Origin of the sequence: Luteibacter sp. (genome assembly GCF_035539195.1) — a bacterium.
In the GTDB taxonomy this organism is placed as follows: domain Bacteria; phylum Pseudomonadota; class Gammaproteobacteria; order Xanthomonadales; family Rhodanobacteraceae; genus Luteibacter.
In genome coordinates, this window is sequence record NZ_DATLIW010000038.1 from 285,997 (window position 1) to 328,240 (window position 42,244).

At 66.5% G+C, this 42,244-nt stretch carries 30 protein-coding genes (1 of these 30 cut by a window edge); 16 read left to right on the forward strand and 14 right to left on the reverse strand.

Annotated elements, in window-relative coordinates; genetic code table 11:
• Positions 1-4,279, reverse strand: partial view of an alpha-2-macroglobulin gene (locus tag VM621_RS16755; RefSeq protein WP_325470092.1) — the 5' portion only. It extends 1,742 nt beyond the left edge of the window; 4,279 of the gene's 6,021 nt are visible here — the first part of the coding sequence; the start codon lies at positions 4,277-4,279; its stop codon lies off the left edge, out of view.
• Positions 4,280-4,610: 331 nt separating this feature from the next.
• Between VM621_RS16755 and VM621_RS16760 the strand changes: the two genes are divergently transcribed.
• From VM621_RS16760 to VM621_RS16780, 5 genes are all read left to right on the forward strand, one after another.
• The gene (locus VM621_RS16760; RefSeq protein ID WP_325470093.1) at positions 4,611-5,645 is read left to right on the forward strand and encodes a sensor histidine kinase; all 1,035 of its coding nucleotides are present in this window, start codon (positions 4,611-4,613) and stop codon (positions 5,643-5,645) included.
• Positions 5,646-5,708: 63 nt separating this feature from the next.
• Positions 5,709-6,137 (forward strand): YciI family protein, encoded by a 429-nt coding sequence (locus VM621_RS16765; RefSeq protein ID WP_325470094.1) that lies wholly within the window; start codon positions 5,709-5,711, stop codon positions 6,135-6,137.
• Between the two features lie 26 nt (positions 6,138-6,163).
• On the forward strand, positions 6,164-6,595 hold the full coding sequence (locus VM621_RS16770) for a VOC family protein (RefSeq protein WP_325470095.1): 432 nt from the start codon (positions 6,164-6,166) through the stop codon (positions 6,593-6,595).
• Positions 6,596-6,607: 12 nt separating this feature from the next.
• Positions 6,608-7,378, forward strand: a complete 771-nt coding sequence (locus VM621_RS16775) for a YciI family protein (protein WP_325470096.1) — start codon at positions 6,608-6,610, stop codon at positions 7,376-7,378.
• Between the two features lie 51 nt (positions 7,379-7,429).
• Positions 7,430-8,692: an RNA polymerase sigma factor gene (locus VM621_RS16780; protein WP_325470097.1), complete on the forward strand. Its 1,263-nt coding sequence runs from the start codon at positions 7,430-7,432 to the stop codon at positions 8,690-8,692.
• Positions 8,693-8,739: 47 nt separating this feature from the next.
• On the opposite strand, the gene VM621_RS16785 is transcribed toward VM621_RS16780, so the two are convergent.
• The 7 genes from VM621_RS16785 to glgX form a co-directional block, all read right to left on the reverse strand.
• Positions 8,740-9,240: a T6SS immunity protein Tdi1 domain-containing protein gene (locus VM621_RS16785; RefSeq protein WP_325470098.1), complete on the reverse strand. Its 501-nt coding sequence runs from the start codon at positions 9,238-9,240 to the stop codon at positions 8,740-8,742.
• Positions 9,241-9,285: 45 nt separating this feature from the next.
• Complete coding sequence (locus tag VM621_RS16790) at positions 9,286-10,431, reverse strand: serine hydrolase (RefSeq protein ID WP_325470099.1); 1,146 nt, start codon at positions 10,429-10,431, stop codon at positions 9,286-9,288.
• A complete protein-coding gene (locus VM621_RS16795; RefSeq protein WP_325470100.1) occupies positions 10,428-11,372 on the reverse strand; it encodes a YbhN family protein in 945 nt (314 codons plus the stop codon). Before VM621_RS16795 ends, VM621_RS16790 begins: the two co-directional genes overlap by 4 nt.
• Before the next feature lie 29 nt (positions 11,373-11,401).
• Positions 11,402-12,109: an ABC transporter ATP-binding protein gene (locus VM621_RS16800; protein ID WP_325470101.1), complete on the reverse strand. Its 708-nt coding sequence runs from the start codon at positions 12,107-12,109 to the stop codon at positions 11,402-11,404.
• Positions 12,106-12,780, reverse strand: a complete 675-nt coding sequence (gene modB, locus VM621_RS16805; protein WP_325470102.1) for a molybdate ABC transporter permease subunit — start codon at positions 12,778-12,780, stop codon at positions 12,106-12,108. Before modB ends, VM621_RS16800 begins: the two co-directional genes overlap by 4 nt.
• A gap of 6 nt (positions 12,781-12,786) precedes the next feature.
• Positions 12,787-13,533: a molybdate ABC transporter substrate-binding protein gene (gene modA, locus VM621_RS16810; protein ID WP_325470103.1), complete on the reverse strand. Its 747-nt coding sequence runs from the start codon at positions 13,531-13,533 to the stop codon at positions 12,787-12,789.
• 74 nt (positions 13,534-13,607) lie between these two features.
• The gene (glgX, locus tag VM621_RS16815; protein WP_325470104.1) at positions 13,608-15,713 is read right to left on the reverse strand and encodes a glycogen debranching protein GlgX; all 2,106 of its coding nucleotides are present in this window, start codon (positions 15,711-15,713) and stop codon (positions 13,608-13,610) included.
• A 152-nt stretch (positions 15,714-15,865) separates the two neighbouring features.
• On the opposite strand from glgX, the gene VM621_RS16820 reads away from it, so the two are divergent.
• From VM621_RS16820 to VM621_RS16840, 5 genes are all read left to right on the forward strand, one after another.
• Complete coding sequence (locus VM621_RS16820) at positions 15,866-16,861, forward strand: HlyD family secretion protein (protein ID WP_325470105.1); 996 nt, start codon at positions 15,866-15,868, stop codon at positions 16,859-16,861.
• The gene (locus tag VM621_RS16825; protein WP_325470106.1) at positions 16,858-18,285 is read left to right on the forward strand and encodes an efflux transporter outer membrane subunit; all 1,428 of its coding nucleotides are present in this window, start codon (positions 16,858-16,860) and stop codon (positions 18,283-18,285) included. The genes VM621_RS16820 and VM621_RS16825 overlap by 4 nt, the downstream gene beginning before the upstream one ends.
• Positions 18,282-19,892, forward strand: a complete 1,611-nt coding sequence (locus tag VM621_RS16830; protein ID WP_325470107.1) for an MFS transporter — start codon at positions 18,282-18,284, stop codon at positions 19,890-19,892. The genes VM621_RS16825 and VM621_RS16830 overlap by 4 nt, the downstream gene beginning before the upstream one ends.
• 82 nt (positions 19,893-19,974) lie before the next feature.
• On the forward strand, positions 19,975-20,358 hold the full coding sequence (locus tag VM621_RS16835; protein ID WP_325470108.1) for a DUF2946 family protein: 384 nt from the start codon (positions 19,975-19,977) through the stop codon (positions 20,356-20,358).
• A gap of 47 nt (positions 20,359-20,405) precedes the next feature.
• The gene (locus VM621_RS16840; protein WP_325470109.1) at positions 20,406-22,703 is read left to right on the forward strand and encodes a TonB-dependent receptor; all 2,298 of its coding nucleotides are present in this window, start codon (positions 20,406-20,408) and stop codon (positions 22,701-22,703) included.
• On the opposite strand, the gene lanKC is transcribed toward VM621_RS16840, so the two are convergent.
• The 6 genes from lanKC to VM621_RS16870 all read right to left on the reverse strand — a co-directional run bounded on the left by lanKC (position 22,673) and on the right by VM621_RS16870 (position 31,689).
• Positions 22,673-25,366 carry a class III lanthionine synthetase LanKC gene (gene lanKC / locus VM621_RS16845; protein ID WP_325470110.1) on the reverse strand — a complete coding sequence of 898 codons (2,694 nt, stop codon included), beginning with the start codon at positions 25,364-25,366 and terminating at the stop codon, positions 22,673-22,675. The genes VM621_RS16840 and lanKC overlap by 31 nt on opposite strands.
• 83 nt (positions 25,367-25,449) lie before the next feature.
• Positions 25,450-25,581, reverse strand: coding sequence for a hypothetical protein (locus VM621_RS16850; protein WP_325470111.1), 132 nt, complete (start codon positions 25,579-25,581; stop codon positions 25,450-25,452).
• Positions 25,582-25,719: 138 nt separating this feature from the next.
• Positions 25,720-27,138, reverse strand: a complete 1,419-nt coding sequence (locus VM621_RS16855; RefSeq protein WP_325470112.1) for a sensor histidine kinase — start codon at positions 27,136-27,138, stop codon at positions 25,720-25,722.
• Between the two features lie 11 nt (positions 27,139-27,149).
• Positions 27,150-28,526, reverse strand: a complete 1,377-nt coding sequence (locus VM621_RS16860) for a sigma-54 dependent transcriptional regulator (RefSeq protein WP_325470113.1) — start codon at positions 28,524-28,526, stop codon at positions 27,150-27,152.
• On the reverse strand, positions 28,523-30,961 hold the full coding sequence (locus VM621_RS16865) for an ABC transporter permease (RefSeq protein WP_325470114.1): 2,439 nt from the start codon (positions 30,959-30,961) through the stop codon (positions 28,523-28,525). Before VM621_RS16865 ends, VM621_RS16860 begins: the two co-directional genes overlap by 4 nt.
• Positions 30,958-31,689: an ABC transporter ATP-binding protein gene (locus tag VM621_RS16870; protein WP_325470132.1), complete on the reverse strand. Its 732-nt coding sequence runs from the start codon at positions 31,687-31,689 to the stop codon at positions 30,958-30,960. Before VM621_RS16870 ends, VM621_RS16865 begins: the two co-directional genes overlap by 4 nt.
• A 374-nt stretch (positions 31,690-32,063) precedes the next feature.
• On the opposite strand from VM621_RS16870, the gene VM621_RS16875 reads away from it, so the two are divergent.
• From VM621_RS16875 to VM621_RS16900, 6 genes are all read left to right on the forward strand, one after another.
• The gene (locus VM621_RS16875) at positions 32,064-34,238 is read left to right on the forward strand and encodes a glycoside hydrolase family 3 N-terminal domain-containing protein (protein ID WP_414674561.1); all 2,175 of its coding nucleotides are present in this window, start codon (positions 32,064-32,066) and stop codon (positions 34,236-34,238) included.
• A 3-nt stretch (positions 34,239-34,241) separates the two neighbouring features.
• Positions 34,242-35,018 carry a 3-hydroxybutyrate dehydrogenase gene (locus VM621_RS16880; protein ID WP_325470116.1) on the forward strand — a complete coding sequence of 259 codons (777 nt, stop codon included), beginning with the start codon at positions 34,242-34,244 and terminating at the stop codon, positions 35,016-35,018.
• A 141-nt stretch (positions 35,019-35,159) separates the two neighbouring features.
• Positions 35,160-36,851, forward strand: coding sequence for an alpha/beta fold hydrolase (locus VM621_RS16885; protein WP_325470117.1), 1,692 nt, complete (start codon positions 35,160-35,162; stop codon positions 36,849-36,851).
• A gap of 157 nt (positions 36,852-37,008) precedes the next feature.
• Positions 37,009-38,499, forward strand: coding sequence for an alpha/beta hydrolase (locus VM621_RS16890; protein WP_325470118.1), 1,491 nt, complete (start codon positions 37,009-37,011; stop codon positions 38,497-38,499).
• Positions 38,500-38,511: 12 nt separating this feature from the next.
• Positions 38,512-40,242 carry an alpha/beta fold hydrolase gene (locus VM621_RS16895; RefSeq protein ID WP_325470119.1) on the forward strand — a complete coding sequence of 577 codons (1,731 nt, stop codon included), beginning with the start codon at positions 38,512-38,514 and terminating at the stop codon, positions 40,240-40,242.
• Positions 40,243-40,344: 102 nt separating this feature from the next.
• Positions 40,345-41,997: an alpha/beta fold hydrolase gene (locus VM621_RS16900; protein WP_325470120.1), complete on the forward strand. Its 1,653-nt coding sequence runs from the start codon at positions 40,345-40,347 to the stop codon at positions 41,995-41,997.
• Positions 41,998-42,244 lie beyond the last annotated feature (247 nt).

Genomic DNA, 42,244 nt, shown 5'->3' on the forward strand with positions numbered 1-42,244 from the left:
GCTTCGCCGACTTGCCGTTGAAGCCCGCCGTGAACGTCATGTTCGCCGAACCCAGCTTGTCCGTGGCACGCACCCGGAAGATCGCCACGCCCTCGCGCATTTCGCCCAGGCTCAGCGTCTTCGCCGCATCGCCGACGATCTGCAACTGGGGACCGAGCTTGAGGTTCACCGCGACCGGCACGTCCTTGCCACCCAGGCCGGTAAGGTTGTTCGCCACGCCGACGCTGATCTCGGCTTCGTCGCCCGGGGCGAGCGTGGTGGGGACGTTCGGCGAGAGCACGAAGTCACCGCGAACCGTGGCCGCGCCCTCGAAGGTGCCCATCTTGTCGGGCGAGACGCTGACCGCCATGACGCGCAGCTTGCCGTTGAAGTAGTCCGGCACCTTGTAGGTAAGGTCGCGGGAGCCGTCGACATCGACGATGCCGGACCAGTAGGCCACAGGCTTGTCCCGCTTTCGACGGAACGGGTTGAGCTGGCGACCGATCGCACCGTCCGCGTCGCCGCCGGGTGCCGCCATCGTCATCAGTTTCTGGAAGTCGGGGATGATCAGGTCGAGGATCTGCGAGGTGGTGACTTCCAGCATGCGTTTGCGGAAGAAGTACTGCAGGGGGTCGCCCAGCTTGTAGTGCGCCACCTGCAGGATGCCTTCGTCCACGGCGAACACCACGGCACGCGTCGGCGTCGTGGACGTGACGTGGAAGGTGATCGTGTCGCCCGGCTTGACCAGCTGTGGCGATTCCACGGCAAGCACGTTGCGCCGGGCATCCATGTTGACCGAGAACGGCACCACACCGAACGACAACGGACTCATGAAGATCTCGTCCGAGGACGGATCGCGTACGTACTGCACGTTGATGTAGCCGTTGCCCTCGAAGTCGGCCGGAACGGTGATGTGCTGGACCGTGCTGGTCGAGTCGGCGTGGAACCAGGCGTGCGCGTAGACCTTGTCGCGTTCGATGGTGATCAGGCCGCTACCGGCGTAGGGCGCGCGGATGGCGATGTCCACCGCCTCGCCCGGTGCATAGTCCTTCTTCGACAAGGTGAGCTGAAGCTCGGCGTTACGCTCCAGCGAACGCGATACATTGCCTTCGCCAGCCACCGACCAGGCCACGCGGTTGACCTCCTTACCCTCGGCGTTCTTCACCACGAGGGCGAAGTTGCCGGGTTTGTCGGTCGGAAGGCTCACGTCGAGGCCGGTTGCCGGAATGGTCAGCGGCGTTTCGGCCACCGTGGTTTCGCGGGCCTTCGACTCGTACTTGAAGACACCGGAATCCTGCTTGGTCAGCACGGAAACGAAGCGCGTCTCGACGATGGCCTGCTTGAGGCCCTTCAGGTCGATACGCTTTGCGTTCGGATCGATGGCGACCAGGTTCACCGTGCGCTTCGCATCGCGGCTCACGTAATCGAGGTTGTCGACTGCCTTGTAGCCGACGAGCCAGTCGTTCGACGACACCATGCCCTGCGTGGCCGCGGCGACGCTGCGACCGCCCTCGGCCTCATAGGCCTTGGCGAGGAAATAGAGCTGGTAGGTCGCGTCGGCGTACTTGGACAGGTCCAGCGCGAACTCCGCATGGCCCTTGTCGTCGGTCTTCGCGTCGGCGAGCTTCTCTTCGAAACCTTCCTTCGCCCGACGCACGTCGTAGAAGTGGTAATCCTTGTAGCTCGGGAACGAGGGGAAGGCAGGGCGCAGGGTGAGCGAGCCTTCCACCCGGCGATCCGCCGCCGGGGTGCCGAACAGGTTCTGCACATCGACCAGCGCCTTCAGCTGGGCTGGCTTGACCCAGCCCTCGGCGACGGCCGTGGAGAGCTTGGCCGACACTTTCATGCGGTCCGGCTGGAATTCCTTCACCTGCACCGTGGTGCTGCCGATCTGCGAGTACGGCTTGCCATCCTTGGCGATATACAGGTTGACCGTCCAGTTGCCTGTCGGCGAGGTCTCGGCCGTCGTGTGCTCGAGTTCGGCGAAGCCTGCCGCGTCCATCGCGACGGTCTGCTGGCGCACGGTGGTTCCGCGCGGGTCGACCACCTCGGCGATCAGCGGCATGCCGGCGACGCTGCGTGTCCAACTGTTCGCGCGCACGATCATGCCGATGTGGAAGAGGTCGCCCGGGCGATAGATGCCGCGGTCGGAAAACAGGTAACCGGACAGCTGGCCCTGGCTGTGCGCGTTGGGTTCGCCGCCGATGTCGAAGCGGGAGAAATCCAGAGTGCGATCGTACGCGGTCACCGGCAGGAACGAGAGATCCTCGCCCTGGCGGACCACGTACATGGCCGGGGTCTTCTCCTGCGTGAAGCCCTTGAGGTTGGCGAAGTGCGCAAGGCCGTCCGCGCCGGTGTTCTGGGTGAACAGGGTGCTGCCATTCTTGGCGATCACCGCGACCGAAGCCCCCGACACCGGCGAGCCGGTACGGATGGACTGCACGAAGATGTCCTGACTGCCATCCATCGACCGCTTGGCGATCACGCCGAGGTCGGTGATCACGACCAGGCGTTCGTCCTTCGGCCAGTCATAAGGTGTGTGGCCGCTGTCGTCGTCCTCTTTTGCCGCCTCCGCGGCCGCGGCGTCGGCATCCGCGCCCGCATCGCGGGCCGCGGCTTCGCGCGCCGCCTTGACCCGCTGGTCGCGCGCTTCGCGTTCGGCCTTTTCGTCATAACCGGAGAGCTTGAGCAGGAAGACGCCGCGCTTGCCCGAGGCCAGGTACTGGCCGAGGTCGAAGCCTTCGTAATGGGCCTTGCCCGCGGCTTCGTCGGGAAAGGACACCTTCTTCACGAAGCGGTCGACGATGTGGTCCGACGTGAAGCCGTACATCTCGGGCTTGGCATAACTGCCCGAATTGAGCGAGACCAGGTGCTGCAGCTGGTCGGGCAGAACCCTGCCGACCTCGACCCGCATGCCCGGCATGTTGCGCGAGACGACGGAGATCCGCTTGTCCCCACTCAGCGACAACAGCGAGCCATCGGCCATGAAGCGCATCAGGCGCGGGTAGTCGGGCACCGTGAGGACATCCACGCGCGGCTTGGCCATCACGTAGCCACCGAACGAGGTCATGCCCTTGTCCACGCGCACGTAGATGCGCTGGCCCGGTTGGGCGTGGTAACGGAAGCTCTGCGCGGCCGACCAGTCGTTCTCGGTCGGCACGACCTCCGGCTTGACCGGGGTGAACGAGCGCAGGTCGCTTTCGCTGATCGTGTCCGCGGACCAGGCGTGCCGGTTGTCCTGCGGAATGATCCAGGCGTGAAGGTGCTTCGTCAGTTCGGCATCGCTGACCGGACCGCCGAACGCCATCACCACCACCTGCTCCGGCTCGAACCGCGCGTTGTCGACCAGGGTGGCCGAGACCTCGTCGAGCGTCAGGCTGTACAGGCCGGGCACGCGTACCGCGGTTTCCAGCGCCTTCTCGGTGCCATCGCCGCCGCGGCTGCTGCGCACGCCGTCGTCCACCTTGAGGCCGACCGATCCGTCGTCGCGCGGCAGTTGCAGGGGCTGCGAGTGGACGAAGGCGTTGAGATGGTGCTCGTCGTAAGTGACGCTGAACTTGAGTTCGGCGCCGTGCTTCTCGTTGTGGTTGCGCAGGTCGAGCGCGAGGCGCTTCTCCAGCTGCGCCGTGTCCACCGGGTAGTTGAAACCGAGCTGGACGATGGTCTTCTTCTTGGTCGGATCCTGCGGGTCCTGATAGAACTCGCCGTTGACCACCCGCGCCGTGAAGGGCGCCGTGGTGACATCGAAGTGATCGTCCGCGAGCAGCACATGCGGCGCGAACACCTTGGCCTTGTCGAAGCGGACCTCGATCTTCCGGCCCACCGGCCAATCGGCGGCGGGAACGAACGTGAGCACGCGATCGCTTTCCCAGCTCCACTGGCCCGCGAGCTTGGGATCCATGGCGATGCCATCGGTGACCGGCTTGCCCAGGGATTCCAGCTTTGCCGCCGATGCGGAGAACGTGACCGTGAGCGGATGGATAGCGACCGGTACGTGGTCGTAATCGCTGACGTCCGGGGCGGGCGCCTCGAAGGTGATCCGGTTCGGTTCCACGGGCTTGGGTCGGTTTTCCCACCAGTGCCAGCCGAACCAGCCGGCCGCGACCAGGACCAGCACGCCGGCGATCGTGCCGGCGAACTTCACCGGGTGCTGGCGGGCGGTCCGACCGGTGGCCGGCACCCAGGCGGGCGCGGACCATGACATGTTGCCGAATACGGGGCGGAGCACCCTGCCGAGCAACCAGAGCAGGCCGCGCAGCAGGCGCACGGGTAACGAGGCGATGAAACGAAGCAGATCCATGTTCCCTTCCGATCCTTTGATTCGTGTGACGGCATGGCGCCGTGCCCGCGGATACATCGATGCCGGCCACACGCCCGGTGAGGCGGTGTTCCGGCAAGGTGACGTCTATCCCCAAGGTGATGCTGCGCGCGACCCCTGTCGCGACGGCGTCCGGATTCTGACATGGCGACGCCAGACTTCGGGAATTTTTGAGGCGCAATAGAACAATTCTGAAAATTCCGGTGCCTGCTCCGGGCCGTGACCGGCCTCACGCGGCAGACCAACCCGTGTTCATCCCGTTCGCTACTTACGATATGGTGTGCCGACAGGGGGACGAGCGTAGGGGAAAGGGATGTACGACGAGGCGAAGAGTCCGTACGAGCGATCGCTCATCGCTGGCGACCGCGAATTTCGCGAACTGGCCGACTTTGCGCCCGTGATGATCTGGCGCTCCGGCACGGACCAGTTGTGCGACTGGTTCAATACGCCCTGGTTGACCTATACCGGCCGTGCGATGGTCGACGAGGTTGGCAACGGATGGGCCGCCGGCGTCCACCCCGACGATGTGGATCGTTGCCTGGCCACCTATGTCGGCGCCTTCAGGGCTCGCGAGCCGTTCTCCATGGAATACCGCCTGCGGCGCCACGACGGCGAGTACCGCTGGCTGCTCGATAACGGCAAGCCTTTCTACCGTGACAACCGTTTCGCCGGGTACTGGGGAAGCTGCATCGATGTCACTGCCCATCGCGAGGCCGCGCGTGCCCAGCGAATCCTGGTCAACGAACTCAGCCACCGGGTAAAGAACACCCTGGCCGTGGTCCAGGCCATGGCGACGCAAACCTTCGTCGGCGACCGGCCCGTGGCCGATGCGCTGACCGCCTTCGAGAGCCGGTTGCAGGCCCTGGCCGGCGCGCACGACATGCTGGTCAACCATGCGTGGGAGGACGTCGCCCTTCGCGGCGTGGTCGAGGCCACCGTCGCTCCGCACGACCCCGGACAGTCACGGATCGTCATCGACGGCCCACCCCTCATGGTGGCATCGGCACCGGCCGTCTCCGTGGCGATGGCCGTGCACGAGTTGCTGACGAACGCTACCAAGTACGGGGCGTTGTCCACCGATACCGGCCGGGTGGACCTCGGCTGGCGCTTCGATCCCGCCTCGGAGCGGCTGCAGATGACCTGGAAGGAAAGCGGTGGCCCACCGGTGGCGACGCCGACGCGCCGCGGCTTTGGCGTCCGCTTCATCGAGCGGGTCCTTGCCGGGCAGGCCGGTGGCGCCGCCACGGTCGCCTTCGAGGAAGACGGCGTCCGTTGCTGCTTCGAGGCGCCCGCCCGGTCCTGGCGGCACGTGACTGAAAATTTTCGTACGCCCGTGTCGATTCCCTGAAGGCACAATCGACGTAGTCATGAAAGCCGGGAAACGTCCCGGCTATGACGACGGAGAAGGCGCATGCGTTTCATGGTGATCCTGAAAGCGACCAAGGCGTCGGAAGCTGGCGAGATGCCCAGCGAGGCCTTGATGACGGCGATGATCAAGTTCAACGAGGAACTGGTGAAGGCCGGCGTGCTGCTCGCCGCCGATGGGCTGCGCCCGAGCCGCGACGGCGCACGCGTCCGCTTCGACGGCAATCGGCGGGAGGTGATCGACGGCCCCTTCGCGGAAACCCGTGAACTGGTCGCCGGCTACTGGATGATCCAGGTCAGTTCCCTCGCCGAGGCGATCGAGTGGATGAAACGAGCCCCTCATCCGATGGAAGGCGACGTCGCGGAGCTTGAGATTCGTCGCATGTTCGAGGCCGATGACTTTGGCGACGAACTCACGCCCGAGGCGCGCGCGACCATTGACCGCATGCACGCCGAAGTCGCCGCGAAATCCTGACCTCCTCCTTCCGAAGGAACATCCCCATGACCCTGACCCCTTACCTCACCTACAACGGCAACTGCGAAGCGGCCTTCGCGTTCTATGCGAAGGTGCTTGGCGCAAAGCTCGTCATGATGTCCCGTTACAAGGACATGCCGCCGCAACCCGGACAGCCCGGCCTGCCGCCGGGTTTCGAGGACAAGGTGATGCACGCCCGGCTGCAGATCGGCGAGCAGTGGCTGATGGCATCCGACTGCCCGCCGCACATTCCCTACCAGGGCATCCACGGCGTCTCGATCGCCCTGGGCTTCGATAAGGTCGCGGACGCGGATCGCGTCTTCGCGGCGTTGTCCGAGGCCGGCAGCATCCACATGCCGATCGCCGAGACCTTCTGGGCCGAGCGCTTCGGCATGTTTACCGATAAGTTCGGCGTTGCCTGGATGATCAACGGCGCCGAAAAGCATCCCAACCCCTGACCGGAGCACCCCATGCGCTTCCTGATCGTACGTAAGGCCGACGCCGATAGCGAAGCCGGCGTGGCGCCGACCCGTGAACTGGTCGACGCCATGGCCGAGCATATGGACACGCTCGCGGCAAACGGCCGGTTCCTCGCCGGGGAAGGTCTCAAGCCGAGCCGCGATGGCGTCCGGATCCACTTCGCCGACGGCCGGAAAGCTGTGGTTGTCGACGGCCCCTTCGCCGAAGCAAAGGAACTCGTGGCCGGCTTCAGCATCATCGAGGCCGACTCCATCGAACAGGCCGTGGCCTGGGTATCCGCCTGGCCGGCGGAAGATGCGCATGGCGCGGCGGAGATCGAGGTGCGACCGATCGGCTGCCCCGGCGGCCTTTCTGGCTTCGGCGACCCCGCCGAGGGCGATTCGGAGCTGCCGCGATACATGGTGATGCTCAAGGCCAATGCACGCAGCGAGACGGATTTCGATCCCGGCCCCGAGGTACTTGGCAAGATGATGGAAGCGAACAAGGCCGGACACGAGGCCGGCTTCCTGATCGCCGGCTTCGGCCTGTCGTCGAGCCGGCATGCCAGGCGGGTCCGCTTCGGCAAGGGCCACGCCAGCGTCGTCGACGGCCCGTTCGCCGAGATCAAGGAAATGATCGCGGGGTTCTGGGTCCTTCGCGTAGGTTCCATCGACGATGCGATCGCCTGGACGCAGACCTATCCCTTCCCCGATGGAGCCGACGCCCGCCTCGAGATCCGCCCGCTTTACGCCATGCGCGAGCTACTCGCCACCATGAGCTGATGCCGCAGCGCGGCTTGCCTGTCATGACGACGGATGCTTTGATCCGTCGTCATGACTAACCGCGACGTCCATCGCGCGATCGACGCGATCTGGAAGATCGAATCCCCGCGCCTGATCGCCAGCATTGCGCGCCTGGTACGCGACGTGGGCCTTGCCGAGGAACTGGCGCAGGACGCCCTGGTGCTGGCCCTCGAACAATGGCCGGCCGCGGGCGTACCCGACAATCCGGGCGCGTGGCTGACCCAGACGGCGAAGCATCGCGCCATCGATCGCATTCGTCGCGAGCGCATGGCCGGGCGCAAGCTGGAAGCGCTGGGCAAGGACATGGAAGGCCTGCTCGAATCCGGGGACGACGCACTGATCGACGCGCTCGACGACGATATCGGCGACGACATGCTGCGGCTGATCTTCACCGCCTGTCACCCGGTTCTCTCGCTCGAAGCCCAGGTCGCGCTCACCCTGCGCCTGCTCGGCGGTCTCACCACCGACGAAATCGCCCGTGCATTCCTGGTGCCGGAGGCCACCGTCGCGCAGCGCATCGTGCGCGCCAAACGCAGTCTTGCCGACGCGGCCGTCGCGTACGACGTTCCGCGCGCCGACGAACGCAAGGAGCGCCTCGCCGCGGTGTTGCGCGTGGTCTATCTCATATTCAACGAAGGCTACGCGGCGACGACCGGCGGCGACTGGATGCGTCCGGCCCTTTGCGCCGAGGCCCAGCGCCTCGGCCGCGTCCTGGCCGGCCTGATGCCGTACGAGGCCGAGGTGCACGGACTGGTCGCACTCATGGAAATCCATGCCTCGCGGACCGGCGCGCGGACGCGGCCCGACGGCCAGCCGGTGCTGCTCCTCGAACAGGATCGTGGCCGCTGGGATCGCCTTCTGATCGGTCTGGGGTTGAAGGCACTGCAACGCGCCGAACGGCTGGGCGGTGCGAAGGGGCCTTATGCCTTGCAGGCGGCCATTGCCGCGTGCCATGCACGCGCCGCGCGCGCCGAGGATACCGACTGGGCGCGGATCGCCGCGCTCTATGCGGCGCTCGTCGAGGTCGTGCCCTCGCCCGTGGTCGAACTCAATCGTGCTGTCGCCGTATCGATGGCCGACGGGCCCGACGTCGCGCTGGATATCGTCGATGCGTTGGTCGAGGAGCCTTCGATGAAGGACTACCACCTGCTACCCAGCGTCCAGGGCGATCTGCTGTTCCGCCTCGGGCGTTACGAGGCGGCTCGGGAGGCGTTCCTGCGTGCGGCATCGATGACCCGGAACGAACGCGAGCGGGCGCTTCTCGAGGCGCGTGCCGCTGCCTGCCGGCGGTGATTGGCGTATTGGCGGCTGTTCGCGGAGACGCTATACGGTCGTGCGTCTCAGTGCCTGACCTCGATATCCACGTCCGCGCCATCGGGAAGGTCGTCGAGTTGCCGCAGGATCGAACCGGTGAGTTCGAAGTGTTCCTTCGCCGGGACGGGATGAAGGTTCTCCACCGTGTACTCGCCTTCGACGAAGATCGGCAGCGTGACATAGGTGTAGCACTCGCCCTCCGCGCGGATCTTGCCGGCCTCGAGCAAGGCTTCGACGAGCCCCGGAAGAAGCCAGTCGTCGGCGGCTTCTTCGCGAAGCAAGGTGTTGAACGCCGGCACGTTGTCCGCCACGCGCTGGACTTCGGCCGTGCCGGTGTTGAGCCAGAAGATGCCGCCGGCATCGGCTTCGAAGAACATGTCGCCGAGCGCGGTGAACAGCAACGGCGTGAACGCGTCACCGATGAGCCAGTTCCAGGACGTGGCGAGCGCGTCGATCGCTTCCTTGTCCGGCGTGCAGATGAGGTCGTTCCAGGTAAGCGCCATGGGGCTGGCCTTCGTGCGTTGCATGGGAGGGTCCGGGCATTTTAGGCCGATTCTCCCGAGCGGGTCGCCTCAGCGATCCAGGCCGGCAACGACCGCCTCGACGAAGGCACTGCGCGCCTTGGCCTGCTCGTCGTTCGTGGCCACCGGCCATGCCGCCAGCTGCACGATCACCAGATGACGGGAGGGATCGACATAGAGCAGTTGGCCGAAAATGCCGATGCCGGCGAACGCGCCGTTGTCGTAGGTCCACCACTGGTACCCATAGCCGCGGCCGGATGCGCCGATGTCGGCATGCTTGCGTGTGGCATCGGCGAGCCAGCCATCCGCCAGGACGGGCTTGCCACCGGCGATACCGCCGTCGAGAAGGAACTGGCCCAGACGGGCGTAATCGCCCAGCGTGGCCGACACGCCCGAGCCACCCGCTTCCGTCCCATCGACCTCGTCTTTCAGCCAGAGCGCATCGGCGGCCATGCCGTAGGGCTTCCATATCTTCTCTGAAAGGTAGGCGGCCAGTGTCTTGCCGGTGGCTCGTGTGACGAGGATGCCGATCAGGTCCGTTTCGCCGGTCTTGTAGACCCAACGTTCCCCCGGCGCGAATTCGCGTGGAAGTGCCGCCATGTAGGACACGAGCAAGGGCACGCCTGGCTGCCGCGGGCCTTCGTACATCATCGCGACATCGGACGTCGGATCGACATAGTCCTCGTTCCAGCGAACGCCGGAGGTCATCGTCAGCAGCTGGCGCACGGTGACATCGCGATAGGCACCCGCGGCGAGCTCGGGAATGTAGCGCGTGACCTTGTCGTCGAGGCTGTGGATCGAACCGTCGCGCAGCGCCGCGCCGACCAGGGTCGAAGTGAACGACTTCGCCACCGAGAAGGAGGTCCAACGCGTGTCCTCCGTCGCGCCAAGACCGTAGCGCTCGAGGCGCACCCGGCCGTCCTGGACGACCATGAGGCCGGCGACATGGTGCGCCAGCATGTAGGCGTCGAGTGTTTCGTCGTTGGCGAGGCGCGGCAGCAGGGGCGCGCCGGCGGGAAGCGGGTGCGCGACGCCGTGGCGCACGACGTTGCTCGCGTAATGGGTCTGCATCGCGCGGAAGGCGGCTTCACGCTGGGGCTGGTTCCAGAACAGCACATCGGTGCGACGGGCATGCGGCGTGGCGCATGCGGCGAGCAGGATCATGACCGCGACGACGACCCAACGCGTGCGCTTCATGTCGCCTTCCGGGTGCGACGGCGCAGCTCGTAGCCGCCGAGCGCGAGCGAGGCCAGCACGAATGGACCGAGTCCGTAGATCGCACGATAGGCCAGCAAGGCGGCGAGCACCTGCGCACGCTGCTCCTGCGGGAAGGCGGCCAGCGTGATCGCCTCGAACGCGCCGATGCCGCCAGGCGTATTGCTCACGATACCCGCAAGGATCGCGCCGACGTAGATCGGCGCGAAGTCGAGGAAGCTTCCGGCGACATCCGTCGGCAGCAACAGGTACATCGCGGTGATCGCACCGATCATCTCGATCACGCCGATGACGATCTGCGCGCCCGCCGAACGGGCGGAAGGCACCGGCGTGGTGAACTTCCATAGCTTCAGTTCGTCGTGTTTGCCGGCCAGCCAGCGCAACAGGAGGACGAAGAGGACGATCAGCGCCAGGCCGAGCCATCGACCCCAACCGTGGGCGATCGCCGGTTCGAGCATCAAGGCGATCGCCGTGACCGCGGCGAAGCCCATGCCGACCGCAAAACCCACCAGGCCGACCACGCGGGCGACGTCGGGCGCACTCACGCCCTGTGTGGAGAGCATGCGGTAGCGCAGGGCCGTGCCGGTGATCGCGTGGAAGCCGAGCGCGTTGCAGATGGCATGCGTGGTCACCCCGGAGAAGATCTTCATCTTCATCGAGACCTTGCCGGGAACGACGGTCTCGACCGCGAACACGTCATAGGCCGTGAGGCAGGCCCAGCTGACCAAGGTCGCCAGGATCGAGCCGCCCACGTGCCAGCGGGGAATCCGCTCGAGCGCGGCAAGCACGTCGTGCCAGGCCATCCGGGCGATATAGCGATGCAGCAGGAAGATCGCACCGCCGACAATGGCCGCCGTGAGCAGGTACTTGATCGCGTGCGCCGCGAAGACCTTGCCGCCCTGTTTGTCATGCCCTGCCGTCACTGCGCTCGCCTGTCTCGCCGGGTGTTCACTCACGAAAGGCGGGCATCATCCCACGACCGGGCCACGGCGGGGGTGCCCACCACGCGCCCGTCGCGGATCTCGAAGGTGTGGCCGTCGAGCGCCTCGACGTCGGCGGGATCGTGGGTGATCACCATGAGCTGCAGATCCAGGCGCTGCTGGAGCGCGAGCAATTCGGCGCGCATGCGGCCCCGCAATGCCGGATCGAGCGCGGCGAACGGCTCGTCGAGGACGACGATGCGCGGTTCCGTGGCCAGGGCCCGCGCCAGGGCCACGCGCTGCCGCTGTCCCCCCGAAATGCGCGACGGATAGCTATCGGCGACGTCGCCGAGCTCGAGACTGTCCAGCCAGCGCTGCGCGCGCGCGTCGCGCTGGCGTCGTCGGGGATTCAGCCAGCCCCGGTCCAGCCCGAAGGCGATGTTCTGCGCCACGGTCAGATGCGGGAACAGTGCATAGTCCTGGTACACGTAGGCGACATCGCGCAGGCGCGCGGGCAGGTCGATGCGCGACGCCGAGTCATAGAGAACGCGCCCATCGACACGCACACGACCCGCATCGGGCGTGAGCAGGCCGGCCACCGCGCGCAGTGTCAGGCTCTTGCCCGAACCCGACGGCCCGAAAAGCACGACCCGTCGCTGTTCCGAGACGATCGTCACGTCGAGCTCGAAGTGGCGATCGTCCGAACGCAGCGTCTTACGGATGGCGATATCCAGGCTCATGGGCGCGATCGCCGGAGATGGTCCGGCGCCAGCCAGCCGGCAAGCAGCAAGGCGATCACGCAGGTCGCCGACGTCACCGCCACCATGATCCCCGCCGTGCCGTCGTCACCCGCCTGGACCGCGGCATAGATCGCCACCGACAGCGTCTGCGTGCGCCCCGGCAGGTTGCCGGCGATCATCAGGGTAGCGCCGAATTCGCCCAGCGCCCGTGCGAAGGCAAGCAGGGCCCCGGCCGTGATGCCGCGTGCCGCCAACGGCAATGAGACACGGAAGAACACGGCGGCCTCGCGCAGTCCGAGCACGCGGGCGGCACTCTCCAGCTGAGGGTCGACGGCGTCGAACGCGGCGCGCGCCGCCTTCTGAACCAACGGGAACGCCACCAGGGTCGACGCGATCACCGCACCCTGCCAGGTGAACACCAGCTCGATGCCGAGGCGGTCCAGCCACGCGCCGAACACGCCACGCCGCCCCAATAGCACGAGCAGGTAGTAGCCGAGGACCGTTGGCGGCAGCACCAGCGGCAGGGTGAGGATCGAATCGACCAGTTCACGCGCAGGCGACCGCCAGCGCGACAGCCCGTAGGCGACCGCCACGCCGAGGACGAGGTTGATGGCGGTCGCCCACAGCGCGACCTTGAGGGTGAGCGCGAGCGGTACCCAGATCGCGCCCACGAGGCGTCAGGGTGCCTGGAAGCCGAACCCGGCGAGGATGCCGCGCCCCTCGGGCGACTGGACGAAAGCTTCGAACGACGCCGCTTCCCTGCCCTGCTTCGAGCCGGCCACGACGGCGATCGGATAGGTGATCGGCGTCGGCGTCGGCACCGTGGCGACAACGTCGACCTTGTCCTTCATCAGGCTGGCATCGGTGGCGAAGACGAAGCCCGCGTCCACTTCGCCGCGCGCCACGTAGTCGAGGCTCTGGCGAACGTTCTGCGCCAGCACCCCCTTGGCCGACACGGCATCCCACAGGCCTTGCTGCTCCAGCGCCGCCCTGGTGTAACGGCCGACCGGCACCGAAGCCGGGTCGCCATAGGCCACGCGCTTAACGCTGTCTGCCTTGAGGTCGGCCGGCGAGGCCACGTGCCTGTCGCCGCCCTTGGGCACGATAAGGACCAGTCGGTTCGTGGCGAAGTCCCGGCGGCTCGCCGGGTCGATCGCCTTTGCCGCGACGGCCTTGTTCATGGCCGCTTCGTCGGCGGAGGCGAAGACATCGGCCGGGGCACCGCTGACGATCTGCCGCAACAGCACGTCGGACGCGGCGACATTGAGCACGACGTGCGTCTCCGGATGCCTGGCTTCATAGGCCTTGCCGACAGCCTGGAAGGCATCGGTCAGGCTGGCGGCAGCCGAGACGACGAGGTCCGCAGCCGATGCGCCGCCACATCCGACGAGGAGGATCAGCGCAACGAGCGGGCGCAAGCGCATGGGGTCGGTCCTTGGCGGAAGGTTCCGCAATATAGGGACGCACGCCGCGCAGGGTCAACGGCGTCCCTCCGGGACTAGCCCAGTGCAAGCACCACCAGGCTACGTGGCGGTGCGATCAACGCGCCGCCCTCGGCCGGGGTGGCGTCGGTCGGCAGGTCGAGGTCGGTCGAGAAGGCCACCGTCCAGGCGCCCTCGGGCAGCGCGAACTCCACGCCGCCATCGAACGCGTTGATCAGGATAAGCACCGTCTGGTCGTTGCCGCGTTCGCGTACACCGGAGACCTGGCTGCGACCGTCGAGCAGGATGCCGATGGAGCGCGCACGTGGATCCTCCCAGTGTTCCGGCTTCATCTCGCCACCGCCGGGATTCAGCCAGACGATATCGCGCACCTCGGCCACCTCGTCATAGCGGCCATCGAGGAAACGCGCACGACGCAGGATCGGGAATCGATCGCGCAGGGCGACCAGTTCGCGCACGGCCGTGGCCAGACCGCCCTCGGTCGGATCGTCGTTCCAGTCGATCCAGCTGATCTCGTTGTCCTGGCAGTAGGCGTTGTTGTTGCCTTGCTGCGTGTTGCCACGTTCGTCGCCGGCCAGCAGCATGGGCGTTCCCTGGGCGAGGAAGAGCGTGGCCAGCAGGTTGCGCGACTGGCGCTGGCGCATGGCGCGAATGCCGGCGTCCTTCGTGTTGCCTTCGGCACCGTGGTTGAACGAATGGTTGTTGCTGGAGCCGTCCTGGTTGTCTTCGCCGTTGGCCTCGTTGTGCTTGTCGTTGTAGCTAACCAGGTCGCGCAGCGTGAAGCCGTCGTGCGCGGTGATGAAGTTGAGCGACGCATACGGGCGGCGGCCGCGCTTGTCGAAGAGATCGGCGGAGCCCGTGAAGCGGCGCGCGAACTCGGCCAGCTTGCCGTCCTCGCCTTTCCAGAACGCGCGCACGGTGTCGCGGAACTTGTCGTTCCACTCCACCCATCCCGGCGGAAACTCACCCACCTGGTAGCCGCCGGGGCCGCAATCCCAGGGCTCGGCGATCAGTTTCACCTGGTTGAGCACGGGGTCCTGCGTGCAGGAGTCGAGGAAACCGCCATTCTCGTCGAAGCCGTAGGGCTCGCGGCCCAGGATCGTGGCCAGGTCGAAGCGGAAACCGTCCACGTTCATCTCGGTCGCCCAGTAGCGCAGCGAGTCGTTCACCATCTGCAATACGCGCGCGTTGCTGAGGTTTACCGTGTTACCGGTACCGGTGTCGTTGATGTAGTACCGCTTGTCTTCGGCCAGACGGTAGTAGCTGGCGTTGTCGATGCCCTTGAACGAGAGGGTCGGCCCCATCTCGTTTCCTTCGGCGGTGTGGTTGTAGACCACGTCGAGGATCACCTCCAGACCGGCGCGGTGGAACGCGGCGACCATGTCCTTGAACTCACGGGGATCGCCGCCGGACATGTATCGCGTCTTCAGCGCGAAGAAGCCGATGGTGTTGTAGCCCCAGTAGTTGCGCAGGTTTTTTTCCTGCAGGTAGTGGTCGTCGAGGTAGGCATGCACCGGGAGCAGCTCGACCGAGGTCACGCCCAGGCCGCGGATGTAGTCGACGACTTCCGGCGTCGCCATGCCGGCGAAGGTTCCGCGCAGGTGCTCGGGGACATCGGGATGGCGCATGGTGAAGCCACGCACGTGCGCCTCGTAGATCGCCGTGCGTGTCCATGGCACCGAGGGCTTGCCGTGCTCGACCCATTTATAGGAGGGGTCGATCACCATGGCCTTGGGCATGAACGGCGCGCTGTCGCGCTCGTCGAAACTCAGGTCCCCGTCGGGATGGCCCACCGTGTATCCGTAGAGCTCGTCGGCCCAGGTCAGGTCGCCGACGATCTGCTTCGCATAGGGGTCGAGCAGGAGCTTGTTCGGGTTGAAACGATGGCCGTTCTCCGGCTCGTAAGGACCGTGGACCCGGTAGCCATAGAGCTGGCCCGGGCCGACGCCGGGGACATAGCCGTGCCAGACTTCGTCCGTGTACTCGGGCAGGTCGATGCGCCCGGTCTCGTTGCCGGCGTCGTCGTAGAAGCACACTTCGACGCGGGTGCCATGGGCCGTGAACAGCGCGAAGTTCGTGCCCTTGCCATCCCAGGTGGCGCCGCGCGGAAAGGGGGAACCTTCGCGCACGGGCGAGGCGGAATCGTAACGGGCATCAGGCATGGCGGCGATCTCGGGGGCGGCTCAAGAGCATGGCCAAGCCGGCGACAGGAAAACGTGAGCGCCTCCTTCCGGGCTTGACCCCGCAGGATTCGCCAAGCAAGTTGGCGGCGCCGGTGGCAGGTTGGCGCCGTGTCCATGGAGGAATGGCGGGGATGAAACACGCGTTACGCATCATCGGGGGGGTGCTGGTGATCGGCACCCTCGTCATCGTGCTTTTCTTCTGGCTCGACAGGACCGAAACCACGACGGATGCCTATGTCACCGGGCGCCTGCATCCCATCGCGCCGCGCGTCACCGGCACCGTGGTCGCCCTGCACGTGGACGACAACCAGCACGTGAAGGCCGGCGATGTCCTCCTCGAGCTGGATACGCGCGACTTCGACGTCCGGGTGGAACAGGCGCGGGCGGAGATCGACCGGGCCAAGGCCCAGGTCGCCAGCGCCGACGCGCAGATCGTCGAAGCCGATGCCGCCATCGTGGCGGCCCAGGCCAACGTGGAGAAGACCGTCCTCGATCTGAAGCGCGCCAGCGAGCTGGTCAATGAGACGCCCCGCGGCGTTTCCCGGCAGGAGTACGACGCGGCCAGGGCGGCCGCCGACTCCGCGCGGGCGAACAAGGCCAGTGCCGACGCGCGCAAGGTCGCCGCGATGGCCGCCAGCGAATCGGCCCGGGCGCAGGTGGCGACCGCGGAAGCCTCGCTGCACGACGCCAACCTGGCCTACGGCTACACCAAGGTGCTGGCACCGGTCAGCGGCTACGTGGGCCGGCGCGCGGTCGAGGTGGGAGCGCGGGTCAACGCCGGCCAGACACTGCTGTCGATCGTCTCGGACCAGGTCTGGGTCGTGGCCAACTACAAGGAAACCCAGTTGCATGGCATGAAGCGCGGCACCGAAGCCCGGATGACGGTCGACGCGTTGCCGGGCGTCACCTTCGTCGGTCACGTCGACAGCCTGTCACCCGCGTCGGGCTCCCAATTCGCACTCTTGCCGCCCGACAACGCCACCGGCAACTTCACCAAGGTGGTGCAGCGCGTCCCCGTGAAGATCCTTTTCGGTGACGACGACCTTCGGCGCTATCGCGAACGGCTGGCACCGGGCCTCTCCACGATCGTGAAGATCCGGGCTCCGCAAGGAGGAAACGGCCCGTGACGTCGCGGTTTGCCGTGGTGGCACTGCTCGCCGCCGGCGTGGCCGGTTGCGTCGTCGGCCCCGACTACCAGCGGCCGGAGACGCCCGTGCCAGCCGCATGGAAGCAGGCGCCGGCCACGACCGCGCCACTCCCCGACGCCTGGTGGAAGCTGTTCGGCGATGACGAGATGGATCGCCATGTCCTCGCCACACTGGCCGCCAACCAGGACCTTGCCGGCGCACTCGCCCGCTTCGATCAAAGCCGGGCCCTGCTCGGCGTCGCCCGGGCCGACCGCACGCCCGACGTGAGCTTCGATCCCGCCTACTCGCGGGCCCGCACCTCCGGCAGCATCGCCAATCGCTTCCCCCACCTCGAAACCACGGTATGGGAGGCCCCGGTCGAAGTGGCCTACGAGGTGGACCTGTGGGGCCGCGTGCGGCGTAGCATCGAGGCCGCGGGTGCCAATCTGCAGGGCAGTGCCGACGCGATCGCCCAGGTGCGTCTGAGTCTTGCCGCCGCCACCGTGTCCACCTACCTCTCCCTGCGTAGCAGCGATCGCGAGATCGATGTGCTGTCGCGTACCGTCGGCCTGCGCGAGGACGAGCTCCACCTCGCCGATCGTCGTGCCCATGCCGGGGTAGTGGGCGATCTCGACGTGCTGCGTGCGCGGGCCGAGCTCAGTCAGACGCGTGCCGACCTGTCCGATGCACACCGCCGCCGCGACGATCTCGAGCATGCCCTCGCCGTTCTCGAAGCGCGTAACGCCGCGGACTTCAGCGTGGCCCCCGCGACCTGGACCCCCCACGTGCCCGACGTTCCGGCCGGCCTGCCCTCGACCCTGCTCGAGCGACGTCCCGACGTCGCCAGCGACGAGCGTGCCCTGGCCGCGGCCAGCGCGCGCATCGGCATCGCCCGGGCGGCCTTCTTTCCTTCGGTGAGTCTCACGGCCGCGGGTGGTTTTGTCAGTCCTCGCCTGGGCGACCTGACGAGCAGCGAGAGCCGGATCTGGTCGATCGGCCCTTCGGTGCATCTGCCGATCTTCGAAGGCGGCCGTAACCAGTCGAACCTCGAAGCGGCCGAAGCGGCCTACCGCGGCGCGGAAGCGAAATGGCGACAGACCGGCATCACCGCGTTTCGCGAAGTGCAGGATGCGCTGGCGGACACCACCTGGTTGCGCGAGCGGGGCAGCGCGCTGGATGCCACGGTCGACGCGTCCACGGCGGCGGCCAAGCTCTCGCGGTCACGCTATGACCGCGGTCTGGCCGGCTACTTCGAAGTGGTCGATTCCGAACGCCAAGCGCTGGCCAGCCAGCGTGCGGTGATCGAGAACGACCAGCAGCGGCTACTCGCCGCCGTCTCCCTGATCAAGGCCCTCGGCGGCGGCTGGAAGGAAGGGGATACGGTGCCGCGCCAGCCCGATACCGCGGCGACGGCCTCGCCATGAACGCGACCGCCGCAGCGGCCGCCGCGACACCCGCTCCCCCCGCCAGCCTGCCGTGGCTAGGCATCGTCGCCGTGCTGGTCGGTGCGCTGGCGACCACGCTGACCTCCCGCCTCACCTCGATCGGCCTTGCCGACGTGCGCGGTGCGGTCAGCGCCGGCTTCGACGAAGGCGCATGGATTCCCACCGCGTTCTCCGCCTCGCAGATGTTGATCGGCCCGCTGGCGATCTTCCTCGGCCGTGCGTTCACGCCGCGACGCGTGCTGCTGGCAGGCAGCGTCCTCTACGGCCTGGCCGAGTTCCTGATTCCCTTCGCACCGGACCTGCGCTCGCTGATCATGCTGCAATGCCTGGCCGGGCTTGGCTCGGGCACCTTCATTCCGCTGACCGCCGCGTTCATCCTGACCTCCCTGCCGAAGGCGCTTTGGCCATGGGGACTGGCGGCGTATGCGATGAATATCGTGCTCGGCCTCAACCTGGCCTCATCGCTGGAAGGCTGGTACGTGGAACACGTGACCTGGCACTGGATCTTCTGGCAGAACACCGTCGTCGCGGCGCCGCTGTTCGCGCTGTACTGGTTCGGGTTGCGACGCCTGCCGATCGACTACGACTACCTGCGCAACGGCGACTTCCGCGGCATGCTGACCGGCGGCGCCGCCTTCACCTTCGTCTTCATCGCGCTCGACCAGGGCGACCGGCTCGACTGGTTCTCTTCCACGCTGGTCGTCACATTGCTGGCCCTGGGCTTCATCTGCATGGGCCTCTTCCTGCTGCACGAGTCCACGCTCGACACGCCGAGCGTGGACTTCGGCCTGCTCCTGCGACGCAATGTCCTGCTGCTGATCGTGCTGGTGCTGGCGACGCGCTTCATGGTCACCGCCAGCAACACGCTGGTCGCCAACTATTTGATCCAGGTGCGTGGCCTGCGCCCGGAGGAAGTCGGTAACGCGGCGTTGTGGGTGGCGGTCCCACAGCTGATCATCGCGCCCATCGTCGCGTGGCTGCTCAACCGCGTGGACGCGCGATTCGCGATCGGCACCGGCTTCACCATCGCCGCCGCCGGCTTTCTTCTCGCCACCGGCATCACCTCCGAATGGGCCGAATCCAATTTCAGTCTGGCGCTCCTGCTGCAGGCCATCGGCGAGACGTTGGAGCTCACCGCGGTCATTTACTTCTTCGGTCATCACGTGGCACCGGCCGATGGCATCACCTTCGGGGCGATCATCCAGACGGCACGGCTGTTCGGCGGGGAGTTGGGAACGTCGGTGCTGGTCATGTTCACCCGGAAATCGGAGCAGGTGCACTCCAACCTGATCGGCCAGCACATCGTCGCCGGCGAACCGATGACCGACGATCGACTCCTCGCCTATACGCAGCTGTTTGGCGCGTCGACCCAGGGCACCGGCGCATCCGCGGCACGCGGGGCGGGATTGCTCGCCAGCGCCGTGCGAGGGCAGGCATATACCTTGTCGATCCTCGACGGTTTCCTGCTCGCCGCGGTGGTTGGCACCCTGGCCGTCGTGCTCGTGATGTGCCTGCGCGAGCCGCCCGTCCTGGTCAATCCCGCCGCCGTTCCCGCCCTGCCACCCAACGAAAACCGAAAAGCGTGACACCGTGTCGCAGCGCCTTCACCCGCGTTCGTGACATCATCCCTGGACCCACGTCCAGGGTTGCAATCTAGGGGACGCCGACGTGCGTCATGGTCTGGCACGAAATCGCTGGTTGGGATGGATGGCGCTGGTCGCCGTCTGGCTCACCGTGCTTGCGCCGTCGGTCTCGCGGACCGTATCGGCCGCGTTCGTGTTCCCGGACCTCGGCACCTGGTGCGAGCCCGTCCCCGCCGACCACCATGGCGCCGCGCGTGGCCATGATGCGGACGCCCCGGGCGACGACGCCGCGTGTGGCTATTGCACCCTGTTCGCGCAGATGCCCGCGCTGGGAACCGCATTCCACATCGGCCATGCGCTGCCCTCGCCTGGCTACGTCGCCGCCACGCTTCCCGCCGCGCGCGCGCATGAGCCGACGGCCATCCTGCACGCGCCTCCGCGAGGTCCGCCGGTCGCCGCGCACGCCTGATCGTTCTTCGATCCCGCCGTACGCCACCGACCCACGGACCGATTCCCATGACCCTGTTTCCCACCGATGGGCGCGCTCTTGCGCGCGCCCTCGCCTGCGCCTTCGGCGCCGCCTGCCTGCCCGTTCATGCCGCCGATAGCGCGGACGATCCGCAACGCACCACCACCCTTCGAGAAGTGCGCGTGTCGGCCGCCAGCCGTGGCACGCCGGTCGATCCCGACCTGCCGGCCGCGGTGGAAACGATCACCGCCGAGAAGCTCGATAACCTCAACGTGATCAACGCCGAGGATGCCCTGAAGTACCTGCCCTCGTTCGGCATCCGCAAACGCTTCACCGGCGACGAGAACGCCACGTTCTCCGTGCGTGGCACCAGCAACGCACAGAGTGCGCGCGGCCTGGTGTATCTCGACGGTCTCCTGCTCTCCAATCTGCTCGGCAACAACTGGGCCAATCCACCGCGCTGGTCGATGGCGTTCCCGGAGAATCTTGCGCGCGTCGACGTGATCTACGGCGCTTACTCCGCGCTCTATCCCGGCAATGCGATCGGCGCGACGGTGCTGATGACCACGCGCATGCCGGAGAAGCTGGAGGTCACCGGCGACGTGCAGGCCTTTACCCAGCACGTGCATACCTATGGCATCGATCGCGACTACGGCGGCAGTCGGCAGACAGCGACCCTCGGCGACCGGGACGGCCGTTTCGCCTTCCTCGTCGGCGTGTCCCACCTGCAGGCCAACGGCCAGCCACTGGTCTACGCCACGCAGAATCGCTCGGCCCTCGCGGGCACGCGAAATCCTGTCACCGGCGCCTTGGGCGACACCGGCGCGAACGGCGTGCCCCGGGAGGTGCTGGGCGTGAACAGCGAAGGCCAGGAAGCGAGCAGCCAGGACGAAGCCCACGCGCGCCTGGCTTATGACATCACGCCCGACCTCACCGCCGCGGTTACCGCGGGCTACTGGAAGCAGGACCTCACGCATCGCACGGCAACCTTCCTTCGCGACGCCACCGGCCGGCCCGTCTGGTCCGGACCGGTGACGATCGACGGACGGCAATACACCCTGCCGGCCAACTTCTTCGCGCCGAGCACCCGGCAAAGCCGCAACTACCTGTACGGCGTCTCGCTGGGAACGCACCGGGACAGCGGATGGAACGTCGAAGCGGATGCCTCCTATTTCGACATGGATCGCAATCGCGATCGGGTGGCGGGCGCCGTGACCGACGACGGCGCCGGCGTGCTGACCGCCGGCGACGGCAGCCGCTGGCGCACCCTCGACCTGCGTGCCAGCCATACGCCGGATAACGTCGCGGCCAATACCCATGCCGTGAGTTTCGGCTATCACTTCGACGGCTATGCGTTGGACAACGCCACCTACAACCTGGCCAACTGGCGTAGCGGCGAGGCCGGGCCGCTCGCCGCCTCCAACGGCGGTAGCACGCAGACCCAGGCGGTGTATCTCCAGGACGCGTGGCAACTCATCGAAAGGTGGCGGCTCACCGTCGGTGCGCGTTACGAACAATGGCGGGCGTTCAACGGGGCGCGCGCCACCGCGGCGGCCACGATCGGTTATCCGCAGCGCAAGGAAACGCACACCTCGCCGAAGGCCTCGTTGAGCTTCGATGCCAGCGACAACGTGACCCTGCGGCTTTCCGCTGCGCGCGCGTATCGCTTTCCTACGGTGAACGAGTTGTTCCAGGGAACGTTCAACGGCATCGCGTTGATCAACAACGACCCCAACCTGAAACCGGAGAACGACCTCTCGCGTGAGCTGTCGGCGGAATGGTATCGACCCAACGGTGTCGCGCGTTTCACGATCTATCGCAGCGACACGCGCAATACGCTGTTCAGCCAGACCGATACGACCGTGTTCCCGAACGTCACCAGCGTGCAGAATGTCGGGCTCGTACGCACGCGCGGCGCCGAAGCCAGCTACGACGGCAGCCACGTCGGGGGGACGCGCTTCGACCTCAGTGCCAATGCGGCCTATACGCAGGCGACCACGGTGACCAATGCGCGCAATCCCGCATCCGAAGGCAAGCAGTTCTACCGGATACCCCGCTGGCGCGCGAACCTGATCGGTACGTATCACGCCAGCGAGCGTATCGCGATGACCCTCGCCGGGCGTTACTCCGGAAGGCAGTACAACACGCTCGACCACAGCGACATTCATCCGGATACCTTCGGTGGCGCCAGCGCCTTCCTCACCTTCGATGCCAAGCTGACGTGGACGGTGAGCGAGCACGTGGAACTCGGTGCGGGTGTCGACAACCTCACCAATCGCCGCTATTACGTGTATTACCCCTACCCGTCGCGCAGCTATCTGGTCGAGGCCAGGTTCCGGCTCTGACGCACGTTCGAGGGAAGCAGTTCGTCGAGCATGAAAGCGGCCGGTGCACCGTGCCGCAATCGATCGAAGAACGAGGCGACGCCGAGGCCGCCCGTGGCCAGATCGCAGCTGATGCGCAGCAGTTCCGTACCGGGCACGGCGAGCCCTTCGTCGCGCCGGATCAGGAAGGGGCGGATGCCGTGCGCCACGCGAAGCGCGGCGTGGCGGAAGTACGTCGCGCGCGCGGGAAGAAAGCGCGCCAGATCGAGAAGCGTCTCGCCGATCCCGGCGAGGCCGTCGAACAGCCCGGGACTGATGGCGTGCTGGCGTAGCAGGTCACCCTCGCTGGCGAGCAGCATGTCCGCGTACCGCGCGTCGCCGGTCACGGCATGGAAGCGGGCGACGACGGCAACGATGCCCGCCGTCCCCTGGCGCAGGTAGGGCACCGAGGGAAAGGGGCCAAGGGACATGGGCCACGTCGCCGCGCCATCCGGGTTGAGGCGGCGCTGTGCGAGGTCGAAAGCGAGGCCGGCGATGGCGCCCTCCAGAAACCGCCGCTCGCCGGTGGCTACGTTGAGATGTAGCAGGAACAGGGCGATACCCGCCGCGCCATACGCGAGACCGATCGGCTGCTGGTCCCCATCGGGCCAGCGCAGGGCGCCATCGTCGCCGCTGATGGCGGAGCCCAGCAACAGGTCGCCCGCCTTGACCGCCGTGGCCAGAAAATCGGCGTCCGCCGTTTCATGCCATGCCTTGATGCGAGCCAGCCCCCAACCCGCGAGGCCTTCGTACAGTCCGGGGCAGCGGCGGAGGCCATCGTCCAGCGGCGCCGCGCGCATGAGGGCGGCGGCACGATCGGCCTCGCCCGCCTCGAACAGGACCCATGCGATGCCCGCATCCCCCGACATGAGGCTGGACCCACGTTGGCCGCCCTGGTCGACACCGGCGAACAGGTACTCACGCAGTCCTTCCGGGGGCGCGCGCCGGCCGCGCAGATACGCGTGGAGGACGCCGGCGGCCCCATGGGCGACGCCCCAGGGGTGGCTTTCGAAGACCTCGGGGGCGGCCGGCACGAACCGATCCGGACGGGCACGGGCGGCCTGGGCCGTCACGTAGGCGAATAGCGCATCCGCCTGTCTGGCGGGGGGAGGCGGCACGGCCGCATCGCGATACGGCACCGGCGCTTCCCCGCTCTCCACGCACGCCAGAGACGTTCGCAAGGTTGCCATCACCGCGGTAGGCAAGGGTCGCTCCCGCGTATCCGGATTCAACAACTGGGCGATCGCCTCGGTCACGGCGGACGGATAGCCCAGGTCGTCGCTCATCCAACGAGCGAATCGCAGGGCGACGCCACGGTCCAGGGGCAGCATCGCGTTGACCGGAATCATGGCGGCGAGCAGGTTGGCGCCGAAGGCGTAGCCATCCTCGTTCTTCGCCTCCGCGTGACTCGCAGGCGACGGGTTCCCCGATGCGAAGCCCGGCGTGCGTAGCGGCAGTGGCGTGTCCAGCCCTTCCTCCACGGCGGCTTCCAGATCGATCAGGCGCACGCCACCGTCGGCGTTCACGATGATGTTGTGGAAGGAGAGATCGCCCAGCGACACACCCACCGCGTGCACCCGCGCGATCGCGTCGGCGAGGTCGCTGAATATCGCCACGACATCGGCGAGGAATTGCGCCACGTCGTCCCTCGTCGCCCGCGTCTTCAACCAGGGATAGCGCCGGCCCAACCACAGACGCATCGTCTCGCCGCGCAGGTACTCCTCGACCAGGAAGCTGTGTTCCCACTCTTCGAAATAGGCGACCGGCTGGGGTGCGACATGCAGGGAGGCCAGACGACGGAGCAGGCGGTATTCCTTGCGCAGGCTTTCTTTCGCCGTCTCGCGGAAACCGATGAACGGACGGGCTTCCTTGATGACGACACGCTGGCCTGCATCGAGGTCGTCGGCGAGATAGACGCCACCCGCGGAGGAAAACGCCAGGGCCTTGTAGACACGGTAGCGACCACCGCCAAGCAGGACCGAAGACGGCGGCTCCGCTGGCGACTCGGCGCCAAACGGGTCGCGCAGCCAATCGGGGAGTTTGAATCGTGGCGAACGGTCGTCCACCTCGGTGGCGTCGTCGGGCCGCCTCAGCAGCCACTCGCGGCGACCGCCTGGCGAGACGCGAAAGTCCGAAACGATCCCACCATAGCGGTAATGGAGAACGCGGGAGTCCTCGTAGCGGCGGTCGGTGAGCACGTAGGGTCCGGCGTAACCGGACAGGGCGGCGTGGAGGTCGGCAATGACCTGGCGAAAGTCGGCGACATCGCGCGGGTAGACCGTAATGAACTTGCCCGAGCCACTGCGCGGCCAACGCTTGCCGTTGATCGCGCCGAGGATTCCCTGGTCCGCGGCGAACTTGAACGGCGTACCGGATCCACCGAGGGTGGCCGCGGCGATCGACAGCACGATCGTCGCGGTCGAGCTGATCGAGGATATGTGGATCTTCCACCCCTGCATCGGGAGCACGGCGTCCGGCGGTCGGCAATGCACCCAGATGCCCGATCGTTCCATCGTCCAAGGTTCCGGAAGCACTCGCCGTGCCGGAGCCATGAAGTCGTCGTCCCGAATGGGGCGACTGGCATAAGGTTCGAAGAATTCGCGATCGACCGCGGTGTACTGCAACAGCTGGGCGCGTCGTTCCATATCGTCCCGTCTCTCCGTGTTCGGGTGCGACCCGGCGGGCTAGGCGACCCGGACGTCGCCTAGCCCGCCTTCGTCGCTTTCGCTTATTCGGCGAAGCCATCCATGTGGTAGATCGAACACCCGCAGGTGCTGCAGGTGGTTCCGAACTCCCCACCGTCGTTACGATCCCATGCCAGGTCGGTCGCCAGGTTCTGCAGATCGAGTACGTTCGGCATATTCCCTCCTCTATTGAACGCTGAGACATGCGCGCCGCAAGAACCGCGTTGCGCCAGACGAATCTAGGGTGCGGTCACCCGGCGAGACAGTGTCCAGGCGCCGTTCCACACGCATGGACGCTCTCTTGCGGCGCGTTTTTACCCGGCGTGACCGGTTTCGGTCACTTGCGCCGTCCGAAACCGGACAGTGCTGTCCGGAGCCGGACGCATGGGCAGGCGCACGGTGGCAACGGCGCCTTTCGCGTCACAGCGTGGAGCCAGGTCGACGGTCCCGGCGTGGGCTTCGATGATCAGGCGCGTCAGCGTCAGGCCGATACCGGAGCCCTCCGGCTTGGTGGTGAAGAACGGCACGAAGATGCCATCGCTCGGGGGCAGTCCGATGCCGTCGTCCTCGATCGTCACCCGCACGTGATCGCCCTCGGCGCGCCAATCGACGCGGACGCCTCCACCGGTCTGCAGGGTCGCTTCGACCGCGTTGCGCATGAGATTGATGAATGCCTGGCCGAGCTGGTCTTCGTCGCCGTCGAGAGTGACCGGTGAGGTGCCTCGCACTTCGACCGGCTTGCGCTGCTCGAGCAGTGCGAAGCGCCGCAATGCAAGATCGAGTCGGAACGTATGGCGTTGCAGGGGAGGCAGTCGCGCCAGCCGGCCGTAACCGGAAAGAAAGCGCGTCAGCGAATGCGCGCGTCGACCGATCACTTCCAGGCCAAGACGCAACTCCTCGTCGACCGCCGCGCGATCGCGCGCATCGAGCAAGGTCGACAGGCTGCCGGCCAGTGAGCCGATCGGTGCGAGCGAATTGTTCAGCTCGTGGCTGAGTACGCGGATCAGCCGCTGCCACGCACGACGCTCCTCCTCGCTCAGCGCGGCACTCAGGTCGTGCAGCATCACCATGGTGTGTTCGCGCCCTTCGCTGTACCACACCGCCTTGCGCACGGCCCAGCGACCGTTCGCGAAAGAGAAGCGGTGGGTAAGAATCGCACCGTCGGCGGCACTGAGCGGCTCGGCAAGGCCCAGCGAGGTCACGTCCCGACCGACCACGGCGGCGCGCTCCGCACCGATCAGGCGCCGGGCAGCCAGGTTGATGAACGTCAGGCGGCCTTTCTCGTCGACGACAAAGACAGCGCTATGCAGCGCGACCAGGGTTTTACCCAGGAAGCGGGCGGTCTCCGTCCGCTTGCGCCGACCGCTGCCGAGGTCTTCGGTCAGCAGGTTCATGTCGGCAATCAGTCCCTGCAGCGGGTCGCGTCCGGGGCGCACCCGGCCGCGCATGCTGTAGTCGCCTTCGCGGATGGCGAACAGCAGATCGAAAACCGTTCCCAGGGTGGTCAACAGACGGCTACCGCCGATCCATCCCAGGAGAAGGCTGAGCGAAAGCGCCGTACCGAAGATGGCCGCTCGCGTGGTCGGGGAGGTCCCGTCGAGGAAGACGACCAGGGCGCCGCCGACGACGATCGGCATCAGGAACATCCCGGCCCATAGCGCGGCGTCGATGCGCAAGGTCACGGAACGGTCGTGGACCGTCGCCGTATCGCGCGAGCCGTGTAGAAAGCCCATGCCAGCCTCCCTTACTCGACGGGCTCGAAGCCATAGCGAACGCGATGCTTGTCGAGCCGACGGTATAGCGACTGGCGCGAAATGCCGAGCGCATCGGCGGCACGCTGCAGGTTGTGGTCGTTACGCTCCAACGCGTTCCGTATGAGCATCTCTTCGGCCTCGGGCAGCGTGAGCCGATCCAGCAACAGCGGAGCCTCCGCGGTCCGGCTGATGTTGAGGCAGTCGACGTCGATCTCGTCCCGCTCGGCCAGCAGGACGGCACACTCCACCGCGTGCTCCAGTTCACGGATGTTTCCCGGCCAGTCGGAGGCACGCATGGCGCGCTCGGCGGCGGCGGTCAGGAACATCCCGCCGCGCCCGCGACGACTGCATTCGCGCAACATGATGTGCCGCGCGAGCGGGACGATGTCATCCACCCTTTCGCGCAGCGCCGGCAAGCGTATCTGCATGGCGTTCAGGCGATAGAGCAGATCGCGCCGGAAGCGGTCGCCGCGAACCGCGGCATCCATGTCCGCATTCGTCACCGAGATGACGCGGACATTCACCCGCTGCGTACGCGTCGAGCCGGAGCGCTCGAACTCGCCTTCCTCGAGCACGCGCAAAAGCTTCACCTGCTGGGTGAGGGGAATGTTGCCGATCTCCTCCAGGATCAGGCTTCCACCCTGCGCCAGTTCGAATCGGCCCGGGCGCGGTCTCGGGTCTTCGTCGCCGAACATCTCATCGGCGAAGCGCGATTCGGGAAGGCTACCCATGTCCACGCGAATAGCCGGACCTTCGGCGCGCGGCGACATGGCGTGGATCTCGCGCGCCAGCAACGATTTCCCCGTGCCGTTCTCGCCGAGGATCAGGACATTGCCTTCGCCGTCGGCGATGCGCGACGCCAGCTTCATCACTTCGCGCATCGCCGACGATGCCCAGGTACGAAGCACATCGTTCGATTCCCTGCCGAGGGCATTCGCCGCGCGAAGGCGCCGGTTCTCCTCGCGGATCTCGCGCAGGGCCACCTGGCTGCGCACGGTATGCAGGATTCGCTCATTGCTCCAGGGCTTCTCGACGAAGTCGGCGGCGCCCAGGCGCATGGCGTGCACTGCCAGGTCGACGCTGCCCCAGGCGGTCATCGCGATAAGCGGCAGATCGGGCAGCTCCTCACGCAGGCGGGCGATCAGTTGAAGCCCTTCCTGTCCGGACGTCGTATCGGCGCTGTAGTTGAGATCGAGCACGGCGCAGGCGAACTCGACCCGCGACACGGCATCGAGCGCCGCGGCGGGCGACGTCACCTGCACCGACGAAATGTCCGCGGACCTGAAAAGCAGGCGCAGCGACACGAGCACGTCGGCCTGGTCGTCGACGATGAGCACGGGGAGGGAGGTCGGGGGATGGGGGGTCATCGTGGGATGCTCTCGTGGTGGCGCGGCCATCGCGGCAAGATGGCCGGTTCGTTGCGCAGGATGCTTGCGGGTCGCACGCCGGCCGCACGCAGCGACGGCAGCGCTACCGCGACCAGCGCCGCGACGATCATCAGCAAGGCGACCGCAGCGATCACGCCGACGTCGATCGCGCCTGTCTCGAGAGCCGGATGCACGGGGGTCCGCTCGACGATGACGGCGGCAACCAGGCCCAGTGCGACACCGGGCATCGCCATGCTGACGCCTCGCGAGACAAGATGACCGAGCAGATCCATGGGCGTCGCACCGAGCGCGTCTCGCAGGGCGATGTCACGATGGGCGCTGGTCGCTTCGAGCGACTGGATGGCATAAAGACCGATGCAGGCCAAGGACAGTGCCATGCCGGCGTACACGGCGGCGAGCACCGCGTTCCGGCGCGCCTGCGCGGTCGCCTCGCTTGCAAGCTGCCGGAATGTCTGCCTCGTTCCCGCGGCCAGGCCGGGGACAGCGTGCTGGATCAAACGCTGCAAAGCCTGCGCGTCGGCGACGGTCTGGCCCGGCCCGCGGATGACGACGAAGGTGCGCACGAAGCGTCGGATGAAACCATAGACCTCGGGATCGACCTGGGGCAAAGGCAGAAAGACCGCGGGCGGCGTCGCCTGCTCCGCACCCGCTGGCCGTGTATCGGCCACCACGCCGACGATGCGCATGGGCCGGTTTGCGCCGTGCCGGGATGCGGGCAACACCCAGCCCCCTATGCCCCGGCTATCGATGCGATCGAGATAGGCCTGGTTGACCACCGCTACCGCCGGTGTCGTTGCCAGGTCGCCTGCACCGATGGAACGACCGGCAATCAGCGAGACACCCATCGATTCCATCGCGCCAGGCGAGACCAAGCCGTATTCCACGTACGTCGATGTACCGTTCGGCAAGCGGAACGGCATGAAGTATCCCGATCCGACCGGCAACCATGTGGACAGACCCGCCGCGACCACCCCCGGCCGCTTCATCGCCGCGCTGCGGATGACGTCGGCGGCGTGTCGTACATCGCCCAGCTGCGGAAACTGGACGGCGTCCGGACTGACTTCGACGAAGCTCGCGCTCGCCGGCTGAAAGCCCAGGGACACTCCCATCATCCGCCACATCTGGCCCACGGCGGACACGCCGAGGACGAGCAGGAGCGTTGCAACGGCCATCTGCACCAGCAGAAGCAGACGACGCGCCCGCTGCGCCAGTCCCGCGGGCGACGTCCCGTCGCGGGAAAACTGCATGCGCAGCAGCCGGTCGGAGTCTACGTGAACGGACCCGAGCATCGCCGACAGCGCGCATACGGTGACGGAGGCGAGAACGGCGGCCACGCATGCTCGCCAGTCCAGGTCGACCGGCAAGGCCGAGAGAAGCCAGGATGTCGGGACCAGGGGACGCACGGCAACAACCAGAACGTGAGCCAACGGCAAGCCGAAGGTCAAGGAACCGATGCTGATGGCGACCACATCCATGATCAGCGGAATCCTCGGCCGCCAGCCCAGCCCACCGAAGGCAATCGTCAGGCAGGTTTCCTGGGTGCGCTGCAAGGCACGGGTAAGCATGAGGTTGGACAGGTTCACACCGGCAACGGCCAGGACCAGCAACGAGCAGCCGAAGTAGAGCAACACCACGGGCCTTGCCCTGCTGGTCAGCATGACATCGAGGGGTGTCGTTCCATACGTGGAAACACAGCCGCATCCGGGATGGAGCGGCAGGTGGTGGGCCGCGAGCGTCGCCTGCATCCGGCGCGCCACGGTGTCGCCCGACACGCCGGGGCCGAGCCGCGCGATGGCGACCAGGTTCGCCGCACTGTCACCAGATGCACCGGTCGCGGGAAGCGGCATCAGCAGGTCGATGTCGGCCAACCATCGATAGTTCGCCGGAAGTACCCCGCGTACGATCATTGGCGTGCCATTGACGTCGATACGGCGCCCTACGACGTTGGCGTCGGCGCCCATCCAGTCATGCCAGAACGCATGCGACAACACGACCCCCTGGTCGAACGGGATCGAAGGATCCTCCGGAAACACGGAGGTCACGCCCAGCGTGGGCAGGAACCCGGCGTCGACCCGCTGCGCGCTCGCCAGCTTCTCGCGATTGCCGGAACGAAGGTTCACCGATTCCGGTACCTGCGCGGCACCCCGGGATATCGCGCCCTGGGGGAGACCGATGGCGTCGTAGAACATCGGTGACGCCGCGCGACTGCCGGGATCGCGATCCTGCTCGCCGTACAGAACGATGCGGGCGTGGTGCGGGAACGGGGGCGCCCTCAACAGCGACTCCGCCATCGCGAAAGCGCTGGTAAACGCGGCCAGGCCGATCGCCAGCGTGAACGAGGCTAAGGGCAGGAAGCCCCGCGGACGCCAGAGCGCGCGCCAGGGTCGCGTCAGCCCGGCGAGTGGCCAACTCACGGGAACGATTCCGTGCTTCGCCGTTCGTCCAGCCCTGCCTCGGCTTCCCGCTGACGTTGACGAAACGTCGTTTCGTCGATGACACGGCCGTCCAGGAGACGGATCGTACGGTCGGCCACGCTGCTGAAACGCTCGTCGTGGGTAACCATGCAGATCGTTCGTCCCGATGCGTGCAGACGGCTCAGCAGGGCCATCACCGTCTCGCCGTTGCGCAGATCCAGGTTACCGGTCGGTTCGTCGGCGAGCAGGATGGCCGGCTCGCCGGCGAGTGCGCGGGCCACGGCGACGCGTTGCTGCTGCCCGCCCGAGAGTTGGTCGGGATAGTGACGCATGCGATGTCCCATGCCGACATCGGCCAACGCGCGGGCGGCACGCTCCCTGCGCTCGCGACGACTCATGCCATCGCGAAACGACAGGGGTAACTCGACGTTCTCGGCGACGGTCATGTCACCGATCAGGTTGAAGGCCTGGAAGACGAAGCCGACGTGCTGGTTTCGCAAACGTGCCCGTGCCCGCCTGCCCAGCCCTGACATCGACTGACCCAGCAAGCGAAATGCGCCGTAGGTCGGTACGTCGAGCAGGCCCATCAGGGACAACAGCGTGGTCTTGCCGCAACCCGAAGGCCCCGCGATCGAGACGAACTCGCCCCTGCGAACATCGAGGTGGATATCGGTGAGGACGTGGAGCTCCATCGCACCGATGTCGAATACCTTGCCGATGCTCCGCATCTCGATCACCGGCGCAGCAAGAGCAGATTGCACGGTGAACCCTCAGACATCGCTTCTGTCGACGATTGTGGCTTGCACCCGCGGCGTTCGACGGCGACGCCGTCACGTTTTGCCGTATATGCGTTGCGATAAGGGTTCAGTCATCCGATTCGCGCACGACTTGCGTTACGGGTTACGTTGTCGAACACCGACGACCGCGCTCGACAACGCATCCGACCCTCCTGCCGGGATGACAGTCAATGCCATGCGGCCCAACGCCGTAATCGTTTACATGTAACGCCATTTACATGCCCACTTGAAGCGCCGATCCCAGTATCCTTGCCGGCTTACGGTGCCCGTCCCGCGCCGACCGTTTCCAGGGCAAGACCACCATGATCCGTGACCCCCGCATCGAAGACCTGATCGCCCGCATGACCGTCGAAGAGAAGGTCGGCCAGTTGGGCGTGTTCGCCGATGCCGTGCGCCCCTTCGCGCCCGATATCAATCCCGAGACCAACGCGCGCGGCGCCGCCGAGGTGCTCGAGCAGATCCGGGCCGGGCGCGTGGGTGCGCTGTTCAATGGCGTGGGCGCGGCGGAGGGTCGCGAAGCCCAGCGCGTTGCGGTGGAAGAGAGCCGGCTGGGCATTCCCCTGTTGCTGGGCGCGGACGTGATCCACGGCATGCGCACCGTGTTTCCCATTCCCCTGGGCGAGGCCGCCACGTTCGAACCCGATCTCGCCGAGCGCACGGCGCGCGCGACCGCGATCGAAGCCACGGCCGCGGGTGTCCACTGGACCTACGCGCCGGCCGTCGATATCGCGCGCGACCAGCGATGGGGACGTGTGGCCGAAGGTGCGGGCGAGGACGTCGTGCTCGGTTCGGCGTTCGCCGCGGCACGCGTGCGCGGCTTCCAGGGTACCGACCTCACGGCGAACGACTCGCTGCTGGCGACACCGAAGCACTTCGCCGCCTACGGGGCCGTGGCCGGCGGCATGGAATACAACTCGGTGGACATCGCGCCGCAGACGCTCCGCGACGTGCACCTGCCACCCTTCAAGGCGGCGCTCGACGCCGGCGCGCTTACCTTCATGAGTGCGTTCAACGATATCAACGGCGTGCCCGCCTCGGCGAATCATGAACTCATGACCGACATTCTTCGCGGCGAATGGGGCTTCGAAGGTTTCGTCGTCTCCGACTACACCGCGGACATGGAACTCATCGCGCATGGCTTTGCCGAGGACGAGCGCGACGCCTCGCGCCTGGCCTTCCTCGCCGGCGTGGACATGAGCATGCAGAGCGGCTTCTACGGCACCCACCTGCCCGATCTCGTCGAGAAGGGCGAGGTGCCGATGGGCGTTCTGGACGAAGGCGTGCGCCGCGTCCTCACGGTAAAGAAGGCGATCGGCTTGCTGGACAACCCGTACCGCTCGCTCGATCCCACCGTGGAAGCCGATACCTCGAAGAACGCCGCACACGCCGCGCTCGCTCGCGACGCCTCGCGCCGTTCGATCGTGATGCTGAAGAACGACGGCATCCTGCCGCTGCGAAAGGAGGGTCAGAAGATCGCACTGATCGGACCGTTCGGCGCCGACATCGACAACCTCGAAGGCTGCTGGACCCTGTTCGGCGACAAGACGCGCCACATAAACATCGAGACCGGTCTGCGCGATGCGCTGGACGACGCCGCCTCCCTCGAGGTCGTTGCCGGCTGCGCCATCGAGGAAGCGATCGAAGGCGGCATCGACGAGGCCGTTGCCGCCGCGAAGCGCGCGGACGTTGTCCTGCTCGCTATCGGCGAGCCGCAAACGTATTCCGGCGAAGCACAGTCACGCACACACATCATCGTGCCGCCGGCGCAGCAGGCTCTTGCCGAGGCCGTCGCCGCCACCGGCACGCCGGTCGTGGTGCTGCTCAAGAACGGTCGCGCGCTCGCACTTACCGGTGCGGTGCGCCAGGCCAACGCGATCCTGGTCACCTGGTTCCTCGGCAGCCAGACCGGTCCCGCCATCGCCGACGTGGTGTTCGGCGATTACAACCCTGCCGGCCGCCTGCCCGTCAGCTTTCCCCAGGAGTCCGGTCAGCAGCCGTATTTCTACAACCACCTGCGCACCGGCCGTCCCGAACTCGCCGACCAGCCGCCGGCGTTCAAATCGCGCTACCGGGAGGCCACCTTCGAGGCGCTGTATCCCTTTGGCCACGGCCTCAGCTACACCCGCTTCACGTACACGACAGCCGAGGTGAAGGCACAGCTGGGCTGGGACGAAACCATCACGGTCAGTGCCACGGTCACCAACGCCGGCGACGTCGCGGGCGAGGAAGTCGTGCAGCTATACATCCACGATCGCGTCGCCAGCCGTGTACGACCGGTCCGCGAACTCAAGGCCTTCCGCAAGATCCTCCTCGCCCCTGGCGCGTCGGAGGAGGTGTCCTTCGAACTGACCCGCGCGGATCTGGCCTTCACCCATCGCGACGGCAAGACGTTCGAGGCCGAACCCGGCACCTTCGACGTCTGGATCGCAGGATCGTCGGCACAGGGCGAGGCGGCGACCTTTGTTCTGGGGAAGCCCTGAGCCATGCATGACCTGACCGGCAGGATCGCTCTGGTCACCGGTGCGGCAAGCGGCATCGGCCGCGCGATCGCCGAGGCCTATGCGCAGGCCGGCGCGCGGGTCGTCGTTGCCGACATCGCCGCGGACAAGGCGAGCGAAGCCGCCACCGCCATCGGCCACGGTGCGATGGCCGTCACGATGGATGTGACGGACGAAACACAGGTGGAGGAAGGTTTCGCACGCGTCGAGCACGAGCTGGGCGCGGTCGATATTCTTGTCAGCAACGCGGGCGTGCAGGTCATCTCGCCGCTGGTGGATCTCCCGTTCGCGGACTGGAAGCGCATGCTTGCCATCCACATGGACGGTGCGTTCCTGACGTCCCGCGCCGCCATGCGTCAGATGATCGCGTCGACGCGGGGTGGTTCGATCATACTGATGGGCTCGGCGCATTCCCACGTGGCATCGAAGTTCAAGGCGCCTTACGTCGCGGCAAAACACGGCCTGCTCGGTCTCGCGCGGGTCATTGCGAAGGAAGGCGCGAAGGACAACATCCGCTCCAACGTGATCTGCCCCGGCTTCGTGCGTACGCCGCTCGTGGAAAAGCAGATTCCCGAGCAGGCGCGGGAACTCGGCATCAGCGAGGACGACGTGATTCGCCAGGTGATGCTGCGCGACACGGTGGACGGCGAATTCACCACGCTGACCGACATAGCCGACACCGCCGTCTTCCTGGCGGGATTCGAATCGAACGCTCTCACCGGTCAGTCACTTGTCGTGACCCACGGCTGGCACATCCAGTAGCGCTCACCGACCGGTTGCAAGCCGGAACAACCCTACATTTGTCCCGGTAACGCTCGCGCGCTGTCGCAGCGAACGCCGCTATGGACCTCGGTCCCTCTCACGTAGCTTCGTGGTCCCCTCGACAGACGAGAACCACGCCGCATGAATTCTTTTCATCGGGCCCTGCTCACGGTGGGCGCGCTCGCGTGCCTTCCAGCCCCCGGCTTTGCGGAGTCTGCCGCTGTTCCCCGGCTCGACTGGGGCGCTTGCAGCGAAAGCTGGGTAGGCCGGGGATCGGGCACTCTCGGCACACGTCTGCAATGCGCCACCATGCGGGTACCGCTGGACCATGTCCGTCCCGACGGCCGGGAGATAAGCGTCGGCGTGATCCGCATACGCGCGGCCCTGGCGGCATGGCGCGAGGGCTCCCTCTTCTTCAACAAGGGTGGCCCGGGAACGCATCCCGGACCGCTGCTTCGGTCCATGGGCGAAGTGTGGTCACGGCTCGACGCGAACGATCCTGGTGGCCGAGATAAACGCCAGCTGGCTGAGCGCTACGACCTCATCGCCGTCATTCCACGGGGGCTGGCTGGCAGCGGCGACATGCGTTGCGGGACGGTCCCGCAACGCGCGAGCGCATTCCTGCCCAGCCATCAGGACGATGCCAACTGGCGGCTGATCGTCGACGACGCCGAGGCCCTGGTGGAGGCATGCACCGCATCGGACCAGGCGCGCTACGTCAATACCGAACAGCACGCGCACGACATGGACTGGGTCCGCCGCGCGCTCGGTGACGAGCGGCTGAATTTTTATGGCATTTCATATGGCGGGATGGTCGGTGCCTGGTACGCGTCGATCTATCCGGCGCATACCGGCCGCCTGTTGCTCGATTCAAGCATGGATATCATGCACGGCTATCGTGCGGCGACCGACCTTTTGCTGGCCGCGCGCAACCGCGCCTTCCAAGAGAATGTCGTCGCCCCCTTGCTGCGCGACCCTGTAGCGCACGGTTTGGGCCGCGATCCCGACGCGATCGCGACGGCTATCGCGGCATTCCCATCCTGGGCTCGCGAGGCCTGGGTCGAACAGCTGACCACGGTACCCCGGCTCGCCGCGGCGCTCCGCCTGGTAGGCTGGGCGGGGAACAGCCAGCCGCAGCATCCGGGGGAGCTGATCCGCTTCATCAATCGCGAATGGTTCAGCAGCGACCCGGCACTGAACCGGAGCATTCGCAGGGAGGCCGACTCGCTCGTCCGGTCGCTGTTTTACGCCGCGGCGGGCGAACCGTCATCGCAAGGCGACGCCGCATCGTTCTTCGTACGCCTGGCCGTGGCCTGCAACGACGTCGCCTGGCCGCGGAGCGACGCCGATATCCGCGAGTCCGCGCGACGCAACATCGCAAGGTACTTCAACTTCACCGGCGAAGAGACGTTCGAAGAACTCGCCTGTTCTCGCTGGGGCGGACCGAGCGCGCGTCGGCCGGATCTCGCCGCCCTCGGAAGGGCGGCGCCCTTCCTTCTCATCCAGTCCGAAAAGGACACGTCCACACCCCTGCAGGGTGCACAACACATCCTCGACGGCTTCCCTAACGCACGCATGCTCCTGGTTCGCCGTTCGGACCAACATGGCGTGTTCAATTTCACGACCTCGCCATGCATCGAGCGCACGGCCGCGCACTACCTGCTGACCGGTGAGTTACCGGCGACGCCGTCGCGCTCGTTCACGTGCAGCGATGCCTTCGACAACCCCGTCAACGCGCTACCCGGCACTCCGGCCCTCGTCGCCGAGCCCACACCCGTGAACGCGACACTTCCTGGGACGGCACCCGCGCCGGTGCATCACGATGAACTCTGAGCGACGTGCGACCTGGCATACCCTCTCCGTAGCGTGCGCCCTTGCCTGGGCCAGCGATGCTTTCGCTGGCGCATCCATCGCATGGGAACCCTGTGCGGCCGATCTAGTGGAACAGCGCTGGACCGACGCTCTGGGAGAACGCCTGGAGTGCGGAACGATGCTCGCCGCACTGGACGCCGATGACGCCGGCAAGGGGACGTTTACCGTCGGTCTCGTACGCGTCAAGGCGGGCGATCCGGCGCAACGGCGAGGCTCGCTCTTCTTCAACTTCGGTGGCCCGGGTGCCAATCCCACGGACATGCTTCCGCCGACGGCCTACCTGTGGTCGACACGCTCGGCCAGCCACCCCCTCGACGGCGACAAGCGGCGCCTGGCCGATCGCTTCGACCTTGTCGCGGTCATCCCCAGAGGACTGCGCGGGGGCAGCCGCTACGAATGCAAGCCCACGCCAGCCAGTGATGAACCGCACGATCCCTCGATCTATCTTGCGGACTGGAACTGGGCCGGCTTCGTACAGGACGCCCGCGCTTATGCCCGCGCCTGCGACGACCCGCTTAAGCCGCACCTGGGCACCCTGCAGCACGTTCGCGACATGGAGCAGGCGAGACTCGCGCTTGGCGAACCGGCGATGAACTTCGTCGGCATCTCGTACGGCACCTGGGTGGGCGCCTTCTATGCTGCGATGTACCCGCACCATGCGGGCCGTATCGTGCTCGATTCGGTCATGAATTTCTCCGGGACCTTCGAGCAACAGGTCGACGATGCCCCCGGTGAGCGGCAGGCGTTGTTTGCACGGAATGCTTTGCGGCCCGCGCTCGCCGATCCGTTCACTTACAACATAGGCAGCGATGCGCGTACGGCCCTGAACCGATTCCGGGCCATGCCGCACGAAGCGCGCGAAGCCTGGTCCTCCGTGATCGATACGCCGAGCCATCTCGTGGCCGCGCTGACCCTGGCCGACTGGATGCGTGCGGAAGGTGCGCCGGCCAAGGAACGCCTGATCGCGCGGGCGAAAAGGTATGTCTTCAGCCCCGATCCCGCCGTGGACCACCAGATCCGGCAGGCGGCCGTCGGCCTCGCATCGGCACTCGGTCGGCGCACCGATCCGACGCTGAACGGTCTGGTCGACATCTCGGTCTATCACGCCGTGATCTGTGCCGACACCCCGTGGCGGAAAGACCCGAAAGAACTGCGCGCCCTCGCAAACAGGATCGCAAGCCGCTATCCGGCAGCGAACGGCGAGGCGGTCACGACAGGACTCGTCTGCATGAACTGGGCGACGTCGCCGCGCTGGCGTCCGCCGTTGACGGCGCTGGCGGTAGCACCGCCGATGCTGATGGTGCAGGCCGAGTTCGATCCGGCGACGTCGTACAACGGCGCCATGCAGGCATTCAGCCGCTCGCCCGGCGCTCGCATGGTCGTCGCGCAAGGTGCGCGCGTGCACGGTCTGTTCGGCGCGTCCGCGACACCGTGCGTGGAGCGAGCGGTGGGCCGGTTTCTTCTCGATGGCGAGCTCCCCGCCCTGCCGTGGTCGGCCTGCGACTACGTACCGTCGACGCGCTCGCGCGAGAGTCGCGAAGCCGGCGACGGGCCGAGCGAATGGGACATGCGTGACGAACTCGCCAAACGGCTCCAGAACATCCGATGAAGGAGAGGCACGATGAAGAAGATGGCTCTTGCCGCACTGACCCTGATGGCCACGGCCTGCACCGACGCTAGCGCCACGGCGTCCACACCGACATGGAATCTGCCTGACATCCATGCCGTGACGATCGACTGGTCGACATGCTCGACGGACCTGGTCGGGACGACGGCCTTGGTGCTCGGCGACCGTCTGCGCTGCGGGCAGATGAGCGTCCCGCGCGATCATCGTCATCCGCAGGCAGGTCAGATGCAGGTGGCGATCGTGCGCGTCGCCGCAGCCGATCCCGCACGGCGGCGCGGTGCTCTTTTCTTCAATCCAGGCGGTCCAGGCGAGACCCCGATGGAGTCGCTTCCCACGCTCGCCCGCTACTGGAACGACGCGCACGCGGGTCATCCCGTGCATGGCACGAAGCGGGAGCTGTCCGATGTGTTCGACCTGGTCGGCGTCGTGCCCCGTGGTTTGAAGGGCGGAACGACCTTCACCTGCACGTCCGAACACCTGGCGACGGACTACCAGGACATCGTCGCCGACCGCTCGGAAGCGAATCTACGGACGATGGACATGTTCATGCGGGCGATCGCCAGCGCCTGCCGGCGCAATCCACTGTACCGGTTCATCAATACCGAGCAAACGGTGTACGACATGGAAGCGGCACGGCTATCGCTGGGCGAACCGCGTCTGAACTTCTTCGGCGTGTCGTACGGAAGCTGGATCGGTAGCTGGTATGCGGCATCCTTTCCGCAACACGTAGGTCGCATGTTCCTCGACTCCAGCATGGATTGGACCAGCGACTGGAACACCAACGTGGAGCGCCTCAAGTCGACGGCGCATGCGGAGTTCGTACGGCTCGTGGCCGAGCCGGCAGCCAACGACCGCTTTCGTTACCGTTTCGGTGCAGATGTCGCCGCCGTCATGACGCAGTTCGATCACCTGACGAACGAGGTCCGTCAAGGATGGGGTGGTCTGTGGAAGACGCCCGAGAGTCTGCTCGCGGCACGAGGGATGTCCGACATAACGAGGGTCGAACCCGGCATGACCTTACCAACGCTGCTCGCTCGCATCGGGTCACACCGCTTTCATTCCGAGCCGACGGTGAACCATGCCGCCCGCCTCGAAGCCACCGAGCACGCATGGCGCGTGATGCCCATCGTCTACGTGCCTGAAACCTTTCGTTTGGATGAGCGCGATTCGGTGCTGTTTGCCGTCATGTGCAATGACATGCCTTACCTGGGCGATGCCGCATACCACAGGGCGAAGATTGCCTCGCTTGCTGCGCAGTTTCCTTCCATCGATGGCCGCGGCCTGGAATACCATTGTGTGTACTGGGATGGTGCGCACGCCACGCGGCCACCGCTCAGCCGCATGGCCGCCGCTGGCGGCATCCTCATGGTTCAGGCCGAGCACGATCCGGTGACTCCCTTGCTGAGCGCCATCGCTTCGCTCGACGCCACGCCTACGGCACGCCTGATTATCGCGGACAACTTCGAGTCGCACGGCGTCTTCGGATTCACCGATTCCGCCTGCATCGAAGCCCTGGTGGGCAACTACCTTCTCAGGGGCACGCTGCCTGTCGAGCGCACCAGTCACTGTGAAGCACGACCCGCCGATACCGGCAGCAGTGGCTTCTCGGATCCGCCGCAGGCGGCGGCGCTCCGCAAAGAGCTGTCGGCGGTGCACTCTCAGTTCGCCAGGCAACCACCGTTCGTCAGCGGCATGAACGGACGTGAACCTGGTCAAGGACGATGAAATCCGGCTCGTCGACCGGGGCGCGATGATGGCAATACCCGACAGTAAGTCCGTCGCAGAACTTCTAGGGTGGATGGACATCCACCCTGGGAGCCTTCGCTCATGCGTCCGCAACACGCCTTCTTCTGCGCCATGCTCGGCGCCGCCACCCTACCGACACCCGTTGCTGCCTCCACGTCCCATGCCGACGACATCGGTTGGCGTGCGTGCGATCCCGAGGAAACCGGGTGGAATGCTCCTGCCCTGAAGGCCCGGCTGCAATGCGGAACCATGCGTGTGCCGCTTGACCACAGCCATCCGGCAGAGGGTGAAGTGGATGTCGGCCTGATCCGCGTTCTCGCCGGCGATCCTTTACGCCGCATGGGGTCGGTCTTCTTCAACTTTGGCGGTCCCGGAGGCAATCCGCGACGGTTTCTTCCCGTCATGGCGGATTGGTGGAACACCCTCGAGGCGAGCGATCCTGTCGCGGGAAGCCTCCGCACGTTGGCCGACCGTTACGATCTCGTCGCCGTGGTACCCCGCGGCCTCGCCGGCGGCCGCGTATACGACTGCCTCGCGGGACGAACGGCCGGGCCGTTCAACGATTTGTCGGTGGACGCGAGCGATGCGAATTGGGCAGCCGCCACACACGATGCCGTCGCGCTGGCCGGCGACTGCGGCATGGATCCGTTCTCTCCATGGGTGAACACGGCGCAGCACGTCCATGACATGGAGTTCGCTCGCCGCCTGTTTGGCGATGCTCCCCTCAACTTCTATGGCACCTCGTACGGCACATGGGTAGGCGCGTGGTACGCCGCTACCTACCCCGACCACGTCGGCCGCATGCTGTTCGATTCGACGATGGACGTAACCCGTTATTTCCACGACGCGGTCTACACCCAGGTCATGGACGTGCACGAGCTTTTTCTGGCCGACGCCGTGGGTCCCGCGCTGGCCGCACCCGAGACGTACGGCCTGGGCTCGGACGAAGCCGTCCTTCTCCAGCGCGTGCGCACGATGCCAGCGCGGGCGCATGAAAGGTGGCTCAGGACGATCGGCGGTCCTGCCGACCTCGCCGCGGCCGTCACCCTGGCCGATTGGCTCGGCGTCGACTCACGGGTCGACCAGGCGACGCTTGGCCGGCGCATCGCCTCGCATGCGTTCAGTCCAGATCCGGACACGAATGCGCGCATCCGAGAAGCCGCCGGCCACCTGCTGTCGGCCTACTTCAGTGAGCTGCCGTCCGCCGTGGACGCTCTTCTCGGCACCGACGGCAGGTCGGTCCACCTCGCCGTGGTATGCAACGACACACCGTGGATTCGTGAAGCTGCGTACTGGCGCGCGTTCGCACGACACATGGCGGCGGCATATCCCGGCGGAAGCTCCAACGAGGCACACCTGGGGCTCACGTGCGCCAACTGGCCCGGCCGCGACAACGTCCGTCCGGACATGTCGCGACTTGGATCGATACCCGACTTTCTGATGATCCAAGCCGAGTTCGATCCGGCCACCTCGCTTGCGAATGCCAGGCGCGTCCTCGCGACATACGACAATGCGCACATGGTGCTGGCCCGCGGGCTGCACGGCCACGGCATACTCAATCCTTCCGCACCGGCATGTGTGCTCTCCGCCGCCGCGGGATACCTCCTCGATGGCCGGGTACCCAAAGCGAAGTTGACGTCCTGTGAGCCCTCGTCGGCGCCGATTCCGCGTTCGCTGGACACGCCCACTCGCCTGATAGACGCGCAGTTGAAGCGACTCTTCAAAGCCAGCTAGAAAAGCCGCAAAAGAAGGTCCATCGTGGATCACCGGGGTCCGGACGGTCGGCTTTCAGGCCGGGCATTCGTTCGCACCTTGCACCTCGCCTAGGGCTCGCCTTCGGCATCGCTTTGTACACTTGGGCGTTTCGCGGGGAGACCTTGGCGCCCTGAAGTGGTCAAGTATTTCTAGACACCCGATAGGGCGTTTTTCGGACCGACAGCATTTCGTGGATGGCTGGCGGGATCTGTCCGTTGGCCGCATG

Bases quoted from the DNA above. Each gene is read 5' to 3' on its own strand.
- VM621_RS16760 (WP_325470093.1), top strand. From the start codon at position 4,611: ATGTACGACGAGGCGAAGAGTCCGTACGAGCGATCGCTCATCGCTGGC.
- VM621_RS16765 (WP_325470094.1), top strand. From the start codon at position 5,709: ATGCGTTTCATGGTGATCCTGAAAGCGACCAAGGCGTCGGAAGCTGGC.
- VM621_RS16770 (WP_325470095.1), top strand. From the start codon at position 6,164: ATGACCCTGACCCCTTACCTCACCTACAACGGCAACTGCGAAGCGGCC.
- VM621_RS16775 (WP_325470096.1), top strand. From the start codon at position 6,608: ATGCGCTTCCTGATCGTACGTAAGGCCGACGCCGATAGCGAAGCCGGC.
- VM621_RS16780 (WP_325470097.1), top strand. From the start codon at position 7,430: ATGACTAACCGCGACGTCCATCGCGCGATCGACGCGATCTGGAAGATC.
- VM621_RS16785 (WP_325470098.1), bottom strand. From the start codon at position 9,240: ATGCAACGCACGAAGGCCAGCCCCATGGCGCTTACCTGGAACGACCTC.
- VM621_RS16790 (WP_325470099.1), bottom strand. From the start codon at position 10,431: ATGAAGCGCACGCGTTGGGTCGTCGTCGCGGTCATGATCCTGCTCGCC.
- VM621_RS16800 (WP_325470101.1), bottom strand. From the start codon at position 12,109: ATGAGCCTGGATATCGCCATCCGTAAGACGCTGCGTTCGGACGATCGC.
- modA (WP_325470103.1), bottom strand. From the start codon at position 13,533: ATGCGCTTGCGCCCGCTCGTTGCGCTGATCCTCCTCGTCGGATGTGGC.
- glgX (WP_325470104.1), bottom strand. From the start codon at position 15,713: ATGCCTGATGCCCGTTACGATTCCGCCTCGCCCGTGCGCGAAGGTTCC.
- VM621_RS16820 (WP_325470105.1), top strand. From the start codon at position 15,866: ATGAAACACGCGTTACGCATCATCGGGGGGGTGCTGGTGATCGGCACC.
- VM621_RS16830 (WP_325470107.1), top strand. From the start codon at position 18,282: ATGAACGCGACCGCCGCAGCGGCCGCCGCGACACCCGCTCCCCCCGCC.
- VM621_RS16840 (WP_325470109.1), top strand. From the start codon at position 20,406: ATGACCCTGTTTCCCACCGATGGGCGCGCTCTTGCGCGCGCCCTCGCC.
- lanKC (WP_325470110.1), bottom strand. From the start codon at position 25,366: ATGGAACGACGCGCCCAGCTGTTGCAGTACACCGCGGTCGATCGCGAA.
- VM621_RS16850 (WP_325470111.1), bottom strand. From the start codon at position 25,581: ATGCCGAACGTACTCGATCTGCAGAACCTGGCGACCGACCTGGCATGG.
- VM621_RS16855 (WP_325470112.1), bottom strand. From the start codon at position 27,138: ATGGGCTTTCTACACGGCTCGCGCGATACGGCGACGGTCCACGACCGT.
- VM621_RS16860 (WP_325470113.1), bottom strand. From the start codon at position 28,526: ATGACCCCCCATCCCCCGACCTCCCTCCCCGTGCTCATCGTCGACGAC.
- VM621_RS16870 (WP_325470132.1), bottom strand. From the start codon at position 31,689: ATGCGGAGCATCGGCAAGGTATTCGACATCGGTGCGATGGAGCTCCAC.
- VM621_RS16880 (WP_325470116.1), top strand. From the start codon at position 34,242: ATGCATGACCTGACCGGCAGGATCGCTCTGGTCACCGGTGCGGCAAGC.
- VM621_RS16885 (WP_325470117.1), top strand. From the start codon at position 35,160: ATGAATTCTTTTCATCGGGCCCTGCTCACGGTGGGCGCGCTCGCGTGC.
- VM621_RS16890 (WP_325470118.1), top strand. From the start codon at position 37,009: ATGCTCGCCGCACTGGACGCCGATGACGCCGGCAAGGGGACGTTTACC.
- VM621_RS16895 (WP_325470119.1), top strand. From the start codon at position 38,512: ATGAAGAAGATGGCTCTTGCCGCACTGACCCTGATGGCCACGGCCTGC.
- VM621_RS16900 (WP_325470120.1), top strand. From the start codon at position 40,345: ATGCGTCCGCAACACGCCTTCTTCTGCGCCATGCTCGGCGCCGCCACC.